Origin of the sequence: Paenibacillus sp. FSL L8-0663 (genome assembly GCF_038008125.1) — a bacterium.
GTDB lineage: Bacteria > Bacillota > Bacilli > Paenibacillales > Paenibacillaceae > Paenibacillus > Paenibacillus polymyxa_D.
In genome coordinates this window covers 473,358-531,028 of record NZ_JBBOYM010000001.1, presented here as the reverse complement: position 1 = coordinate 531,028, position 57,671 = coordinate 473,358, and the positions used below count along the sequence as shown (strand labels likewise).

Genomic DNA, 57,671 nt, shown 5'->3' with positions numbered 1-57,671 from the left:
CGATGCCGGAGGCGCCGCGCAGGTCGAGGGTATCCCGGCCATAGAGGATCACCGGGATACCCAGAGCCGCGATGATATCGCGCTGCGCAGCCGCTTCACCGCGCAGCGTGTCTGGCGGCTCGACGTACACAACGGTGACGCGCAGCCCTGCATCGGTCAGATGACGGGCTGCCACCAGTCCGTCACCACCGTTGTTGCCTTTACCTATGAGGATATACCAGTGTTCTCGTTCCCGTAAGCCATGTCGTCCTTGACTCCACGTCTCTGTCCGTATAACACCGCCATGTCCCGGTATATCCCCCGGCCCTGTGTGTGTAACCTCTTCTGTCCACTGCGATCCCAACACTTCAGCACGATCAATCCCACGTGTTAGATCAGCAGTGCCTACTGAGAAGCCGCCGCTATTGCTCTTCCCACTTCTTTCGGCACATAGCTTCAACACCTCGTCAGCTACCGCGCGCCCGGCATTTTCCATCAAGGTAAGGGCAGGAATACCCAGTGTGTCAATTGTATAGCGATCCAATCCTCGCATTTCTTCGGCGGTCACCATATACATGCTTTTCGCCTCCCGTATGACTATCCCTGATTATTAATATCCAACCGTAAAACGGGAATTGACAAATTCCCCTTCTACTAACTCATCAATCAGGGCGACCGCATAATCTTCGACAGAGATACGGCTATGGCCTAATTCGTCAACCACCAAATGATCCAAACCAATACGGAACTGTCCTGTACGTTTTCCCGATTCAATCATTCCGGCAGGACTACAATAGGTCCAGTCTACATCCGCAGCGCGGTACAGCTCTAGTGCATCTGCATGGGCAGCCGCCAGTGGCTTAACTTCCTCTGGAAACTCGGCGGTATCCATGAGGCGTTCACCGTTTTCTGTTTTCAAGCTTCCCGCTCCGCCCACAACAAGTATGCGCTGCGCGCCGGAACGCCGGGTTCCTTCCAGCAAAGAACGAGTCGCTTCGAGCAGTTCTTCCTCTTCTCCAAACTTGGGACCGTATGCGCTAATGATAGCATCGTGCCCTTTGGCCACATCCGTAACAGAATTTGGATTCAGAATATCCGCTTGAACCACTGTCAAATATTCACTTTGCTCTGTCATACGTTGCGGATCGCGCACCGCCGCCGTCACCTCATACTTACGCTTGATAGCTTCCTTTACTAACGCTTTGCCGATTGTTCCTGTTGCCCCGAAAATAATAACCTTCATATTCACTGCCTTCTTCCTGTCTATAATTTACTTACTGTTATTTATCCGTTTTATCTCCAGCTTAAACCCGTGCAGGATATCGATTTGATGTCTCATGATGTTCTGTTGCATTTTCTATATTTTTATTCATGCCGAATCTCCTCTTCCTGCTTGTAATCTTGTCTATTTTACCAAAAAATACTTCATATATCCTGGTCAAAGGTATACAAGCCCTTGAAATGCCTGTGTAGTCTGTGCAATAGTGTAGAAAGAACAATGGAAGGAGGGATTGCGGGTGTCCCCGACGGACTTCGCGGCGTTAGTCGCATATATCTCACCCGGTCTGATCGCCTTCCTGCTGGCGTTGTCTTTGCTGGTATGGCTGTATGTTCACAGTGCAGCCCAGCTTCGAAATTCGCGTCAGCAGCGGCTGGAAGAATTACAGGAATCGCTGCGTATCTATGGACGATTAGCTGGTTGTCTCCAAACCACTACCCAGAACGGGTTCAATAACAGCGAAAAGCAGTACCAGAACGGACTCATCCACGCTCTCCAGGAAGCCAAAGCTGCTCCCTATTTGACCCCTCACCTTCAAGAGCAGGTCCAAGCATCCCTTCGGGAGTGTGATGCGTTCCGCAGAGAATTGCTTCTCAAGTCACTGGAGCGTGAAATGAACAAACTTATTGAGGAACGGCGTCTTGTTCTGCTGGAATCTCATGCTCCGGGCTGGGGAACAGCATTGTGGAAGCTATTGCGTCCAGCAGCTGGTCCGCTGGCACTGGCAGGAATCGTCTGGTTGGTCACAAGGCTGGTTGTGGAACTGACAGCCTCCAGCCATGTTGATGTTAGTCTGCCCGACACTGCACAATCTGCCTCATGGCTCAAAGGGTATGCATGGATGAGATTCGTTTCAGGCCTGATCGCCCTACTGTATGTATATCGGCTGATGACCCTGCGCAGGCAAAATGATCTGGACGTGACGGCATCCCATTTTCCAACAAGCCTGTTGTGCTTGGTAATCGCCGCTGTCGCCCTGTTTCAATGGATCGGACCCGAAGCGTCTCCCTACATACTGGCTGTTCAGCTTGTGCTGTTCTTGATCGGCTTCCGACTTACCCGAGGCCGCTCTCGCAGTGATCGTCCTTATGTTGGTCATCCCGGCTTGATCAAGGCAGATGCTTCTCAACATCAGGATTTACGCGCAGCAGATAAAGATAAAACGGCTGACTCTTCTTTGGCAGAAGAACATATCCGATCCTAAACACCAATCGACATGCCTGTACCCGTATCCTGCCTGCAAATCACATACCATCACAGGACATCCCAACAACAAAGAAAGAGTTTATGGGGTGTCCTGTTTTTTGAACAATTTTTGGATTTTTGTGGGGTTAGGCTTGTGCCAATGATCAAGGAAAGGGTATATTGTTTATATAAATGTAAATCATATCGTTTTTTATGTATTATTATTGATAAAAATCCATATATGTTAAACTACCATCAATTTATGATGTGCGTTAGAATTGGAGGAACTATGCAACTGGACATTTCTGAAAAATCACTTCCCGTTTATGAGGCGCTGGCCAGTGAGGTTCGGCTAAACATGATTGTTCTGCTTGCGGAGAAGCCTATGAATATACGTGAGCTGGCGGAAGCTTTGGGGCTCAGCAGTGCGATTATGACGATGCATGTCAAGAAACTGGAGAGAGCGTCCATTATTTCGACCAAAATGCTGCCCGGACGAGGCGGGGTACAGAAAGTGTGCTCACTGGCAACAGACAAAATTGAAATCGCCATGCCACGCTATCAGCAGGATGTACGGCAATTCCATCAGACAGAGATTTCCGTCGGACACTTTACAGATTTTGAAATACAGGCGACCTGCGGACTGGCTACCGTCGAAAAGATCATTGGTGAATTCGATGAGCCTCGTTCGTTCTTGGACCCTGAGCGCTTCAATTCCAAAATTCTATGGTTCAGCCAAGGATATATGGATTATAAGGTGCCGAATTTCCTACTGTCCAGCCAAAAAGCTGAGGAACTGGAAATTTCGATGGAACTATCATCCGAGGCCCCTTTTACCAATGATAATTGGCCTTCAGATATCACTTTTTTCCTAAATGATGTGAATTTGGGTACATGGACCAGCCCAGGGGATTTCGGGGATAACCGTGGTAAATACACACCTGCATGGTGGCCTGATTTTATCAATCAATATGGTCTCCTCAAAAGACTTCGCGTTACCTCCGAGGGTACCTTTATGGATGGGAAGCAAATTTCTGACGTGACTTTAAGCCAAGTGCTGATTGATCAGAAACAATGGAAATTCCGTATTGCCATATTGGATGATGCCCAGCATGTGGGAGGGGTTACTCTGTTCGGCACCGGATTCGGTAACTACAATCAGGACATCTTGTTCCGTTTGTACTACAAACATGCAGAAAATCATACCAAAACAGTAACGGTAGAAGCTGGCGATAGCAGCAAATAGTTTTAGTCCACTTCAAGACCTGAACACGGCGTTTTGCCCATGCCTTTCATGGGAAACAAAGCGCCGTGTTTTATTTTTCATTCACTTATATCGTACTCTTTTGCCACGTGCTATCCGATTAGCGTACAGGTTCAATACACACAGGTGAAGGAACCTCCAGCACATATCCCGTTCGGGTCAGCCTTCCATCCTCACTATGGATGGCAAAGGATACGAGGTTGTTTCCATCCTGATTCGCCACTACCAGATAACCGGACAGGATGTTGAAGTTACGCGGTGTGCTGCCGAAGGTTTCCACCCATTCAACCGTCTTCAGCTTGCCGCTGTCCAGATCGACATGGTATAGCACGATGCTGTCATGGCCGCGGTTTGACACATACAAAAAGCGTCCACAGGGCGTAATCCGAATATCGGCTGCTGTATTATCTACATTTATAAAGCCTTCTGGCAGTGTGGACAGGCTTTGCAGCAATGTAAGCTCACCATTACGTTCGTTATAACTAAACACAGCGACGGTATTGTTCAACTCATTGGCGACAAAAGCATATGGACGCGAAGGATGAAAAACCAGATGACGCGGTCCAGAACCAGGTGGCAAATCTGTCTCACGATGGGTCACCAGTTTGCCATCCTCTGTCAAACGGTATACCACAATCTGATCCAGCCCCAGATCACATATCAGGGCATACTGTCCTGAAGGATCTGGAATAATCGAATGCGGATGTGCGGCATCCTGACGGTCCTGGCGAATACCTGAGCCGGTATGCTGAACTTGCCCCGACATGTCTCCTAATCCTCCAGCTTCCGTCACAGGGAACACAACGGCATTTCCGCCTGAATAGTTGGAAGCCAGCACATATCGTCCATCGGTTGTTACGGAAACATAGCAAGTATGTGCTCCCTCTGTCCCTTTGCGATCCAAAGGATGTAATTCCCCCGTCTGGGTATTCACCTGATACGCATACAGCTCGCCTCCTTCTGTTTCACTGGCAGCATACAGCTTTGTCCCATCCGGGTGTAGCGCGAGAAAAGAAGGCCTCTCCATCCCTTCCACACCTCCAACCATGCGCAGATCACCATGGGTCACATTCAAAGCACATACATATATTCCTTTTTCCTGACGAGACGCATAAGTCCCTGTATAGAATAACTGCTCATTCCGCTCTTCCATCGGATCTCAGCTCCTTCTAGCTTTTTTTACATATGATCTGGCTTTTAGCTCTACTATTTGTCTTGTTGTAAAACCATCATGCATTATTACCCAAGATTCTGTCGTTTCATTAACGTTTCGCAATGTATGCAAAAAAATAGCCTCCTTCGGCGCCATCTGTGGTTCATAAGAACGTCACAGTTCACACCAAAAGAGACTAAATTTACGACAAGAACAACATTAAACCGCTGTGGTTTGCGTATCTCTGCTATTCCATTTTACAGCCAGCCCCAAACTAAGGATGAGAATGACTGCCCCAAAAATGTATGGCAAATTGATATGCACATCGAACAATTTGCCCGCAAGCGCAGGCCCCAGAATATTACCAATACTCATATAAGCATTGTTCATGCCGGCTGCAACTCCCTGCTCATCCCCCGCCATTTTGGATAAAGCAGTATTAATGGCTGGCCGCAGCAACGACGTAGCGGTAAAGAAGATAAGCGATACCCCGAGTACATAATAAAAGTTGCCGGAGAGCAGCATAAGCACAAGGGAAATCGCTGAAAACAGAAAGGAACCGATAATGACACCTTTTTCGCCAAAACGATTCAACATCGGGCTAATGACCACAGCTTGAATCACGGTTCCGACCAGTGCTCCTACGGTAATAATGATAGCAATATCACGCTCATTGTAATGAAACTTGCCCGTCACGAAGAAAGGAAACATCGTTTCAAAATGCGTCAATCCAAAGGTTAGCGTGAATATCATAATCAGCAGCATAAAGTAAGGCTTGCGGAAAGAAAGGGCAAACTGTTTAATCACATTATCCCGTTTGGCCTTGACATTCCGAAACTTCAACTGTTTCTCCAGCGACAAGGTTTCGGGCAGCATAATCAAGGAAATCAGTGCAGCTACGCCCGATACGGCCGCCGAAACATATAAGGGCGTACGAATCGAGATATCTGCCAGCAAGCCGCCTACACCAGGACCGATCACAAAGCCAAGAGACATGGCGGCACCCAACAACCCCATTCCTCTACCGCGATTGTGGACCGTTGTAATATCAGCAATATAGGCCATCATCGGAGGAATCATAAAAGCTGCTCCTGCACCTCCCAGCAAACGGGAGATATACAGTATAGTTAACGATTCCCCAATCGCAAACAATACAGAAGACGCCGTCATGATTACCAAACCGATAATAATCATTTTTTTACGTCCATATTTATCGGACCATTCTCCCGCTAATGGCGAAAACAGGAATTGGGTTAAGCCAAACACGGCAACCAAATAACCACCCGTTTCACCACTGCCTCCCAAGGAGCTCATAAACTTGGGAAGGATCGGAATAATGAGGCCAATCCCCAGCATGGCAATAAACATATTAATCATCAAAATGACCAGCGGCCCCATTTTCAACTGTTGTGAATCTGACATGTAGCGTTTTGTCCTCCTCAGGTTCTTTATTTCGTATACGAAAATCTTATTTTGTAACCATTCCAGCAAAACTCTTCATTATATTAATAGAGTGTGAGACAAATAACAATCATAAAATACTTCCGATAACCCTGAATCTTTCCTTTGGCAAAACAGCAAAAAGGAACAACCTGAATAGACGATGTTGTCCCTCTCATAGCGATTCATAACCCTTTATTTTTGTACAATAGCAATTGCAATATCATAATCAAATTGCTGAATTTCTGCGGATGGAATATCAAAAGGATTCACGGGCTTAAGCCGATTCGACTCGATCCAATATGCCCCCTCCGTAGTATTACGCTCATAACCATTACGCTCCATCCAAGTAAACAGGTCATCATAAATGGTGTTCAGTCGTTCACGATCTCCCTGAAAACGGGTGACCGCATATTCCCCCTCAGGTATCTCAATGCGTTCAAGGCTATCCGGTATTTCGTTCCAAGAGGACACTTTAACGCCCACCTTGACCGCCATGCTTCCTTTCTCCTGAGCAACTGTCCATTGGGGAGTTAACACATAGCCCGTATCTACGTCCAGACGACCAGGGTGAATCTCTGGAACAGACTGTTGCACCCATTGCCACTGCTTCCGCACCTCATCACCCAGCTCCGCAAAAGGGGCCTGTGCGGTCAGAGCCACCACCTTAAAAGCAGGTAATCGTCGAATGTCCACAATGAGACTTGAATTCATCCTGTTTCCTCCTCATCAAGCGGATGCTACTCTGGTCCCTACGATTCCTGTTGTGGATCTTCGAATAGCTCCTGTATCATCTTTTCCCTGTTATTCAGAAATTGTTTCGTAATGATAAAATGATCGGTTTCCTCCAGCGTCCGGGTGTCGATCCCTTCATGTGTCAGATGATACAAGATGGAATCTGGATAAGCCATCAAAATAGGGGAATGAGTAGAAATGATAAACTGTGAGCCCTGCTGCACCAGCTCGTGAATCCGTGCAAGCATGGCCATCTGGCGCAAAGGCGATAATGCAGCTTCCGGTTCATCCAAAATATACAATCCTTGCCCTCCAAACCGATGCACAAAGGCAGCAAAAAAAGACTCGCCATGCGACTGCTCATGCAGCGATTTACCCCCGTAGGAATCTCGAATCGGTCGCCCTCCTCCTTCTCGGTCCAGCTCGTCGATGTGAGTCGCCACATTATAGTAGCTCTCCGCCCGGAAAAAGAAGCCATCCCTTGGCTTTTCTACCCCTCTCACCAGCCGGATATGCTCATACAGTGAGGAATGCGTGGCTTGTGTAGAAAAATTGAAATTTTTAGTACCTCCCTCTGGATTAAATCCCCACGCGACCGCGATTGCCTCCATAAGCGTCGATTTACCTACGCCATTTTCTCCAATAATATAGGTGACGGAAGGATGAAATTTGAGTTCGTTCCACTGGTGTAAGGCTTTTAAGTTAAACGGATATTGGCTCTTGTCCGCATCTGGAGGCCATATCAGCTCCAGGCGACGTATAAAAAGATTACGGTCCCATATACTCATATCCAAATCAGCTCCATTGCCAAGCAATTCACTAGGTTTTCCATCATTATATTGGAATTATTTACAGCAATCAATCTGAAATCCCATTTCGTAACCCTTCTGTTGTTATTGAAGCGATTATTACAGGTATAATATATAGTAATGTTCATCGGGTATGAAATCTAAGCACCTCATTCCGTGTATATCTCATTCTTTTCCAAGCAGGTGAATCTATGAAATCTAATCACAAACCGATTCAATCTTTTAAAATCGTACAGTTCATAATGACCATCTACAGGCAGCGATTGACACGTATTTTGCTACCGTTGGCTGTACTGGCTTTTATTATATGGGAGGCCGGACGAGAACTAAAAGACTTTAATCTGGCGCGTATGCTTCATGAGCTGCGGCGAATGGATGCCACCTTTCTCATCGAGATTGGCTTGTTCTCACTGGTTGCTGTGGCGGCTATGAGTGCATATGATTACGTAATCAGACATCATTTCAAGCTTCAGGTCAAGCCTGGAACAACATTTCGCTACGCCTGGATCTCCAATACCTTTAATAATGTCTTTGGTTTTGCAGGCTTTACAGGAGCGGGACTTCGCACAGTACTGTATAAGAAAAGCGGTGTGCCGTTGGGTGTCATCACCTCTGCGGTCGTGTTTCTTTCGCCAGTCGTCATTACCGGACTATCTTTGCTGGCTTGGGGAGCCATTGTTCATCTGTATCCGGTACAGCCTGTACTGGATGCTCACCCGTGGCTTCATTGGGCGCTGTGGGGAATGGCATTGTACCTACCGCTATTCCTGATCATGCAGCGCTCCAAACGGTACTCCACATGGTTCAACAAGGGAGAAGGACAGCTTTCCTGGTCCACCATCTCCGCTTCCATCAGTGCTTCCCTGCTGGAATGGCTGCTGGCTGGCCTTACCTTTGCATGGATCGGCTCGCACTTGCTCCATGAACTGCCGATGCATGCTGTGTTCGGTATTTATGTAATAGCCGCGATTGCCGGGTTAATCAGTCTTGCACCCGGAGGGGTCGGGGCATTCGACATCATTGCCCTGCTCGGGCTGCAAATGGCGGGAGCCAACTCAGATCGGGCACTGGCTGTCCTACTGGTCTTTCGCGTCTTTTATTACATCATCCCGTGGCTCATCGGCTTGGTATTAGCCGCGCTGGAAATGATTCCGCGTAACGAGCGCCTGAATCAGCTAGCTGAGACAGGTTGGGATTACTCCCTTAATGCCTGGCAGAAGGTATGGGGCTGGCCTGGTCAATTCCGGTTTTTGGCCGATCTAGGGGTATGGGCGCTTGGTAAGCTGGTACTCATCTCCGGCGTGGTGCTTCTTTTGTCGGCAGCTACGCCCGGTCTGTTATATCGGCTTCGTTTTGCTGAGCATTTGCTCAGCCTGCCCGTCATGCGCTTGTCGCATGAAATCTCGGTCATCATCGGAATTATGCTTGTCGTTCTGTCCCATGGAATCTCTCTGCGGATTCGCAGAGCATTACGACTGACATTGATACTGCTTCTGACAGGAGCTATTTTCACCTTCACTAAAGGTCTGGATTTTGAAGAAGCTTTATTCCTACTGTTTGTGGCGTTAATGCTATGGATTTCGCGTTCGCGGTTTTATCGGGTCAGTGCGCCGCTGAATCGGCACAACATTTTAATATGGGGTGGATTATCTCTACTCGTAACCGGGGCTTATTTTATCATTGGGGCAGGCTCCAACACTCCCTTTATGCGCCATTTGCATGCCAAGGTCCATCTAGACTTTTTTATGAACCGCAGCGATTACGGAGTTACCGCCGTGTTTAGTCTGATTTTGGCATGGGTATTCCTGACGGTATATTTCTTTCTTCGACCTCAGCGTAGCATCGCTAATCTACCCGACGAGCAGGAGCTGGATAAGCTAAAAGAATTTTTGGAACGGCAGGGTGGTAATCTCGTCTCTCATATGCTTTTTCTGGGCGATAAATATCTGTATTGGACCAAAAATGAACAGGTTGTCATTCCCTATGCTCGTAGCCGGGACAAACTGATTGTATTAGGTGATCCACTCGGTCCAAAAGAACGTGTGAGTGAAGCCATTCAGGAATTTCAGCGGTTCGCAGATCGGTATGCGTTAACGGCTGTATTTTATCAGGCCTCGCCGGAGTATTTGTCCATCTATCACGAGAACGGCTATCGCTTTTTCAAACTGGGCGAGGAAGCACTGGTGCCGTTGGAATCATTTACACTGACGGGCAAAAGCAATCAAGCGCTACGCAGCGCCAAAAACCGTTTTGACCGCGAGGGCTACTCGTTCGAAATCATCCAACCGCCTCTAGAGGCGTCACTGATTGAGGAGATTCGTCAGGTTTCGAATATTTGGCTGGATGGGCGCAAGGAGAAGGGATATTCACTCGGCTGGTTCAAAGAACCCTATCTTCAGTTGGCTCCGATTGCATTGCTAAAGGACTCTGAAGGGAAGGTCATCGCTTTCGCTACGATGGCCCCTGCCTATGATCATGGACGGACGGTCTCCATTGACCTGATGCGCCACTTGTCTGACACGCCAAATGGCACGATGGATTATTTATTCACACGGGTCATTGAGTGGGCCAAGGAGAGTGGGTATACGACATTTAATCTGGGAATGGCACCGCTGTCCCAGGTAGGGCAAAGCGAAAAGGCATTGCGCGAGGAAAAGCTGGCCCGACTCGTTTTCCAATATGGGGGACATTTTTACGGCTTTCAGGGGCTGCGGCGCTTTAAGGATAAGTTCAAGCCGCAATGGGAGCCGCGCTATCTGGCCTATCCAGCTTCTGTCTTTCTACCGATCCTGACGCTGGAGCTGGTATATCTCGTGTCCAAACGCTCGGACTAAACAAAGGGCTGACAACAGGACTTTAATAGTCTAACACGACGTAAAAAAGGGTGTTCCCCAACCACGAACGGTTGCTGGAACACCCTTTTATATTCACAAATCTTCTTAGAAGCTGCCTTTTACAACAACTTCAGAGAGTGGAAAACGTCCTGATGGACGTGCTGGCACTTGTGCCTTACCTACACTAATAAGCAGGGTTGGCAGGTAACGTGCTGGAATATTGAATTGCTCGATCAACTGTGCTGGAATGAAACCGCCCATTGCGCAAGTGTCGTAGCCCAGAGATTTAGCAGCCAACATAATATTTTGTGCTGCAAGAGCAGAGTTCAGGATGGCTGCATCGCGAGCTACTTGCGGGTTTTGGTACGCGCCGTTGATTTGACCTACCAATGCGTCACGGATTTCCGCTGGCAGTGCGCCTGCTTCTACCGCTTGATCATAAATGACGGTGTTACGGTTCGCTTCCAAATCACCCAATACGGCAATCGTAACGGAACTTTCCGCTACTTGACCCTGATTGTAGGCGATAGGCAGCAATTTTTGCTTGTCCGCTTCGCTTTCGATAACAAGGAATTTCCAATGTTGAAGGTTCCAAGCGGAAGGAGCTTCTACCGCCGCAGTCAAAATAGCCTCCAAATCTTCCTCTGGCAATTTAAAATCCTTAACATAGCTCTTTACCGCGTGTCTTTCACTAATCGTAGATAGGGTTTCATTTTTTGGACTACTCGACATTCTGGGCACACTCCTAATTTCTTATGATATATATCTAACTTGAATCCTCATTAACTTCCCAAACTACTGCAATTATAAAAATGATAGTTAGTCATGTCAATATGTTTAAGTATGACCCTGCACTCAAAATACAGTACAATACGGATAAAGACATACATATCGGCAGATGCCTGCCGATGGGACAAGACATAATGAGTTCATTTTGTTCTCATTTGAATTAAAAAAGGAGCGTTACTATGATTGGATCGTTTAAAAAAACAGATATTGCTTTGTTTGCCGCCTGGGTTGTAGCTTGTGTGGCAACTTTGGGCAGTCTGTATCTCAGCGAGATTTTGGGGTATGAGCCTTGTAAGCTATGCTGGTTTCAGCGCATTCTGATGTATCCCCTGACCCTTCTACTCGGGATCGCCTATTTTCGAGGGGATTCGGGGATACGCCGTTATGTCATGCCGTTGGCTATCATTGGAGGTGCGATTTCGGCCTATCATTTTACCATTCAGCGCATCCATGCAGCTGCCAAGGCAGCTACGCAAACTTCAACTTCCTGCGGCAGAGTATCCTGTGAACAGGATTACCTAAACTGGTTCGATTTCATCACCATTCCTTTTCTCGCACTAATCGCCTTTATCCTTATTATTGTAGCCATGGGTTATATCATGCGAAAGGAGAAAAAATCAGCTCAGGGAGAGGTACAAGCAACAGAACTCGCATAAGTATGAAAGAGACCCAATTATAGGGCCAGTGTTATCACCAAGAGGCGTATAATCCGCTTGCCGGGGGAGAGACTGTAACTAAATATATCCATTGCATATGTGGTATAATGTGAAAGGTTTGCAGTCTGTCCAATAACGCTTATATTCCTTATAGAGGGGGCCAGTCCATGTTTCATATTAGCACCCCATTGCTGCAATATGGCGCAACCTTCGGTATGATCTTAATCGCTATATCGGCTATTTTCATCCGTATGAAGACAGGTCATCGCCCGATTAATGCCAAAAAAATCATCATCCCTCCGCTCGGCATGAGCACCGGTTTTATGATGTTCGTGGTGCCGGAAGTACGGGTTCCCTGGCTTTGGGCGCTGGGCGCCTTTCTGGTCGGCTGGTTTATTTTTTCTTACCCGTTGATCCGCAGCACCAAATTTGAGTTGCAAGAAGGGCTGGTTTTCGTGCAACGCTCACGTACCTTCTTCTTTATCCTATTCAGCCTGCTGATCGTCCGATTGCTACTGCATGAATTTATTCAGCATTACATTACCATTCCGCAGACAGCAGGGCTATTTTTCATCCTAGCCTTCGGCACCTTGTTACACTGGCGGCTCCGTATGTATTTTCAATATCGTCAATTCGTTCCGGACGAGACAGAAGTCCGCATCTGACCAACGGTTTTTTAACATGCATGCTCGCATGTTGCTGTATAGACCAAAAAGACACGTTCTCCCAGCCAGGAGGCCGTGCCTTTTTGGTCTTTTCGTCTTTTTAGTCTATCAGGTCTACATTAAGCATTCACGAAACAAGGAAGTATTCGATTAAGCCCCTCTGACTTTGCAATGTACAGCATCCGTTCTGCCTGCTCATGCCTGCGACTGGAACGGATATGCAGCGAATGCTTATAGAAAAAGAGACTGCCTCTGGACAGCCCCTTTTCTGTAATATGTCCAGACCATTCACCACGGTAGTCTGTATGCTTGCGGTGGATGCCTGCTTTTATTATTGCTGGGTCAAAATGATCGGACCCTCTGCTGTAATGGCCAGCGTATGCTCGTATTGCGCAGACAAGCCGCCGTCCAACGTGCGTGCGGTCCAGCCGTCCGCATCAATTTTACTGCGGTATGTGCCTGTGTTGAGCATTGGCTCAATTGTAATGACCATACCCTCTTTTAAGCGTGGTCCACGGTGCGGAGGTCCGTAATGTGGAACCTGCGGTTGCTCATGCATCTCTTCTCCGATGCCGTGCCCAATAAATTCGCGTACGACCGAGAAGCCTTCCGCTTCCGCGTAGGTTTGTATCGCATGGGAAATATCACCGATCCGGTTACCGATAACGGCTTGCTCAATCCCTTTATACAGCGATTCCTTGGTAACATCCAGCAGCTTTTGCGCCTGCTCAGACACATTACCCACCGCATACGACCAAGCGGAATCTGCCAGCCAGCCATTCAGGTTCACAACCATGTCGATCGTCACGATGTCCCCGTCCTTCAACGGTGTCTTATTCGGAAAGCCGTGGCAAATCACATCGTTAGGTGAGCCACAAGTTGCAAACTGGTAGCCGTTATAGCCCTTTTGCTCCGGTGTTGCGCCATGCTTCTTCATAAAGGATTCCGCAAAGGCGTCAATTTCCAGTGTCGTAATGCCCGGCTTGATCATTTTGGCAATTTCCCGGTGGCAAGCAGCCAAAATGTCTCCAGCCTTTTTCATATTTTCAATTTGTTCTTTGGTTTTAATGATAATCATTAAACGGTCTCCTTCTTTTCCGTGTTCGTTCCACTTTTCACTGCTTCTTTTTTCTACTTCTATTGTAACGCTAAAAGCAGCGAAATGGAACCGATGTCAACTGATACCGTTTACAATGATCTTAAACGGGGTATATAATATTCCATAACTTGTATACCAGTATGCAAAATCATTTCCTAGATAGGAGTATCCTATGAAATATCCAACAACCTGGTTGCAGGGCGCATCGCTTGGGGAAAGGATTGCTTGTGAACTTCGGCTTCAGATTATACGCGGCGTTCAGACACCAGGCACTGTGCTATCTGAGAATCAGATTGCTGCCGATTTTGGTACCAGTCGTTCTCCGGTGCGTGAAGCCTTGAAGGCACTCTCGGGCGAAGGACTGATCCGTCTGGAGCGCATGGGGGCGATTGTCGTCGGCATGACACCCGGTGATATGGAGGAGCTATTCGATGTGCGAATGCTGATTGAACATTTTGTTGTACAAAGGTATGTACATAGTGATAATGCCACATTGGTGACTGTTTTGAATCAGATGATTGACAAAATGGAAGTCGCTCTCAAGTACAGGGATGTCGTTGAATTTTCTCTTCAGGATTTTAATTTTCATGAAGCTCTGGTTCTGGAAGCTGGCCATACCCGTATTCTTCATACCTGGAATGGCATGAGACAGCTAATCCTGACGGTCATGTTAGCTGCAACAGAACAACGATTTGCGTCCAACATCGAAGAATCACAAGTCACGATTCACAAACATCGAACCTTTGCAAACGCTTTAAATCAGGGGGATGCTCAGGAGTTGTCAGGATTTATTGAGGATCATTATCGAGATACCCGCAACGCGGTTAACGATAGCGTCCTGTCTCCCTACAGAAGAAAGACATCGTCCTAGCCACAATATGCGTGACAAAGAGCAGATGTACCGCGCTTTATGCGTTTCTCGCTGGCGCGGCTCTCTTTTAATTGAAGTTGTCGACAAGTATACATTTAGCTATACATATAAGAATAAGGAGGCATACCTTCATGAACACATTATTCGGCTTAAGCCATAACGCGTCCCTGCTCATATGGGCGCTAGTTACCGTCATTCTTTTGATTTTGCTGATTGCTAAATTCAAATGGAATCCCTTCGTTTCACTGCTGCTTTCGTCGGTATTTCTCGGACTGGTTAACGGGATGTCTGGACATGAAGTTACTGCCTCCATCACCAAAGGGCTCGGCAGTACACTCGGCTCCATCGCCATCGTGATCGGTTTAGGCACAATGCTCGGTAAAATGATGGCAGAATCCGGCGGCGCCGAACGCATCGCGACTACACTGATGGATCGTTTTGGTGAAAAACGCGTTCATTGGGCGATGATGATCGTAGGCTTTATCGTGGGAATTCCGGTGTTTTTTGAGGTTGGTATTATTTTATTAATTCCCATCCTGTTCACGGTTGCCCGTAAAATGAACATGTCTCTGCTGAAAATCGGTATTCCAATGCTGGCAGGACTATCGACGGTACACGGCCTTTTACCACCCCACCCGGCTCCGATGATCGCGATTGAAGCCTTTAACGCCAATATTGGACGCACGATAGGATATGCACTCATCGTGGGCATCCCATCCGCCATTATTGCAGGCCCGGTCTTCGGCGCTTGGATTGGCAAAAGAATCATGGTCAGACCTTCCGAGAGGCTGGACGAGCAGTCAGAAATACGACGGGGCGGTCGTTGCCTCCCTTTTGGATTACTTTGTTCACCATTTTGTTACCTGTTATTCTAATGCTTAGCAGATCAGTCGCTGAAATTGTAGACCCGGCCAATACACATCCGCTCACTGTATTTTTCAAATTCATTGGTGATGAGGTTATGGCATTACTGATTGCGGCCGTGTTTTCTTTTTTCTCGCTAGGCTATGCACGTGGTCTAAAGAAAGAGGACTTGTCCCGTTTTACCAGTGAATGTCTGGCACCAACAGCCTCTATTATCTTAATTATCGGGAGCGGTGGTGCATTTAAAACGGTATTGATCAACAGCGGTGTAGGTCAGGCCATTGCAGCGGTCGCTACAGGAGCCCATATGAATGTGATTGTATTTGCTTTTCTGGTCGCTGCGCTCATTCGTGTAGCCACTGGGTCAGCGACAGTCGCGATGACGACAGGCTCCGGTATTGTTGCACCTGTGCTGGCACTTACACCCGGCGCGAATGTCGAACTGGTCGTCCTTGCTACAGGAGCAGGGTCGCTGATCTTGTCTCATGTGAATGACGCCGGTTTTTGGATGATTAAAGAATTTTTCAATATGACGGTTCCGCAGACTCTAAAATCATGGACCGTTATGGAAACCATCCTCTCCCTGGTCGCTTTCGGTTTGATTATGCTGCTGAGTGTGTTAACTTAACGATAATGAGCTAATAACGGTAAGTGAAGGGGAGATTGAATATGACAGACACCCGATATATGATCGGCGTCGATATCGGTACGACCAGTACCAAAGCAGTTCTTTTCGAAGAAAACGGCAATATTGCCGCCCAGCACCATGTGGGCTATCCGCTCCATACACCTGAGCCGGATGCGGCAGAACAAGATCCGGAAGATATTTTCAAAGCTGTTGTGACGACGGTGCAAGAGGTCATGAAACAAAGCGGAGTGTCAGCTGAGCATGTACTGTTCGTCTCCTTCAGTTCGGCCATGCACAGCGTACTGGCAGTGGATAAGAACGGCAAACCGCTGACCGCCTCTATCACTTGGGCAGATAACCGTAGCGCCAAATGGGCCGAAGCGCTCAAACATGAATACAACGGACACGATATTTACTTACGTACCGGAACGCCTATTCATCCTATGTCACCGCTCACAAAACTAATGTGGATTACACGGGATTTACCAGATGTTGCGACCCAGACGTACAAATTCATTTCCATTAAGGAGTACGTTTTTGCCCGGTTATTCCACCAATATGTCGTGGACCACTCGATTGCCTCTGCAACCGGACTCATGAATTTGCAGCAGTTGAACTGGGACGAGGAAGCGCTGCATATTGCAGGTGTGACGAAGGAGCAGCTATCCGAGCTGGTGCCGACAACTCATGTGCTCAAAGGGCTGGATGAGACCTATGCACATGACATGGGCCTACTGAAGACGACTCCTTTTGTGATCGGGGCCAGCGACGGTGTCTTGTCCAACCTCGGTGTGAATGCGATCAAGCCTGGAGTTGTCGCTGTTACCATCGGCACCAGCGGAGCCATCCGCACCGTAGTTGATAAGCCGCTCACGGATGCCAAAGGGCGCTTTTTCTGTTATGCCTTGACCGAAAGGCTGTGGGTCATCGGCGGACCAGTGAACAACGGAGGTATAGTCTTCCGCTGGATCCGGGATGAATTTGCAGCCTCCGAAGTGGAAACGGCCAAACGACTGGGACTTGATCCATATCATGTGCTGACCCAAATTGCGGAACAGGTACGTCCTGGCTCCGACGGTCTGCTCTTTCTTCCGTACTTATCCGGTGAACGTGCGCCCCTATGGGACCCGAATGCTCGCGGCTCCTTCTTCGGTCTGTCCCTGCGTCACAAAAAAGAGCATATGATTCGCGCCGCTCTGGAGGGTGTGCTGTTCAATTTGTATACCGTCATGCTCGCCATGGAAGAAGTCATCGACAGACCGTCAGTCATTCACGCCACGGGTGGATTTGCACGCTCGGAACTATGGAGACAGCTCATGGCAGATATATTTGATCAGGAAGTCATTATTCCCGAAAGTCTGGAAAGCTCATGTCTGGGTGCAGCTATTCTAGGCTTGTACGCACTGGGACGGATTGATTCGCTGGATGCTGTGTCTGGTATGATTGGTACCACTCACCAGCACAAACCGGTAGCAGAACACGTGGATATTTATCGCGATTTACTGCCGATTTATATTCGCATTTCACGTAAATTCGAAGAAGAATTCAAGGATATTGCGGAATTTCAAGCCAAGTCCCTACAGTCTTGAGTTACAAGGTAAACCGAATGGAGTTACAGCAGCGAAGCCATAGGCCCTTAAACTTGTAAAGCGAAGACCCTTCTCATCAAGGGTCTTCGCTTTATTGTTGTGCGCCCTTCGTCACGTAGAGCAGCATTCGTGCATTTTACAGGAAATCGGCCAAGACCGAAATTACAGAAACAGGGTTTTAGAGATGATCACCAACAAAATAAACAGAACCAGAATCGCTCCTACAGAGGTCCATGCGCCTACGCCGCAACCCATACCGCCTACTCCGCACATATGACTCATTTACAACACTCCCTTCGCTCATTTACAGGATCATTGTATGTAGACCTGGTCAAATGCGTAAGGGGGGCATTCCCCCATTTTTACGGCGAATGCCTGTTTATTTTGGAGACTAGCATTATGTATTAACCTCAAAATTATAGAACCCCTCAAGTGTTGCTCTCTTCATCATCAATACTGCACAAGTCCCAAGGAATCCACTCAGCAAGCCACACCTCATGCCCTGCATAATAAAATGCGATTCCCTCTTCTCTTGCTTTAATCGTGTTTACCTTGAGCATGACCAATTCACCTCTTCGGCTCCCTGCTAATGCTGCAAAGTTAGTGCTTTCAGATAAATGTACATACTTTCTGCCAACAGGATCTAAACCATCCGCCATAATAAATGGCAATGCTTGCTTATTCGTACCATGGTATAGTACATCTGGTGGATTCCCGGGAGTATACTCTATCTTTTGATAGCTATGTCCATATCTAGCTCTGATTCTACCGTTATGGATTTCAAAACGCTGCTTATCTGAATTGCGCACGATCCGCTCAATATCAGTCTGCTCTACACCTGACCAGCCTGGCAAGCTTTGAATGATTTGAAGTAAGTGTTCCACAGTACAAGAGCCGTCTGTAATGTCTAACTTTAGCCCGGATTCCTCGGGTTTGTGTCGCAGCATTTTGCTCATTATTTTACTTAGCTTCATATCTTCCTTTTGTTTCTTCATTGAATTTCTCCTTCCTTTAATATAGTAGATCAAAAGATATTTCTACATAAAATTAAGGATTCCTCTTATTTCTTCTTTATACGCTAAAAGACCATCAGAACCAAATAGGTCTGATGGTCTTATTAGACAAAACAATATCATTATGCCTCTCTGCGTCTGCGTGGTGTCAGACCAAGCCAGGACAACAACGAACTGCGCGATTTTCGTTGTCTGCCCTGGTAGGTACGCAAATTCGTAATTAACTGCCGATCCCGTTCTTCCTCGACCCTCTCTTTCATCCAACGTTTATGGTCCTCCAGTTGGTTTGATAAGCTAACATTTTTCTCCACCAAACGACTATGCTCTGCTTCCAGTTCCTCCAAACGGCTCCGCATTTCCAACAAAGCGTTTTGCACCATGTCCTGCATCTGCGCCAGTTCTTGTGGCTCTACGGACTCCTGTGTTTGTACAGATACAGGCGCTTGCTTCAATCTATACTCAATAGTTGATGCCAAAGTCTGGAACTCTTCCTGCAATTGTAGCTGCATGGGTTCTTCTGACAGTGTCTGAGCATTCATTTCATCCTGTAACTCTGTCAGTTCAACTGTAGCAGCGACTTGAGCCTGCATGACCGTCTCTTCCCTGCCTTCAGCCGCCGCCATTATTTCTTCCCAGGTTGCGGTCAGTGACTCAGCATCCGAGATGGGTGGCAAGCGGAATTCTTCATCCTCCATTGGAAAGGGAGCGGTCACTCTCTCAAGCACCACCTGAACCGCCTGCTCCATCGTCATATGCTGCTCACGCAACGCCCTCCGCATCACCTTCAAGCACTCAACATCCTCAGCACTGAACATTCTTGATTGATTCGCGGAACGCTGAAACACATACCCCTGCTCCTCCAGCGCCGCTGCATATTTACGAAGGGTACTCGCCCCGATTCCCAACTGTTTTGCTGCTTCCGTCGTCGATTTGATTTCTTCCATTTAATCATTACCTCCCCGGATGGTATGGAAAGAAATAAGCTTGTATATGTAGAATTCGCGAAATCCATTGGAAACCCTTTGGCAAAAATATTCTAATATTGCAGACTGCTAAGAACCTTTGTCATAACGGAATCTTTGTAGAAATACAAGAAACGACATTGCAGAGAATACTTCGTTCTATGTACACTAAAGACTCTTTAAAGAGCATCACATAAATGTCATACTTTTATAATTCCTATGGCACTATTCCTTCCATCAACATAGTTCATGTTATAATTTATACAGCGGTCACCTTAAATATAAATTGAAGTGCACTCTCCTACCTTCCAGTAAAAGTATTGATAATTTACGTTCATTCTACAATTAATCGCAGAAAGACACCTCTTTCACAGTTCATTTTTAATTTTCCGGAATGGAGACAAAAAAATGGATATTTTCAAAAGATCAGCAATATGTTATGTTATGTAACGTAAAATGGATTTCAGGCATAATTTGTAGCATATTAACGTTCGCTGGAACGAGGAGGCAACATAGATGAAGGGGAAGGCAAGGAAAGTAGCTATTGTCGGCGCGGGAATGGTCGGTTCGAGCTGTGCCTACTCAATGGTTAATCAGTCCATTTGTGATGAAATCATGATGATTGACCGCACGTATGATCGGGCTTTGGCCCATGCACTGGATCTGTCCCATTGTATGGAGTTTACGTCCACACGCACTAAGGTACGTGCAGGCACGTATGCAGACTGCACGGATATGGACGTGGTGATTATAACGGCTGGAGCCAACCCTAGACCAGGTCAAGACCGCCTGTCTGTACTGGACGACGCAGTGCTTATCACCAGAGAGATTGTAACAGCGATTATGGAGGGTGGCTTCGACGGTATATTCGTCATTGCCGCTAATCCTGTCGACATTGTAACGTATATGGTACAAAGTATATCCGGTCTGCCGCGCAACAAGGTGATCGGTACGGGCACCTCTATCGACTCGTCCCGGCTCAAGACGTTGCTTTCTGAGGTATTTTCCATAGATCCACGCAGCGTACAAGGATATGCTCTTGGCGAGCATGGCGAATCCCAATTCGTTGCCTGGTCACACGTAACGATTGGCGGTAAGCCGCTTTTACACATTTTACGGCAGCATAAGGAACGATTCAGCCACGTCGATCTGGACGACATTGCCCGTAAAACCAGGGATGCAGGCTGGGAAATCTTCACCCGCAAAGGCGCCACTTATTTTGGTATTGCCAATGCTCTGGCATACATTACCCGTTCCATTTTAAATGATGATGGTAAAATTATAGCGGTCTCTGCTGTATTGGACGGCGAGTACGGGCACACCGATGTCTGCACGGGCGTTCCAGCGATTATCGGCAGCGGAGGAATTCAAGAGGTCATCGAGTTGGAACTAAGTCCAGAGGAACAAGCGAAGTTCGACGCCTCTTGCCACTTTATCAGCAATAATATCCGTGCCATTTCAGACTTAGTGTAAACCAATAGCATAGAAAAAAACTCCTTACCCTCATTGAGGATAAGGAGTTTTTGCAATCCCCGTATTTCGCCCTATATCTCTTTATAACGAAATACCGTCAGTCCCGCCAACGTAAATACGACAAAGCTGCCCATTATAACCGTCAATAGTGTATCAGTTGGCACCATGAACGCCCCAAAGTTATCTCTTCCACTCGGCATCATCGCCAATAAAGGCTGTGTCCATGGATAGTACGGACCGTAGGCTTGAGAATTGGCGACCAGAATATTCGGCACGGTGAACACAAAATTCAACGCAAGCGGTGCGGCAAAGCTGGACCACAAGAAGGATACCATCAACTGCAACGCAGCCAGCGGCAGGCAGGCTACCCAGCCTGCGAGCAGACTTTGAGCGATCACAGCCCAAGGAATCGGTCCGTTCATCCCCTGCACAGCTCCAACACTCAGCAACGCTCCTCCGAACAGTAGCTGGGTCAATCCGACCAAGGCCATAATGATAGTCAGCTTAGCTGCGTACAGACTGGTGCGGGACAATGGCAATGACATCAGCTGCTTCCAGCCGCCGCCCCCATGCTCGAAACGGCAGACTAGAGACCCAAACACGGCCGTCAGCATCGGCATGAACAGCAGCGCATGAACTGTAAGCATGGCTGACAACAGCAACAGCCAGTTCCCTCCCGGATTCGCCAGCAAACCAATCAGGACGGCAATCGCCGGGCTGACGAGCGCGAGCAGCCAGACGGGCGATTTCGCCATTTTCAACCGTTCAACAGAAAGTAACCGTGCATATCCTCCGAACATTACGCCACATCCTTTCGGCTAAAATGGGCCGCTGTCAGCAGGCTGAGAAGCATACCCGTTCCGCACCCGACGGACGCAAACATCCACGCTTGAGGTGCAACCCAGGCGAATTGAGGCCAGGCCAATGGAAACCATTCGGACAGCTGTGAAGCAAACAAGCTGCCAATGCCTAACGTAATGCCCAGTGTTACAGGTAGCGCTTGATTATGGAATGTGACTGTTAACCACAACAATAATACGAGCATAGGCAACGTGCCGCCTAAGGGCCAAAATCCGAGTCGTAGCAGTTCTCCTACGGGTGCAGGTTCTCCCCCGAAGCCAAGGATCATTCCCAACACCCAAGTCCCTACCGTCAGGAGTAGACAGGACACACACAGCATCCCAATCGCCAACGTCAGCTTGGCCATATAGACGCTGAATTTGGAAATCGGCAAGGCCAGCAACTGCTTCCATGAGTTAGATGTATGCTCCACATTCGCCAACATGGAAGCCACCATAGTAGCTCCTAGCACCAGCGCAAGGGGTACAAAAAGAGCGATGTTATCCATCAAAACTTCCCACAGATGACCCTTGTTACGCGGAATCAGATAGTCATATCGAAGTCCAAAGTTGAGCGCCTGCATGGCCACCAGCCCAAGGGGACCGAGGAACACCAAGAACCAGATTCCCTTTCTGCGTGCTTTGAGCAGATCCGCCGTGAGTGCTCGCAGCATCATAAGGAAGCCCCTCCTTTGCCCACCACCTGCATGAACATATCCTCCAGCGATTTGCGGCGTTCCTCCACACGGTATACGGCATGCGTATTTTCGACCAATCTTCTGACCAGCAGCGCAACAGCCGCATCATTCATGTTCTCGAACTCCAGCGCCGATCCGTCCTTCACCGAATGGTAGCCCTGCTCACGCGCAATCAATTGGGCTGCTTCCGGTTCCGACACGACGATCCGAATTCCGCCCGCGGACTCCTGACGGAGATTATGAATCGTATTTTGGAAAACCAACTCTCCTTCACGGATAATACCCACGGTATTCGCCATATGCTCTACCTCGCTCAACAGATGGCTGGATACCAGTACGGTGATCCCCCGTTGCTTGGGCATTGCCTGAATCAGTGTGCGCATTTCCTGAATACCCTCCGGGTCCAGACCATTCGTAGGCTCATCCAAAATGAGTACTTCGGGGTTCCCAAGCAGGGCTGCTGCAATACCCAGTCTCTGCTTCATGCCCAGCGAGTAGCCTTTGACCGGACGCTTGGCGTGCTTGGTCAGTCGGACGACCTCTAACACTTCCGCAATGTTTTGTTTGGGTACATTCAAAATACGGCGAATGGCCTCCAGATTTTCAATTGCGTTCAAATGACCATAATACGAAGGATACTCCACCAACGAGCCGACTTTACGCAAAATATCGAGCTTATGTCTGCGAATATCTTTGCCGAATATACGGATCGTTCCTCGAGTTGGGCGAATAAGTCCAAGCAGCATGCGGATCGTTGTCGTTTTTCCCGCTCCATTTGGACCCAGAAATCCGTAAATATCTCCTCGAGCTATTTTCAGGTCCAGCTGATTAACCGCCGCGCGGCCTTTGTATATTTTGCTGAGACTGTTCGTTTCAATAATGTATTCGTTCAAGTTCCTCACCTCGACACCTATCGTAACGTGCCAAGTTTAAAGCCAAGGGAACTCTGAGTTTAAGTTTTGTTTAAAAAACGGATTCGGGTCCCGGCTGATGAACTGAAAATCTCCCTCTCCAAATTCATTTCGCGAGCCAGCAGTTCTGTAATCGCCAAACCAATCCCGGCTCCTTTTTCACTGGACTGTTGCTCCATACCAGGCCCTTTATCTGTGATAACCAATGCCTCTGTCCCATTATCCTTCTGGACTTGAACACCAATATATCGGCCTGAGGCAGCATGGCGAACTACATTTTGAAAGAGATTGTCCAGCAAACGGCGGAAGCCTTGCTCATCGACATTCCACACCATACTATGCTCAGGCAGGTCGATATCCACTTCAAAGCCTTCTTTTTCCCACACCGGGTACCAGCTGGCCGCACACTCACGCACCAGTCGCAAAATATCACGCGGTTCGTTATTCATGGTGTATTTGCCACTGGAGAGGAGATTATAGGTCAGCAAGTTGTCGATCAGACTCCCAAGGTCCTTTAGCTTATTTTCCATCAATGTAACCGACTGCTTCCCTCTACTGCTAAGATTCTCCGCATCCAGGGTATACAGATGGCTGCGCACGACCGTAAGCGGCGTCCGAATATCGTGTGACAGATCCGCGACCAGTCTCTTCCGTAGCTCTTCCTCCTGACGCTCACGTCCCCGACTCTCTGCCAACTGCTCGACCATCTGATTAAATGCTTCTTCCAGCTTGCCGATTTCATCCGGGCGTCCAGTGGCAACAAGAATAGGCAAGCCGTCCTCTCCTCGCTGCGACATGGCGGCCTGAAGCTGCAACAGTCTACGCCGAATGTCTCCAAAAAACAGAAGAGATACGGATATAAAAGCGCCCAAAATCAATACAATAAAAAAGAAATAGTACATCAACATACTACTATCAGTAGGTGGCTGTTCAAAGAACGAACGAGGCACTTTTAATACCATATAGCCCTGATTTACATCATTCTTGCCCCCGCCAATAAAGGCTACTACCGTAAACGGCCCCTCATAGCTTGCTTGCTTCATAAAAGCTATAGCCTGCGCAGCGTTCCATTGTTTTGGCAGGTTAGGTTGGGTCGGTAACTCCAACCTAGTTAACCCTGCGGTATCCACCCAAAATATTTGGGATTTAGGGAACATATCTTGTTGTATTTTGCGCAGATGGACTGAGATTTGCTCAGGTGTGGCTCCCTTCAAGGCTACAGCTTCGCGATGCCAGCTATTTTCGGTATGGGTAGCAGAGGGATAGTAAGCGTTTTTAGGCTTGGGCCCCGCCCCCCAATTGAATAACACGCTATATATCAAGGCTGTAGCAGGCAACACAATGGGCAACAGCATCATAGCAACCACAATGATGACCAGATAACGGAACAACAGTGAACTGCGAAACCGACCTCCCTGATCCGGCCTAGAGCTGGGATGCAGCCTCCTCCAACCCTTGCGCGTCCTGTTCATTATGCTTTCACCCGATATCCTACACCACGGATCGTCTCAATGATGCGAGGTGTCGCAGGATCAATCTCCAGCTTTTCGCGCAGGTGTCGGATGTGAACCATTAAAGTTTTGTCTCCGTCGATATATGGATCTCCCCATACCGCTTCATACATTTGCTCTTTCGTCATAATCTGGCCCAAATGCCGCAGTAAATAAGCAAAAATGTGATATTGCTTGCCTGTCAGTGTAATTTCCTCCCCGGTATCACGGTTCACAATACGGTTATCAGGAGAGAACACAGAGAGATGCCCCAGTTGTAAGGATTCTTCGGGCACGGTTCCTGATCGGCGCAGCAAAATCTCCATACGTGCTATGAGCTCGTCCGGGTGAAAGGGCTTGGTTACATAATCGTCGGCGAAATCCAGTCCTTGCAGTTTATCGTCAATGGAGGTACGAGCAGACAACATGAGAATGGGAAGCTCCGGGTACTCTTTCTTGAGCCGTTTCCCTATGGTGAATCCATCCAGACCAGGTAACATCACATCCAAAATCACGAGTTGGCACGTACGGGCTGCCTCCACAGCCCCATCCCCGCTGCGAAGCCATACTACAGCGTAATTCCGCTCTTCCAAATACTGATGCGTCCAAGCACCGATATCCTGGTCATCTTCGATGTATAACACATTTGTTTTCATCATGAGCACCTACTTATCGTTTTTCTTTTATGTAATGGGCATTATAGCATTTATGGTACATAACCCACTTAAAAAGGTTAATAACTATCTTATACGACATACGCTTCACATTTTCAAATTTGAATGCTTATGAAAAAAGGAGGCCTACCCGATGCTGCTGGAAGCAATATACCATCACCCGAAACGCAATTGGGCTTTTGGTTATAATGATGAAACGATATTTCTACGGCTACGTGCGAAGAAAAATGACCTGAACACCGTTCATGCTCTCACCGGAGATAAATACGATTGGGACCGCACCCGACAGCTTGTCCCGATGTCCAAATTCGCTACTGATGGCAGGTTTGATTACTATGAGTGCAGTATAAAACCTACTCACCGTCGGCTGAAATATGGATTTTTGCTAGAAGACGGTGAGGAACGTATTTGGATGAACGAGGACGACTTTACTACCCAAGAACCCGAAAATGCAGATAAACTGTTCCAATATCCGTTTTTGAACCCGATTGATATTCTGAAGCCACCCGCATGGGTGAAGGATGCGGTATTTTATCAGATTTTCCCGGAACGCTTTGCGAACGGTGACCCATCCATCAGCCCAGAAGGTGCAGAGACATGGGGTGGAACCCCACAAAGAGACAATTTTTTCGGTGGCGATCTACAGGGGATTCTGGATCACCTGGACCACCTGAACGAGCTGGGAATTAACGCCATATATATGACTCCTGTGTTCAAGGCGACGACCAATCATAAATATGATACAGAGGATTATATGGAGGTGGACCCACATTTCGGGGACAAAAAGACATTGAAAAAACTGGTCGATGCCTGCCACGATCGAGGAATTCGGGTGCTGCTTGATGCGGTGTTCAACCATTCAGGGCGTACTTTTAAACCGTTCGTCGACGTCCAGGAAAAAGGCGAAGCCTCGCCTTACAAGGACTGGTTCCATGTACATAGCTTTCCCCTGAAAGTGGTGGATGGCATACCGACGTACGATACATTCGGGCTGGAACCGATGATGCCCAAGCTGAACACCGAACATCCTGAGGTAAAAAAGTACCTGCTGGATGTGGCAAAGCACTGGATCGAAGAAATCGGCATCGATGGTTGGCGGTTGGATGTGGCAGACGAGGTGGACCACGCCTTTTGGCGGGAATTCCGCACTACGGTCAAGCAGGCCAATCCGGATGCGTACATTTTGGGTGAAATGTGGAATGAATCGTCTGAATGGCTTCAGGGGGACCAATTCGATGCAACGATGAATTATCCGTTCACCTACGCCGTGAATGATTTCTTCGTCAAAAAAGCGACCGATGCCCAAAGCTTTGCCTACGCCATCGGACGACAGCTGGCCCGCTATCCACAGCAAGCATCCGAGGTTGCTTTCAATCTGCTGGATAGCCATGATACACCGCGCCTACTGACGCTGTGCGGGGGCGACAAGCGACTGATGCGGCTGGCTGCTTTGTTCCAGTTCACGTATATGGGCGCACCCTGCATTTTTTACGGCGATGAGATCGGCCTGGATGGAGATGCCGATCCAGGCTGCCGCCAGTGCATGGAGTGGGATGCCGATAAGCAGGACCACGAGCTGTTCGACTTTTACCGCGAGCTGATTGCGCTTCGTAAGGGGCACCCGGTCCTCCGTGACCAAGGAAGCATCACTTTCCTGGAGGCACAGCCGGAGGGTGCCTCACTTGCCTACGAGCGCCGCAGCGAGGAAGAAGTGCTGCTCGTGCTGCTCAATCGTTCCGATGAGGATCACGTTTTTGAATTGGACATTCCTGAGCAGGAATGGCAATTAGCCTTTGGCGAAAGCCAGTGGTCCGTAGGACCGAAGGGACTGCATGCCGAGCTTCCTCCTTACGGATATGCTGTGCTGAAGGCAACGCCTGTGCGATCAATCAACTCTGCAAAAGAAGTCGACAACAAGACGCAAAGCAAGGCATAGGCTATGTAGACGCGGATGCTGATGAAAGTACCTGCCGAATACGAAAAAAAAAGCAAAACCACCAGGAACAAGATAGTTAACTTGTTCCTGGTGGTCTTTTTACGTTAAATATGAGCTTCTATCCAAGTCGATTATTTGTTTTTAACATCTGTTCTTACTACCCCAACGTCTGAAGCATTGATAGAAATGGGATTGCCGCCTTGCCCTGTTTGAGCTGAAGAAGATTGTCTAACGTCCACCCTAATTCTTTTGCCCTTAAAGCCAGTTCGTCTCCTTTTTCCCAATGCAGTGGCCTCCTTAAGTCTTCATGGCTTCATAAACCTCTCAATATGACCCAACTGTGGAGAGATATGCTATATGCATATGCCGCTGAAGAAAACAAGTCTCGGCGAATATCAGATCATAGAGAAAAGAGGCTGTTAGTACCCGAGCTGGCAAGCTCCTCCAAGAAATTGCAACGAACATACTAACAGCAAAAGAGCGGAACCTGCTTTTACAGGCTCAATGTGGCTTTAAAACCATCATTGAGCCTGTAATGATTAATGATATAGAATCATTGCTTATATCAGCTATCAACAAGCCAGCAGCCTTTCATGACTATCGTTGAACGCTAGCAGATTCGCTTGTAGATAATTGAATATTTTAATCCGTAAAATTTAAAGCGTTTACAAGTTAAGCGGCAGGTTGCCGGTCAGAGACGGCTGCTTGACCGGATCACTTTACAAATTGGCTTAAGCCAATACACCAAGAGCGTATCCAATAATTCCTATTGCGAATAAAGCAAAAATCAGAGCTATAGCATTTACTTTCTTTTTGAGCAGTCTCATGCATAAAAAAGTCAGCAAGAGAGGTAACAGACCAGGTATCAATTGATCCAGAATCATCTGTATCGTCGTAACAACCTCTACTCCATCCGAACGGGTATATCGGGATACTTCGAGTGGTATATTCAGAGTAGTCCATTTGGATACGAGGGCGCCCATAACAAATAGTCCCAGGATGGAGGCCGATTCCGTAAGCTTTTGCAGTCGGTTTCCGGACATGTCGGACACAATCTCCGTCCCTTTTTTGTAGCCGTATTTCAGTCCGTACCACTTAGTGGCCAGGCGAATAACATTAAAAAGCAAGAAAAATAGGACAGGCCCGATAACGCTTCCGGACAACGCAATGGAAGCTCCTAATGCAGCCAGAACGGGGCGTAATGTTCCCCAGAAAATAGGGTCTCCTACTCCAGCCAAAGGTCCCATTAAGCCAACTTTCACACCACTTATGGTAGCATTATCAATCGGCTGGCCATTGGCTTTCTGCTCCTCCATAGCGGCCGTTACCCCCATAATCGGTGCAGAGATAAACGGTTGAGTATTAAAAAACTCCAAATGCCGCTTTAGTGCTTCTTTTTGGTCTTCCTTCTTGCTGTATAACCGCTTGATTGCCGGAATCAAGGTGACACAAAAACCAATCGACTGCATACGCTCAAAGTTAAACGAGCCCAGCAGGAACCATGAACGGAAAAACATTTTGTTTAAATCGCTTTTGGTCAACTTTTTTTCTTCCATAGTACCCCACTCTTTCATTAAGAATTTCTTTAGAGCTCTTCAATTTCACCCACTTGATCTTTGAGCTGGCTATATTTAGGATTGAGCTGGATATACAGCAGAGCCAGAACCGCTCCCATGATTCCAAAGCCAACCAGATTGATGCTTGTAAATGCCGCGATGACAAAGCCCAAGAAAAAGAAAGGCATCAGATATTTGGCTGCCATCATGTTAATAACCATGGCATATCCTACAACGACGATGAATCCCCCTGCAATTTGCAGCCCTTTTGTAATGACCTCCGGGATGGCATCCAGCAAAGTCGTAACTAGACCGGTTTCTGCTGCAATAGCCACCAATACGGCAGGCAAAGCGACACGTAATCCCTGAAGAAGGAGGGCTATGAAGTGACATAATTCAATTCCTTTGAAATTTGAAGATTCGGCATATTTATCTGCCAGATGCTGAAAGAACACGGTAATCGTTCTAACAAAGATAGTTAACACTTGTCCGCCAGCCGCAATCGGAATCGCAACGGCAATTCCCGCACCGATCGATTGGTGCCCGACAATAACCAATATGGTTGAGACTACACTGGCCAAAGCCGCATCCGGAGCCATGGACGCTCCGACATTCATCCAGCCCAAAGCCAACAATTCCAGCGTACCGCCTAGAATAATACCGGTTTTGAGATCTCCCAGGACCAGACCGATCAGTGTACACGCAACTATAGGACGATGAGTCTGTCCTTCATCCAAAACACTGCCCATTCCGCAAATGGCTGCAACCAGCGTGACCATTACGATTTCAAAAACACTCATGTTTGACCCCCTCTCTTATGCGTACGTGTTGTTAAAACTGGACATTTTGGAGCTTGTTAATCAAATTAATTTTAGGATCACTGGCCACTTTTCTAATCTCCAGTTCTATCCCCTTTTCGTGCAATTTATAAAATGCCTCTACATCCTGCTTGTCTACGGACACTGCTCCGGTAATTTGTGTTTTGCCTTCTTTGAAGCACATTCCACCTACATTTACCGATGTAAACGGTACCCCACCTTCTACAACCCGCAGTACATCCGTGGGATTGGTAAACAGGAACAAGGTCTTGAAATCGTTATATTTAGGATTGTTATAAGCTTCAATCGCTTTCGCAATCGTGACAACATAAGCTTTAATCCCCGGCGGTGCCACTTGTAACAATAAGGTTTTGCGCAGCGTATCCGCAGCGACCTCATTGCTGACGGCGATAATTTTGTTACACTTCGTTTCCTTCACCCACACAGTAGCCACCTGACCATGAATTAGACGGTCATCAATACGAACAAATGATATTTCCATACCTATAATTCCTCCTCTGTTTGTATGTCCCGGATGACACGAAAAGACTTCATTGAATCCTGACCCGCACGGATGGCCAGATCACTTAGATTCTCCACGTTCTCCAGCCCTCTATTAGTCAGCAGGTCTACGATCATTGGCAGGTTCACCCCTGTTACAATGTCCATTTTTTCATACCTGGCCACAATCCTACTGGCCGCATTATAGGGACTGCCACCAAACAAATCGACGAGAAAAATCAATCCGTCCGTCCAATCAATTGTTTCCAAGGCCGCTTTGTACTTCTCAACAAGTCCGTTAACACTTTCACCTGGTTCAAACGTTACACCCACCACATTTTCCAGATGGCCAAAAATCATTTCCGTGGATCTTAGGATCTCTTCAGAAAATTTTCCATGAGTGCCAACAATAACACCTATCATTTGTTTCACCCCCTCCTTGCATCCTTCGCCTATACTTATATGCAAGTCTCATGCCAAGATTCTGTATGATGCGATTAACTATCAAAAAAAAGACCAAACCCTCGGCTGCTCCGGGAATTTGGCCTTTTCTCACCAACTACTTATTATCCTTATCCGCATGATTAATACACATCCAGCATCGTTTTATACACTTGCGCCACTACTTGGGGATACAGTTATATACTTCGCTTAGGATTTCGCAAATATAATATTTTTCATCATTAGTCAGCTTAATGTTAATACTGGAGGCAAATATATTGCAGGAACGGTTCACCACATCGATTAATCGTTGGTCAAGCAAGGATACATCCTCCTGATACACTAGCCCTTCTCCAATGACCATTCGTTCCAGCGCATGAGCCGTATGAACAGCAAGCTGAACCTTCTTTGCATAATGGAAATCAGCCTCCAGTTCCTGTTCCAGCTGCTCGATAAATTTCATCAAAATCCCCAAAATTTTGTGAGGATTCAAATAAGTCATAAACTCCTTTAGCGTATCCTCACATAGATCTCTTACGATCACGCTTCCGTGTTCATGCATAACAGGCAACTGATTGTTGAGCAACAATTCTCTTAATGCCTGTTCACCGCTTGCCTCGATCAGTTTTTCCAAAGGGATAAACGGTACATTGAGCTCGCTTGGCCGCTTAACCCCAATCACCGCAAGAAGCGTATGCTTGGCCCGTAAATCCTTCACCACTTTATCCAATTCCCTGACCTTTGCCGGTACAACAACTATTTTCTCTTCGGTTAAGTCATAAACAACCTTCTCTACAAACTCCTTTAGCTTGGCGGCGGCACCTTTGCCGGAAGAACAGACCGTCACGATTACCTTATTACTGGTCTTTTCCGCTTTCACTCCAGCATTTCCAGTGTTATATCCACGAAAATCCTTCAAAGATTGATAAATTTCCTCTATATTCATATCAAAAATACTGGCCTTTCGCACAGCCTCCAACACAAGCGGGGTTGAAACCATATCGATAGTCTTCACCTTAATCCCGACACGTTCCATAATGGTTGCTTCAAGATTGAGCAAGGAGCCCATATCAACCAGCAGCAATACGCCTCTGCCATTGTCAATGTCCTTCACTTTTTCCACAATAACTTCCAGGATTTCTCTGGGGCTAACATCCAAAGGCATGTCTACTGCGCAAATATTTGAGCTCCCCAGCAGGCTGTCGACAACGCTAACGACACTGCTTGCCGTACTGTTGCCATGTGCAGCTACGATGATTCCCACATTTCCCTGGTGCTCCTCTTCTACCGATTTCAGAAGAATCGCCACATAGGTGGTCTCGGCATCGGGTACGCTGACTTCAAACTTGGACTCGATCAAATCCTTGATAATGAGTGCCAGTCTGTATTCTTCATCCTGATCATTCATCGGTTCATAGATTTGTTTACTGACATATTTTTTCTCCCGGATTCGCTTTAAAAAAGCACTTAAATGAAGACTGAAGGCATAAACAAACCTGTCGCTGTAATTTCTGTTCAATTCTTTTTGAGCCATCTCTTGCACCTGTTCAGCGAACTCTAGGATATTTCTGCCTACGATCTTAAGGATCCGTTCCCTTCCCCCTTTGATGTTATAAAATCGGTTATAGAAGCTTTTGATGTGAATATTGACATCTGTAGTAATAAACTTATTGATAAAACTGTCGTCGAGTCCTTCTTCTTTGAGCATCCCTATCTTGTCTTCAATCAATTTGTACAAGTTGAACGGCAGTTCAAAAGCGTCTACTTCATCCATTCCTTTGCTGCCTTCAGGAGTAATATACAGCGAGGAGTTGACCATCTCCATTTCGGCAATCTCCTTGCGGTTCTTCCCCATATTAAATAGACCTTCCTTGATATTTCCGGGCAAAATTTTAAAATCAAGTTCAATCTCTTCCTTATTTTCATGTATGCTGTTCAAAAATCCTTTGGCACACACAAGCTGAATGTTCGATTTCAACTGACCGATATTTCCATAGGTTACGCTGCCAATCAGTGCTTTTACAGTTTCCAATTCAACCCTAATAGGCTTGTTCACACGATGGGCTTCGTTTGCAAAGAGATGCTTCAGGATCAAAAACCTCTCTTCAACAGTTCGCTCTTGCAAGGAAGGAATGTTGATCGTAATCGGTATCCGTCTGATAAAGGTTTTCAGCATGGAAGAACCGGGGTCTTCGGTCGTAGCGCCGATGAGCAGCACATTCGCTTCCCGCTTGCGCTCCGACTCGCCCAATTTGTTGTAACTGTTCGTGTCCATGAAATAAAATATCATTTCTTGGCCTTCTGGGGGCAGCCGATGAATCTCATCCAAAAACAGAATGCCCCCATCCGCTTTCTCGACCAGTCCCTCTTTCTCCCGATCAGCCCCGGTAAATGCTCCTTTTACATGACCAAAAATGTGGGAAAGTAGCAGCTGAGGGTTATTGTAATAATCAGCGCAGTTAAATACGATAAACGGTGCTTGCTCTGAAAAGCGCTTCATATATTTCCCATAATTATACATCAACCTAGCGAACATTGTTTTTCCAACGCCAGTCTGTCCCACAATCAGCGTATGTAGGCCCTTCGGCGGGTATAATATTGCCGCTTTTCCCTGCTCAACCTGGTTCCTCATACTCCCCATGAAACCAATTAAGGCGTGAAACGGATCCACTTGCTCTCCAGGCAGCAATATTTCATGAATACTGTTGACTTGGATTTGTTTCTCTTTAAGCTGAACCCGAAAGGTCTCCTCGATCACCTGCTTGTGCAAAAACTTGACGGGTCTCCCCTTGATTTTAATAATCAAGTCGGCGCGAAGTAGGCTATTAAGCTCCTTGCTTACATTATTTCTTAACATATTCTGTTGATCGGCTATTTCCGCAGCCGTAATTCCACCGCCGTCCTGCAAGGCCTCTACCGACAGTTTCTTTGTCCCATTGGCAATATACTCTAAGATCTCATCAATTCGTTTCACGGTATTCCCCCATGCTGACTAGTTCTTATTTAATTAGTATATAAAAAAAGAAATAATCCTCTACAAGAAAATAAACTGACAAGTTAATCATTAATCTGATACCCTTTTTATTGAATCTATCCAAAACTCAAATTCAGCCCATTCCATTCACTTCTTTTCCAAGATCAAAGGTTGGCAGTATAATTGCATAAGCTTCACGAATAAGCTGCATAAAAAGTTATTTTTGTTTCCCAGTAAGGAGCTGAGATAAAATAATGCGCTACGGATTACAGCAAGAGCAAACATTCAGGCTGGCTATGACTCCAGAATTACGACAAGCCATCACGATTCTTCAATATTCTTCGGTCGATCTGATGTCATATCTTCATGAGCAAGCAAATGAAAATCCGATCATTGACTTGGCAGAGATCGATATGTCCATCGAAAGAATCAACACAGAAGAAGAATATTCGCTACGAAAAAATGATAATCCGGTAGACCTTCTGGACTTTGTCTCTAATCCCGCAGATAATTTATATAGACATCTCAAAGCGCAGCTTGGGATGGTCCGCGGGCTATCCAAACTACAACAGATGATTGGCATGTTTCTAATTGGGAATTTAAATGAAAAAGGCTACCTTGAGCTGGATGTAAATACAGCTGCCGGAATACTTGACGTCCCCACCGATGAGGTTGAAAATATACTTGCCCTGATCCAAGGCTTTGAACCGGCAGGAATCGCTGCCCGCAGTCTGGAGGAATGTCTTCTTTTGCAGCTGCGATATGCCGGGAATGATGATGTTTACCTGGAAGAAATCGTGCGACATCACATGGTCAATCTTTCATGTAACCGCATACAAAAAATCGCGGATGCTCTAGGGATCGACATTCACATGGTACAACAAATGATCGATCAGATACGCAAGCTGAATCCTTGTCCGGGAGCGGCATTTGCTCCATATGAACGCCAGTATCATATAGCAGATATCTCAGTGGAGAAATCCAAAAACGACTACGTTGTGACAGTTAATGATATCACAGTCCCACGCGTCGGGATTAATCCTTTTTACCAAAGTATGCTTCGAAAGCCGGCGATGGAGGAAGAGAAACGATTTCTTCGTGAGAAGATGAATACAGCATTATGGCTTATTCATAGCCTTGAGCAGCGCCGCCTGACCCTGATGCGTGTGGCCCAGGCTATTGTTGATAGGCAACGGGAATTTTTTGAGCATGGCGTTTATCATCTGAAATCGATGACCCAAAAGGAGATTGCTGGAATAACCGGCCTGCATGAATCCACGATCAGCCGGGCGGTCAGTAATAAATACATGCAGACGCCCCGTGGATTGTTTGAACTCAAATATTTCTTCACCTCCGCCCTAGGATCGAAAGACGGGGATGCTACTTCATCAGAGAGCGCAAAAATGCGGATAAAGCAGATCATCGACAGTGAAGAGAAGCAAAAACCATTTTCAGATCAGGCAATCACAGAGCGGATGGCAAAGGAAGGACTAGAGCTGTCACGCAGAACGGTAGCCAAATACCGTGAAGAATTGGGGTATTTATCCTCCGCCAGGAGAAAAGTGTATTAAAGCTTCAGCAAACGGTTGTGAAAACTAAAAAGCAGCGCTATCACATTCTCCCGGCTGCCTCCCTCGTAGAATCTCCAATAGAATAGGCCAACCAGTAATCTCCGGTTGGCCTATTCATACGACCTGAGCCAGTACAGCCGTTTACGCAGGTAGCGTCTGTGTTTTTAATTGCACGTATAACTGATGCGTCACCTGCTGCGGTTCAATACCCAACTCATCTTCCAGTATATTGGCGAAGCTTTCATAATGCTTTTGCGCAGCGGTATAATCGCCCAGTTGGGCATAGGCGGTCAGCAGCAGACTGCAGATATCGTCTGAGTACGGCTCCCGCTGCTGTAGGCTGAGCAAGCGCTGAACAGACTGCCGGGTACGACCTGAGCGAAGCTCTTCTCTCGCCAGCTCAGAAGCACATGCCAGATACATACTGCGCAGCTTCTCCCTTTTTGCATACGCCCACGGGTAATCGTGCTCCTCCAGGTAGTTGCCACGGTATAGAGCCAACAGGCTATCAATACGCGGCGTACCGCCGCTACCGGATGCAGCCCATTCGGATATTCCCCGCTCGAAGAGCTCCACATCTGTAATCCAGCCATTGCGGTTCAAGCGGTAGCGATCCAGATTGTATTCCAGCTTCGTATCTTGCATCCGTTCTTTCAACGCCTTGCGAATTTGATAAATGGACGTGTGCAGGTGAACAACAGCCTTGTCCAAATGATATTCAGGCCACAGCGCATCCAGCAATTGTTCTTTGCTCACCCATTCCCCTTCATGGTGTAGTAAAAAGGAAAATAGCTCCTGTGACTTTAATGTGCGCCATTTGAGTGGTTTCGCTCCTACTGCTTCCTGTCCAACCTCCAAAATTTCAAGCTTTTGAAAACAACGTACCTTGGGGGATTGCTCTCCCGCAATTCCCTTGCTGGAAGAACGGGAATCAGCCAGCGTGGCTGCAATCCGATCTATCGTTTTGGATAGCCGCCGGGCATGAACAGGCTTTAACAAGTAATCCAGTGCTTGCAGCTCGAACGCTTCAATAGCATATTCCGAGTACGCGGTCACAAAGACGATATGAATATGGGAATCCAGCTGTTGAATCCACTCGGCGGCCTCCAGACCGTTCATCTCTGGCATTCCGATATCTATAAAAACAATATCCGCACGTTCTGACGCCAGATGATCCAGCCCCGCTTGTGCAGACGTATATTTCCCCATTACCGTTAACCGTCCGTCCGCCTCCAGCAACCGTTCCAAGTAGGTTAATGCCGACCTCTCATCATCAATCAAAATCGCCTTCATTTGTGTCCGTGCTCCCTTCCTGCTGCAACCATCCATCATGATGCTCTATCTACATGCTATCTGCTTTATCCTTACGAATTTTAATCTCTTATATTTTATATATCGTATCGTCGCGGGCGTGACATTAGCTTTTCCGACGAATGTACTGTACTTTTTTTATTCATCGGTATTCCGGGGCGAAATCGTTTCCGGCACACGGAAGCTTACCGTCGTCCCTTGCATAGGATTACTTTCAATCCGCAGTCCTTCTCCATACATATGGATAAGACGGCGATGGATATTACGCAGTCCCACGCTGGAAGATATATGATCATCCGACAGCAGTTGTTCCAGTCGCTCCGGTGGAATCCCTACGCCGTCATCGGTCACGCTGACCACAAAATCGGTTCCATCCTCCTGCACAACCACTCGCACGGTTCCACCTGTTGCCCGTTGCATCACACCATGCCGTATCGCATTTTCCACGATGGGTTGAATACTTAACGGCGGGATGAGCGACCGGATGTTCCTCCCTACCTCTACGGTTACCTGCAAACGTTCTTCAAATCGTGCTTTTTCCAGTGCCACATACGATTCTACCAATTCCAGCTCCTTGGATAACGGTACCGTATTCTCTCTGTTCTGAAAATCAAAGCTCCCCCGCAAATACTGGCTTAGCTCCATGAGCAGCTCCGCTGCTTTGTCCGGGTCTACGGCTACGGTCGAAACAATGACATTCAAGGCATTGTACAGAAAATGCGGCTTGATTTGTGCCTGTAAAAAGGCCATTTCAGAACGCACCGCTTCCTCCGCTGAATGGCGCATGTTCAGCAGCGTGCGCACACGTGCCTTTAATTCCTCAGCATCAACAGGCTTACGTAGAAAATCATTCGCTCCGGCCATAAAACCTGCGCGGATATCGCCGGGCAGATCGCGTGCCGTCAGGAGCAACACCGGTAGCTCGGACAGGGAATACCGTTCCCTTATCCGTCGGCACAGCTCAATACCGGACATTTCCGGCATCATCCAGTCCGTAATGACCAGGTCAAATCGGGTACGGCCATTCAGCATGTGAAGTGCCTCCTCGGCATGATCCACAGCCACCACGCTACAACCTGTGGCATATAATAGTTCCTCCAGCACCCGAAGGTTAACCTCGTCGTCATCTACAGCCAGCACTTTGTAAGGGACAGTCTGGACTCGCTCCAGTGCATCCTCTTCATGCGGAATCACATTCTGACCCGACGTCACGCCAGGCTGCAATATAACCGCAGGCGAAACATCTTTTTGAGCTTCATGTCCCAACGTTCCGGTCTGCGCCAAGGGCAGTGTAAAATAAAAGGTCGAACCCTTACCTAATCTAGATTCTACCCGGATATGACCCCCATGCAGTTCCACCAGACGACGGACTATGCCTAATCCAAGCCCTGTCCCACTGTATCCTTCATCCTCAGCATTCGCCCCTCGGTTAAAAGGTTCAAATATATGCGAAAGATGCTCCTGGGCAATACCGGAGCCGGTATCCTTTATACTGATTTCCATTTCACGGGTCCCCGCTTTGGCAGAGATTACGATTTTGCCTTCCTCCGTAAATTTCACCGCATTACCCAATAAATTGTATAAAATCTGAATCAGCCGATCCTCATCCGCATCTACTTTGGGCAACGAACTGGGCCATTCTTTGACGAATTGAAGCTTTTTCTTACCCACCGTATGCCCCAATACCTCCAGCACGGAATTCACAGCTGCCTGTACATTGACAGGCCGACGATTTAAGGCTAATCTGCCATTTTTCAAATTAGAAAAATCCAGAATATCGTTAATTAAATAAGAAAGTCTGCGTCCTACATTCGCAATCAAGGCCAAATTGTGCTTTTGCGGCTCATTGAATTGTGTCCCGTAGCGGTCTAGCATGGATTGAGCGATATTAATAATTCCATGCAGAGGAGTGCGCAGTTCATGTGACGTGTTCGCCAGAAATTCGTTTTTCAACCCATCCAGTGTGAGCAATCGTCGTGACAGGTTCTCAACCTCCATAAACGAATGTACAAAACGTTTGGCCAGCAGCAGCGTTTGAGCCAATACGAATATGAGCATTTCATAGGCTGTCACCCCACGTACATCTCCCCAGCCCAGAATATACACAAAACTAGTCACTACAATCATAAGAATGCTCATAATACTAATGACTAGCAGTGCAGCGTCATCCGTCTGTTGAAGAAGCCCACGAATCAAGATTAGTAACACGTATCCCACACTGACTACACCAAAAAGAAGAATAAACAATTCAAAGGATGAGAGTACCAATGTAGGCAAAAATAGCCCCATACCCAGCATCAGTGCGGTTGTAATATGATAGAAGCGCAGCACGATCCGATTCATAACAATCTGCGTCGAAAGATGAACATAGCGGATCAGAAAATAGTAGAACAGCGTTGACGAGAACGACTGTATTTTCAGTACCCATTCATAAGGTAAATCCGGTATTCCCCAAACCAGCAGCTTTTCTCCATGTGTCAGAATATAAAATAAAGCCGCGATGCAAAAGCATCCTAAGTAAAGTAATGCCTTCTCCTTTTTACGCAAAAGGTATAGCATGATAAAAAATACGGTAGGAATAAAAAATCCTGCGATCAGTACGGTGTCCTCTGCCATTGCAACTTCCCGGCTATGCGTAATACTCTCGTAATCCCCAAATAACAGTGGATAAATAATCCCACCAGAGGAATAGCTATAATTAGCCACATGCACGGTAATATCAGCCGAATGTCCATCTACCGATGCAAACCCAACATAGGGAACATTGCCCTGCTTACCCTTGTCGGCAGAAACAGAGGGAATACCACTCGCTCCGACGTTTTCTCCGTCAATCCATACTTGGCTGGCACTGCGAATGTTTTGCATATAGATGCCGTACAGATTTTCCGCTTTTTCAGGCAACAGCACACGGATATGATAGGTTCCATATCCGGTCGCCTGTCCCTTAGGCATCCACTGATTCCATCTACCTGGCACATCCACAATCTTGGCAGAAGATCTCGTTTCCATCCCCAACTCTGAAGAACTCTGATGACTTTCCCAATCCTTATCTTGTTGCATTTCATGAAAGGATAAAGGTTGCACAAGCTGATTAGGGTAAAATTCCCACTCCCCTCCCAGCTGTACAGGGCCTTCCTTATGAGGGTCCCAATTACGCAAATCAATAATACCGTTATGAGCTTTCCAATGACTGTTTCCGGATAAAACACCCGACACTAACGGATACACTGGTAACGCAACAGCAAGCAGAAGTATAATAAAAAATAAAACACCCTGTTTTTTCATAAATCCTCCGCTCTTTTCAATAACGTCTATCTTTTGTATCGGTTATTCTATTCAGCTACATTAGAAGCGTTGTCCATACAAAAAAGGACGCCCGCCGCAGATAAAATCTGTGCGGAATCGTCCCCTTCAATACGTACTTGTAGTTTCTAGCCTCTCCTATTAAGGAATCATAACGCCATCAATACTACCGCCAGGAATCGAGCTTGAATCGTCTCCACTGTTATCGCTCGGCGGTGTTGCTCCACCGTTGCTGTCACCGCTTCCTGTTCCGTTGCTATCGCTCGGCGGTGTTGCTCCACTGCTGCTGTCGCCGCTTCCTGTTCCGTTGCTATCGCTCGGCGGTGTTGCTCCGCTGCTACTGTCGCCGCTTCCTGTTCCGTTGCTATCGCTCGGCGGTGTTGCTCCGCTGCTACTGTCGCCGCTTCCTGTTCCGTTGCTATCGCTCGGCGGTGTTGCTCCACTGCTGCTGTCGCTGCTTCCTGTTCCGTCGCTATCGCTCGGCGGCGTTGGTCGACCGTTACTGTCACTGCTTCCTGTTCCGCTGTTTTGTTGCTGGCTGGCTACAAAATCTTTATACTCCTGAATCGCATCTTCCAGATCCATGTAATTTTTCTTAAGTTCTGGCATAGGCAAATACTGGTCCAAACGATTGAATGCATCCACTACTCTGTGAAAGTAGACCGTCGTAGGATCTGTACCATTTACTGTAAGCAGATTGTTCGCAATGTTCTTAAGCTCTTGGATATCAAGATCAGTTACGATCCATTTGAATTGGTAGTTCGCAAACGCTGTAATCAGATCCGTATTAGCTTGGTCTACCTGTACCTGTGTGCTATCCGGATTATTAAGCACAAGGTTTGCCAGATTAATCTGCCCTTGAAGTTCTTCGTTATCTTGTTCCGTATAATGACGGCCGAACGTCAAAATTTCATTATTGGCCAAATTGATATTGTGATTCAACAACGTAGTATCCACCGTTATAGGTGCAGCATACTGGCTCTGTACTTGTTGCAGCTCCTCATATACAGGAACAACGTCTTGTAATTCAAAGCTGGACAAGCCTAAGAAAGTAGAGGCATGCTCTGAAGCAGAAGACAAGGCTTGCTGAGCCTCAGCGCTTAATGCGCCTGAATTTTGCAGCAAAATTCCATTGATCGAAGTCTGCATTTCAATGACTTTGTCTCTCAATTGTAGTCTTTTCTCGTTATATTTTTCAAGATAGGTCCCTTTAGCCTGACTTAATTGATTATAAGAGATGACCAATTGCTCCTCAGGAGTAAATGGCATAATGAGTGCAAAGTTGGCTTGTCCTGTTTGTTGCTCTAAAGACAGCATTTCCGTATTCAAGTAATTACGAGCCACAGGGTTAGACAGCAGTTTTAGTTGAATATCTTGAACCAGCTGCTGCAGTTTTTCCCGAGTTGTAGCAGGCAATGGCACAGTGAACTCCGTAAGCCTTTGACTCAGCTCCATGTTCAAGTTCAATACGTCCTGCTGGGTCATAGCAGTGTGCATCTTCTCTGTATATTCCTGAATCAAGTTATCTAGTTCAGCATTTTGAGAACCATTCTGATCGTAGATAACCTGCGCTTCTTGTAAAGTATTCTTAAGCACCGAGAAGTCCGCTGCTTGCAGTGCCAAGAATGATTCTGTAGCAAGATCTATTTTTTGTGTCCATTCTTCCAACTGCTCAGTTGTAGCCAATGGATTCACATATACATTTGATCCTTCTCTTACTAAGGACTTGTAACGCGCTTTATCTGTTTTCAAATTATCCACACGATCCGTTACATCGACAAAATGCAGATAGGCATCTCTGAGTTTTACTGATGCTTTGTATACCTTTATTACTCGACGCAAGCTTTCTGCTTCCCGATCCACAATATTTTGAGGCGCATTTCCTTCCAACACATTGTTGCCAAATTGAATCGCTTGACTTAGTGAGTCGTCCCAAAGAGGTGGAAATTCATCACCAACCATTCGGTTTTGTTCAAGGGTAGTCGAAGCTAACTGAACCAGTCTAGTTAATTCCTGTGTTCCAATCACCGGCTCTGTGGCTGAGGTTGTGTACACAGAAACATCCTGTTTCAATGTGCTGAGCGCTTGATCTACTTCTGCCTGTGTAGCTGCCGTATTGTTCAGTACCAGCATAGCCTGATTGATTGCTATGGACAGGTTTTCCTTCGCTGCGACCGTGTAAAGCGCCTGATCCAGTCCCCCCTCACCTGCACGCTCCAACAGTTCTTTGGCTGCATGGACTTCCGTCTCCAACTGACTGCGGTCTATACTGACGATATCACTGTCACGTTTTTTCTTATCTTTGCTATCTGTGTCCGTGACAACCGATCCAACAGAGGATGAGTTCTTCGTACCATTTACGAGACTAACAGCTTCCTTCATCGCATTATAGTTAACAATAACATCCTGCGGCTGTTTTTGTTCCGGCAGATTGAGCTGGTTGATTGCAGCCCCCTTGGCCAGTGTGATAAAAGGAACACCCACATATTGTGATGCATCCAGCAAACCAATACTTCCGCTCACCAACAGCTTGCCTAGTCCCTGTTGCAATGAAACACGACTAATCGCTGCATCCCCCTCGGTCCCGATCGATGCATCATTTTTCAGCGTAAGGTTGTCAATCTTTGTCGTCCCGGTTGCAGTCAGTTTGGCATCCTTGGAGCCCAGTTCTACACCGGACCATGTCGTATTTTCCAAAATGGCCGATACAGGCTGGGTCCCTGAGCCTTTGATTTCTAATACGCCTGTGGAGGACATGTTTTTCAAGGTTACCGAACCATTGACGATCAGGCGTCCATCAAAAGACACACCCTTACCGTCAAATACACCACCGTCTGCGTTAATTTCCAGCTTATTTACACCTGTGAGTGTACGCAAATTACGGTTAAGATCGATTTTTGCCCCTTTTAATACAGCTTTGTTATTTTCACCAAACAAGCCTTGCAAAGATCCTTCCAACTGGTACGGGATATTTCCGATTCGAACGGTATTGCCCTCTGATTTCACTTCTCCTACCGGATGATCCAGCAGGCTGACGAATACTTCTGCACCACTCTCCCGGTTCAATGGATTTTTCAAATCCGTTGCAGAAGCATCCTCTGATAACAGACCGTAAGAGCGGGCAACCTGAACTGCATTTTGCTGTGCATCCGCAGTACTTGTATCCTGCAAGTGCATTGCACGTACGAGCGAAACAATCAGTTCTTCCTTGGTAATGGCATCCCCCGGACGGAAGAGTTCTCCGTTACCTGTCATATACCCGGCTGCACGTACGGCCTCAATATAGGGAGCGCCCCATGCATCGGACGATACATCCATAAAAGAAGTCTGCGGCTGATTGTTAACTTCCAACTGGAACAGACCGCACAAAATTTTGGCCGCTTCAGCGCGGGTCAAATTCTTTTGTGCCATAAAATCGCCCTGATTCCCACCTGTCATCAAACCCAAAGTACGAGCTTGTGCTACAAATCCAGTTTCACTTTGTGTATCTGCTGTCGCTGCATAAGCAGTCTGAGCGCCCCCCAGCCAAGGCAAAGATACGATGGAGCCTGAAGCAATCCCCAATACCATCGCAGATGCAATCCATTTATTTCGATTTATAAGTTTCAACATTTCCACTCCTAGACGCTATTTATTGGCATATATCCTGTTTTATCAAAGTCTTTAGTCATGTTTAGTTCTACGGATTATGCAACCAAGGAACTATGCTAAGAGAATTATACGAAACCCCACTGAACCGATTCTGAACAATTAGTCCTATATGAAGGCATCACGCAACAAAATCGCTTGACTTGGAGTGAACTCCAAATGTAATAATATCCGGTGTAAGTAGCTGGAGTAGAACATTTGAAGAAAACAATATCTAGGAAAGAGAGGTATAATCAAATGGACTATATGAAACTTGGAAATACCGGCTTGGATGTATCCCGGCTTTGTCTTGGGTGTATGGGCTTTGGGGTTGCAGAACGATGGATTCATCCATGGATATTAGATGAAGAGCGCAGTCGTCCCATTATAAAAAAGGCCCTGGAGCTAGGCATCAATTTTTTTGATACCGCGAATGTATATTCAGACGGAACTAGCGAAGAAATCGTCGGACGGGCTTTAAAAGATTTTGCGAATCGAGATGAAATTGTCCTTGCAACGAAGGTTCATTTCCGTATGCATCAAGGCCCCAATGGTGCGGGACTTTCTCGAAAGGCTATTATGAGTGAAATCGATAAGAGCCTTAAGCGACTGGGGACAGATTATGTGGATCTGTACCAAATTCATCGCTGGGATTACACTACCCCTATTGAAGAGACGATGGAAGCATTACATGATGTTGTGAAGGCTGGGAAGGCAAGATATATCGGAGCTTCTGCCATGTACGCATGGCAGTTTCTAAAGGCTTTGCATATAGCTGAGAAGAATGGATGGACCCGGTTTGTATCGATGCAAAATCATTTAAACCTCTTATATCGTGAAGAGGAGAGAGAGATGCTGCCGCTTTGTAAGGAAGAAAAAATCGGTGTGATTCCATACAGCCCACTTGCAGGTGGAAGATTGACGCGTGATGCGCAGGAAACAACACATCGTTCCGAAACCGATCAAGTGGCAAAATCTAAATACGATGCGACTGCAGATACCGATCGATTGATCGTGGAGCAGGTTGCGGCCATCGCAGAAAAACGCGGAGTTCCACGCGTTCAAATCGCACTTGCCTGGTTGCTACAGAAAGAACCGGTAACAGCTCCGATTATCGGTGCTACAAAAACGTCTCATCTTGAAGATGCAGTAGCTGCTCTTTCGATTACGTTAACACCTGAAGAAATCGCATTGCTGGAAGAGCCGTATGTTCCTCATCCGGTAGTTGGCGCCCAGTAAATATGGATGAAATGACAGTTTCGAAATAAGAAACGACAAGAACGCCCTATCCATTTACATAGGGCGTTTCTTGATCAGAAATCAGGAGGTGAAGTCTGCATGTTGATCGCAGAAGTAAGCAAAAAATTCGAACTATCTCAGGATACACTCCGCTATTATGAACGCATCGGACTTATTCCGCGTGTGAACCGTAATAAAAGTGGCATCAGAGATTACACGGAAGAAGATTGCAGATGGGTTGAATATATTAAATGTATGCGAGAAAAGAACTCCTAATAGAGCAGCGCAAGCAGCTCATTGCAAAAATGAAAGATATGAACAACGTATTGGAACGCATGGATTATAAAATTACAAGCTATGAACAGACAATAGGTGAAAAAAAACATCTAATTTAACCCCTGCGTGCTTTACGGGACAATAGGTTCCCCAAGGACTGAACACCTTGTACAAACAAGACTAGAATGATGACGGTAATCAGCATAACCAGCGTATCAAAACGTTGATAGCCATATGCGATCGCCAGATCGCCAATTCCGCCTCCGCCGACCGCACCAGCCATAGCAGTAGCACCAATCAGACCAATGGCTGCTGTCGTTAACGACAAAATCAGAGAACTGAATGCCTCAGGAAGCAAAAAGTATCGAATGACCTGGAACGGGGTCGCCCCCATCGCATCTGCTGCCTCCAATATCCCCGGATTCACCTCCAACAGCGAGTTTTCGACCAGCCTTCCGATATATGGCGCAATATATATAATCAAGGGGACAATTGCCGCGCTGGTCCCAATGGATGTATGCACAATCAGACGGGTTAACGGAATGATCGCAATCAGTAAGATAATAAACGGTAAGGAACGAACAATGTTAATGATCGGATTCAAAATATTGTGCAGCCATTTGTTCTCCAGAATTCCGCCCGGGCGTGTGATGACGAGTAAAATACCGATAGGGATACCGATCAGGGCGCCAATGAATAAGGATATGCTGACCATGAGCACGGATTCATACAAAGCTTCCCACAGTTGATCCCAGGTTATCGTGGTTCCTGTAATCATCATAGACTCTCTACCTCCTGAATATGGACTCCTTTGCTCTTGATAAAATCAACAGCCTGCTGAATGGAATGCTGTCCACCACGCAGTTGGATTGTCATATAGCCAATCGTCGTTTCTTGAATCTCCGTCATGTTGGCAAACAAAATGTTCACATGGATATCATGCTGCCGAATTAATTCATGAACTACCGGATCAGAAGCAACCTGTCCTATAAATTCCAGCTTGTAAATCCGCTGTGATTCTTGCTGTTCGAACGTTTGTAGCACACTCTCGGGTACTGCATCGTGAATGACCGTGCGTACAAAGCTCTGCGTCGTCGGGTGCTGCGGCTGTCCGAATACCTCCAGGACATTGCCCTGCTCGATGATTTCCCCTTTTTCCATTACGGCAACCTTGTTGCAAATTCGCTGAATCACCGACATCTCATGGGTAATGATCAATATGGTGATCTTGTATTCCTTGTTGATTTTGCGAAGCAAGTCGAGAATAGACTGTGTGGTCTGCGGATCAAGTGCCGAGGTCGCCTCATCACAGAGCAAAATGGATGGGTTGCTCGCAAGCGCCCGTGCAATCCCGACACGTTGCTTTTGTCCGCCGGAAAGCTCGTTGGGATAGCTGTCCGCCTTGTCCGACAATCCTATGAACGCCAAAAGCTCTTTCACACGCCCCTCTATTTCGCGTTTGTTGCGCTTAAGCAGCACCAACGGAATTGCAATGTTGTCGAACACCGTTTTTGATTCCAGCAGATTAAAATGCTGAAAAATCATTCCAATCTTCTTCCTTACCTTCCGCAGTCCAGAGGTAGAATAGGTATTTAACTGCTCCCCTTCAACAAGAACCTCTCCGCTGGTTACTTTCTCAAGACGATTGACCAAACGGATTAGCGTACTTTTCCCTGCGCCACTGAATCCGATAAATCCGAAGATGTCCCCTTTATCCACTTTGATATTTATATTTTTTAACGCTTCAATACTTAGGCCTTTTCTCACGTAGGTTTTAGATACATTCCTAAGTTCAATCATGAGTCCTAACTCCTTCCGTTCTTACAAGTATGTAAGATATTCTGAGCTGATGCTTTTCTTCGGCATAAACGATCGAATTAAATCCGAGTATTCTAGTGAGTTTTATAAAGTATACTACTTCGATTTAATATTCATGTCAATATGAGTTTTACATTCGGTCAAAGCATGTCCTTGCATAAATCAGTACGATATTGCAGATGGTATGAAATATGTCGAAGCATACACACCTTACCCGAACGGGACGAAAGCGGAGGAACATAGATGAAGCGAATATTTACCTTGTGGCTATGCATTGCAGTAACGGGTATGTTGGCAGTTACGGCGGAACCCGCATGGGCTACTCAGACTGTTGACGGACAGCCTTATCATTTTGGGTTTAAAAAAAGTAAAGGAGGGGAGCTGCCTTCCATCGCACAAGAAGGCTTTATGCACCTGATCGAAAGACAAGGTGGCATCTTTCTGGGGGATACGACTAAAAAAGAATTATTTCTCACTTTCGACAACGGCTATGAGAATGGGTATACTCCGAAAGTGCTGGATGTATTGAAGGCCAAAAAGGTTCCGGCCGCCTTCTTTGTGACGGGGCATTTTGTAAAAGACCAGCCAGCTTTGATGCGACGCATGGCGAGTGAGGGCCATATTATCGGCAACCATTCATGGAGCCATCCTGATATGAGCACCATTTCTTCGGCAGAGATCCGGTCTGAGCTGGATCGGGTACGAAATGCATCGGCAGAGCTAACCGGGCAAAAAGAAATGAAATATGTCCGGCCGCCTCGCGGCATTTTTAGTGAAAAAGCATTGGCTTCCTGTCGAGAAGCCGGATATACGAGCGTATTCTGGTCTGTGGCTTACAAGGACTGGGACACAAAAATTCAGCAAGGAACGGACTATGCCTATCGTCAAGTCATGCAGCAGCTCCACCCTGGAGCGGTCATTTTGCTCCATTCCGTATCCAAGGATAATGCCGAGGCCCTTGCTTCTATCATCGACGAGGCTCGCAAGCAAGGGTATGAGTTTAAAAGTCTAGACGACCTTAAGGTGAAACATTATCACTAAAAAGTAACTACATTTAATGAGACCATATCATAATGAGCCCGATCCACACCTGCCCATGGTAGCCAGTGTGGATTGGGCTTTTTAGTTTACTCCAAGGAAGGGAAGGCTCTATGGGCCTTCCCTTCCTTTTACCATTCTAAAGATAGCAAAGCCTAATGCATGGTTAGCTTATACACTCTGGCTTCATAAGGCCGCAGCTTCAAGGCATGCAGTTGTTCCCCTTGTACCGGTTCGTAGTTGGAGAGAAGTAGTTCCGCCTTGGCGGCAGGAAGCTCCTCACCTTCGGGCCAGTGGAACACCGGATCACGGTCAAAGAAATTCAAAATGACCAGCAAACGCTCTTTTCCCAACATACGAGTGAATACATACAGCTCTGTATCCAGTGGCAACAGAAGCTTGTATTCGCCATAGACTATGACCTCATGTTGTTTGCGCAGAGCAATCAACTTACGATAATAGTGGAAAATCGAGCCTGGATTATTTCTTTCAGCCTCTGCATTAATGTGTGTGTAGTTATCGTTAATCTTCATCCACGGCTCTCCATCGGTAAATCCGGCCGCAGGACCAGCATCCCACTGCATAGGAGTGCGTGCATTATCCCGGCTTTTTCGCCAGATTGCCGCCATAATCTGCTCCTCCGGCTCACCAATCTTTCGTTGCTGCTCATAATAGTTTAACGTTTCCACATCCCGATAATCATCAATCGACGGGAATGCAATATTCGTCATCCCAATTTCCTCACCCTGATAAATATAAGGCGTACCCTCAAGCATATGTGTGAAGGTTGCCAGCATTTTGGCGGATTCCACACGATATTGTCCATCATTCGCAAATCTGGAGAGAGCCCGAGGTTGATCATGATTGTTGAGATAATTGGCATTCCATCCTTCCTGATGAAGCACTGTCTGCCAACTGCTCATTATTTTTTTCAGCTCCACCAGCGTCCATGGCTTGGATTTCCATTTTTCCGTCCCTAGCCCTTGTGCATCAATAAACATGTGTTCAAACTGGAAGACCATATTCAATTCATGCCGCTGGTCTCCCACATAATCAAGCGCCTGTTCCGGTCCTAAGCCAGACGTTTCGCCAACTGTCATTAAGGGATAACATTCCAGCACCTTTTCATTCAGCATCCGTAGAAGCACATGTACCTGTTCCAGATTGGAAAAGAGCTGATAAGCCCGTACCAAGGTTCGTTTGTCGGGATTATCGGCATCCGGCAGCCCTTCGGCTTTGACAATATGGGCAATAGCGTCAAAACGGAAGCCATCGACTCCCTTTTTCAGCCACCATTCCACCATGCGGTAGAGCTCGCCCACCATCTCTTCATTTTCCCAGTTCAGATCCGGCTGATGCTCGGAATATAGATGCATGTAATATTCGTCTGTAAGCTTGTCATATTTCCACACTGAGCCAGAAAAATACGATTCCCAGTTGTTCGGATATCCGCCATTTTTGCCTGTTCGCCATATGTAGTAGTCCCGCTTCGGATTATCCTTGGACGAGCGTGACTCCGTAAACCACGGATGCTCATCCGATGTATGGTTTAATACCAAATCCATCATGATTTTGATACCTCGTTCATGCGCCTGGTGAAGCAGTTCGTCAAAATCCTCCATTGTTCCAAACTCATCCATAATGGCATAATAATCGCTAATATCATATCCATTATCGTGATTGGGCGATTTATATACCGGACAAATCCAGATAACATCAATACCCAGTTCACACAAATAATCCAACCTGGACAAAATGCCTCGCAAGTCCCCTTTACCGTCTCCGTCAGAATCCTGAAAACTGATCGGGTAAATCTGATATACAACGGCTTCCTTCCACCATATTTTTTTAGGCATGTTTCCCTCCTGTAGCTTCTCTGTACATCCAATAGCTTATGCTCTTAACATACACGCAATACCTGGCTGCGAATCGTTGGTGATTGGGAACAAGAGTCTTGTAAGCTTGCTTCGACGCATTAGCAGAACCGCTATAATCTGCGGAGGTTTATTTTAAAAAAATATTTTGTAAAACAGGTTGTATAAATGGATCTGGCGTTACCTATATTTATGAACTGCCCATATACATGTACCCACTTTTGAATAAAAGGAGGAATTTACATGAACCATCGATCCAAGGAGCCAAAGGATCTGATTGTGGAAACTGCCGTGATCCCGCCCAACATCCATGTGGATGTGGAGTCAGCCACTGAGGGCGGAACACGCCGCCTGATGCTTAGCGATAACCCGGAGACGCTTACCCATGTGACGGTACCTACCGAGCAAGCCACCCTGTGGCATGACATGGTTCGCTCGACAACCCGAACAGTCAAACATCGCATTTTCGGCTGGCATTATAACAAAATCGACAGCCCTGTTAAACTGGGCATCACTGTAGAGAACAGGAGCGCTGCTAAACTGGAAGTACGCCATATTGAACGCGCTCTTAAGATTGTGCCTGAGGACGGCAACTGGATTATTGATGTCGGGCAGTCTATTGCCAAAAGCTGTTTGGCGGGTACGATGGAACGTGTGAGGCCAGCAGACCGTCATAAATTCGGCAAAGGCACCGCTCTGCTGGAGGAATTTGAGCTGCCCGAGGGATCGCTGGCCGGATTCATCTATGACCTTACCGTAGAATTTGCTGAAGGCCACGGTACGCTGGATTATGTGATTCGCACCGTGATCAGCAAGGACACGCAGACCGATCTGCGCCAGATTCATATGGATGCGCTTCCTCCCGTACCTCCACCACAGGCGCATCCACGAGGGGTGTGGTCCTTTTCCGAAACGAATGCGCGGATGCCAGAGTACGTGGTGGGACAGAGCGCAAACTATCGGGCGTGTGCCACCAAAAAGCTGAACGGTGAGGCTCCTGCCGATCTGCTGTTTACCGGGGCACGCAGCGAGCTGGGGCCTGCGCTAGATAATCGCGGACAATTCGGAACCATATACAACGCGACCATTCCCATCGTTAACGACAGTGACGAGGTACGTATCGTCAGAATCTACGCGAATCCACGTGGGGGCGCGTTCGCCGGGGCTGTACGCGTGGATGATCGTGTATATGGTATCCCTTTGCTACGAGATAATACCAAGGTATGCCGATTAGCTGATATCAGCGTTCCCCCCGGCAGATCCAGCTATTCTCTCAGCTTCATGGTTGCAGGTAGCGCAACTACGCCGCTAGGTCTGTACGTCATTACACTATAGCTGTGCTCACGATGACTGGATGAGCGAACGTGGGGCCAAAATGTTACGGGATATGGTCTCCTCTATAGTAAATGGAGCTGTCCCAAAGTGGTTTTAAACTTTATTGGACAGTCACGCTTCATCATTAGTATAAAAAAGCGCGAGTGCAAGGGTTATTCCCCCCCGTAGCTCGCGCTTTGGTTCATGCTCACCCATTTGAGCAGGTTATGGTCAAGCGAAGGCACGAGCCCTCTCGCCGCCATACCCGGCATCGGCGATGACCATACCCGGTCACCCGGTTTGTGTCAGAATAAATATCGCTCTATTTGAACCGCTGGACCTGCCTCGAAGGCATAATGGTCAACTCTGGAATATTGACATGCTCCGGCTGCTCTAGTGCATAAAGGGCAGCTTCTGCAACATCATCGGGATGCAGCGGCAAAACGCTCGAAGCAAACGCCCGAATTTCCTGCTCGGGATATCCGGCCACCTGCGAAAACTCCGTCGCCACCGCCCCGGGGTGAATCGCAGTTACACGAATTCCTTGCGTACTGGTCTCCAAACGCAATGCAGAGGCTATGGCGCTAACGCCGTACTTGGTAGCGCTGTATAGTCCTCCTCCGGCAACCACTTCCTTCGCTGCAATAGAGGAGACAATGACAACATCCCCCTTGGCCTGTTCCCTCATTGGCTGAAGTCCGTACTTCAGTGTCAGGACAAGACCGTGCACATTCGTCTTGTAAAGCTCCTCCCAGCGTTCCAGTTCCACCTCTGCCAGCGGACTTCGATACCCGAAGCCGGCATTGGCAACGATAATGTCAAGCCGCCCCCAGCGTTCAAGAATGGCGTGGACCGCCTGCTGTATGTCTTCAGCCTTTTGGATATCGGCAGGTATTGCCATGACCTCATACAATTCCTCTTGGTGCAAGTCGCGAACCAATTCATCCAATCGCTCCTGACGGCGCGCCAATACAGCTACATACGCGCCACGCTTTGCCAGTTTTTTTGCAATCGATGCCCCAATGCCGCTGCTTGCACCTGTTACCAAAGCTACTTTCCCGGCCAGGCTTTCCTTCGCTGTCCAGGATAATTTCAACTCATCCAATATCATGTTAAACCCTCCCCAAGCTTATTTGGTTAAAAGCACGCGATGAACACCCTGGCTGCCTCCAGGAGCTGTACCTATATATAAATATCCATCATGGTTTACAGCCGTGGTTACCCCATAAAGCGAGCCTTCAGGATCATGCCAGCTTCCGATGAGTTTACCCTGCGGATTAAGCTCCACAGCAAGTCCATGCTTCACAGGTGCGCTTGCACCGCTGAGCAGCGATTGAGGCAATTTGGCCATCATTCCAGCCAGCCACGGGCTTCCATGCATCTGATCTACAAAGGGAATACGTGTCGTGAAGAGACCGACCCAGAAATGGCCTTGATCATCACGCGTAATGTTATCCGGAAAACCGGCGAGATTATTCGCAAAAATATCCGAAGTCCCTTTCTTCGGCCCTTTGAGCCAGTATCGGGTCAATTGGTAGTGATACGACTCTGCCACAAGTACAAAATCTTCGTCCGCAGACAAGGCAACCCCGTTCGCAAAATAAAGACCTTCCAACAGAACTGTCGTCTGCTTGGTCGCCGGATTATATTTCAGCAAACGTCCATGCGGCTTGTTCTCGGCGATTTCTTTGAAGACTACACTGCCATAATTGGAGGTGTCAGAAAAATAAATAGTACCATCTTTGGCAATATCCAGTTCGTTGGCCAAATAGATCGGTGTGTCGTCGACTTGATTGGCCAACACCGTCACGTTTCCGGAAGGATCTACCGATAGTAGCCCCTTCTTAACATCCGTAACGATCAGATTTCCACTTGCGTCAAACATAAGTCCATTGGGCGTTCCTTTGGTATCTGCATATAGCTGGGCCTTTTGCGGATTGCCCTTTGTATCAAAGGCAACCTTATAAATTTTCCCGTCGGAGTCTCCCGTATATAAATTTCCTTCCTTGTCAAAGGTGATAAATTCCGGAAACTTAGGGGCATCTGTAACAAGCGCGGCGGAGCTGAGTTTGTTGTTTTGTTGCCATGGACCCGCTTGTTCAAAAGAGGGGGCCGAAGGTGCAAGCCATTTTGCAGGCTGTACAGGGGAAGGGATGAACATAAAAATAACCACTCCCAGAAGGATTACCGACAGCAGCGATAATCCGGTTCTGCGTACCCACTTACGCGGTTTTTTATTCTTTCTTTCTTGAGAATCTTTGACAGATAAATCAGGTTTACTGGGCATTAGAGTGCCTCCTATGTAATGTGAATAATATTTCAGCATTTTGCATAATTCAATTCCCAACGCTCGAAAGTACACTATATAGACGAACTAAACCGTTTCGATCTATATAGTGCTGATTTGAAATTGCTCTTGGGATTTATGCAAAATGCTCATTTATATTTGAACGACGATTTTACCGAAATACTGTTTTCCTTCAGCCAAAAGTGCGAAGGCTTCGCCGATTCGGCTGAGCGGGAATACCCGGTCGATGACAGGATGTAAACGATGGCGGGAAATGGCACGATTCATGTTTTCGAAATGTTCCCGGTTACCAACCTGGCTGCCGCGAATCGTCGCAGCCTTCTGCAAAATGCTGGTGACATCGAACTCAGGAATGGTCAAGCCCGATAAGAATCCGACCATGCTCACAGTCCCTCCAGTACGAAGTGCATTGATGGATTGCGCCATTGTTGCCGCTCCCCCTACATCCAGAACATGGTCGACTCCGCCGCCTGTCAGCTCCAGAGCTACCTTATCCCACTCTGGAACCTCCGAATAGTTGATTGTCTGCCATGCGCCGAGAGCCTTTGCCCGTTCCAGCTTGTCATTGCTGCTCGATGTGATAATTACCCGTGCTCCCGCCATCAGAGAGAATTGAAGCCCAAAGATGGAAACACCGCCTGTTCCTTGCAAGAGCACCGTATCTCCCGCTCGTAGCCCACCTGATTCCATCAGCATGCTCCATGCGGTTAATGCCGCAATCGGCAAAGTGGAAGCCTCCTCCCAAGATAGATGATCCGGAATGGCGACGACCCCTTCTTCATGCAGAACGATATATTCAGCCGCCACTCCACTGAGCGGGCCTCCCAGACTGTCCTTTAAGACCTCCGCTCTCGTGCTCCCGCCAATGAATTTCTGTTGTAAATTTGCCGCTACTCTTTGTCCAACCTGAAATTTTGTCACCCCTTCGCCCACAGCTACAATTTCACCCGCTCCATCGGATAACGGAATGAAGGGAAATTGAATGCCGATCGGCATGACTCCGTTAATAATTACCAAATCACGGTAATTGAGGGACGCTGCCCTTATGCGGATCAGAAGTTCCAGCCGTCCCGGCACCGGTGTGTCAAGTTCCGTCAAGGTTAACTCTTCAAAGCCAAAACCGTTTTTCAGTTGCACTGCTTTCATTTTGGTTGTCCTCCCTGTAATGTTAAACCTTTTACCTAATATAGATACAGTGTATCACCAAGGGAACACTGTTTCTTATATAGTACACTGTATCCAATTCTCTTCAAAACGTCAATCTTTACTTTTTAAAGAAAACGGTCGTAAACTGCTTCCGGGCTTTTAACGTCCCTTACCAAGTAAAATTGGAGACTGGATGGCTTTGCTTGCCAGAGCTTGTTCAGGTGGGCAAGCATGACCAAAAAACGCGAGTTGCAGGGGTGAAATAACCTCTGCACTCGCGTTTTTTACATTAATGCTTATACGACAGCCTTATTTAAGCTCCAATTTTTATAAACTACATCTACTTAAATTTGTTCCTGCCTATATTACGCTGCTAAGCATAAAATTGGAGGGCGGACCGGGCTCCGGCTTGCCAAACAAATAACCCTGAGCCAGTGACACACCTGCTTCACGACAAAATTCAAAATCCTCTATCTGCTCTACTCCTTCAGCCAACACTTGGCCTCCAAAACGAAAAGCCGATTCTACAATTCCTGTGATTTGCCGCTTCTGATTACTGTTACTATGACAGCCGTCAATTATGCTACGGTCAATTTTGACATAATCCGGCTGAAGGCAATTCATAAGCTCTGTCGTAGAATAGCCTGCCCCCACATCGTCCAGGGCAACTGAAACTCCTCGATTACGATACTGCTCAAAGATATGATGCAAAAAATTAAGGTCGTCTATCTCTTCCGTTTCTACGACCTCAAATACAAAATCCTTCGTACTCATGGATAACCGATTAATCGTCTCAAAGGTGTGATTCAAGCAATAAGCCGGATTATAAATGGTGGAAGGGAGAAAGTTAATAAAACGTTTAATCCCCGCCGGAAGGCATGTTGCACTTTTTTCAATTGCGGAAAAACGAGCCGAGCGATCCAGATGAGCATGCAAGCCAGCTTCACGGGCGATTTCAAACAGTCGGAAAGGCTGAAAGGGTCTCTCCGCATGTGACGGACGCAGCAAAAACTCAAACCCGATAATATCCAGTTTGTGGTCAACAATAGGTTGCATATGGCTGGAAAAACTTTGATCCTTAATAATACTCACGATATCCGGATGTTGCAGTCTGGCTTGCAATTGACTAAATAAAAGCCAGTCCTCATATCCTTCGACATGATGCAAGCCAGTCACCACAACTTGTATATGGTTCAAGTATTCCTGCGGCAGACGAGCCAGTCCGTTAACCAGCTGTTCCAACTCTGAACGGCTGTCATAGCGAAACTCTATGCCGCCCTCACGCTCATGTTGCTGCTTCATTTGTTCCGATAGCATACCCAAACCATCTAATGCTGGAGTAAGCGACACCCTGGAATACCTAATTCTAAGCAATCCTTGATCCTTTATAGGTAATATGATGCTGCAATTGCTGCATGTCATAATGGTCCTCCTCGGAACAATTTTCCGGTTTTTTCACCATTATATCACAAATAACTAGAACAAAAGTACTATATAATTACGGTTTTTTACAAAAAAGCGGCTTATTCTTAACGATAACCTAGGACTTAAGTGCATATTCGACAAAAACAATACCTTTTTACACTCATAATAATTCAGGGCTATTTTTTTGATATAAAAAAAAGCAGCAAATCTCTTGGTTAAAGAGACTCGCTGCTTCATTCTGATATTAAGTGGAAACTAAAATTCGAAGTTATTTGGACGCCTTTGGCTTTGTTGTTTTAGCTGGTTTAACAGCCGCCGGTTTGCTCGTTTTAACAGCTGGCTTTGCTGTTGCTTCCGCGGGAGCCACAGCTTCCTTTACAGGAGTCATTGCTGTACTAGGCTTAGCGCCAGCTTTTAAGCTGTATTTGGCAAAGCCGTCTGCCGCGCTGCTCAAATATGAAATTTGTTGATTGCCTGCCAGCACGTCTTTGGCATCAGGAGAGGACTCGAAAGTAACCTTTGCCTGACCAAAAGAAGCAATAGACCAGTTGCCATCCGCCGATGGATTAATCGTTCCGTTCGTACGAATATAGTCAACAACGACTTGACGACTTTCATCCGGTGCTGCCATCACAATTCGTTTGCCATCTGGGTTGGCCAGTTTGGATGAGGAAGCACGATAGTTATTGGTGGCTACGATAAATTTCTGTGCAGGATCTATAGCCTTTCCATTGTATTGCAGATCCTTGATACGATGCGCTGAAGAATCAATAATAGTTCCCTTGGCATCATACCGTGCAGGCTGCGTTACATCAATCTGATAATTCACACCATCAATGACATCAAAATTGTAGGTTGGGAAATCCTTGTTGATCAGCGATTGCTCCTCAGTTTGCTTTGGATCAATACGGTTGAACTGACCCGCAGACCACTCCAGCCATTCCTGAATTTCAGCACCGGTCACTTCTACAGCATGAACCGTGTTCGGGTACACATACAGGTCGGACACGTTTTTAATCGCTACCGTACCTTCAGGAATATTAGTGTAATACTCGGCTCCGTTTCGACCGCCGGCCTTGAATGGAGCGCCTGCCGACAATACTGGAAGATTTTCGTATTCAGTTCCTTTAAGATGGTTTTGAACATACCATTTCTGTGCATTCGTCACAATTTGAATGGAAGGGTCGTCCTGCACTAATGCAAAATAGCTGGTAATTGGCGCCGTCGTTGTTCCTACAGGCTGGCGAATATAATCCAGCGTTCCTTGATGCTCTTCTTTGACCGCATCAATCAGTT

46 protein-coding genes and 2 pseudogenes (2 of these 48 cut by a window edge) are annotated in these 57,671 nt (G+C 47.0%); 15 read left to right on the top strand and 33 right to left on the bottom strand.

Annotated features, from left to right (window positions below; translation table 11 throughout):
- Together MKY75_RS02340 and MKY75_RS02335 are read right to left on the bottom strand one after the other, a co-directional pair.
- Positions 1 to 556: the 5' portion of an NAD(P)H-hydrate dehydratase gene (locus MKY75_RS02340; protein ID WP_340884192.1), read on the bottom strand. The gene continues 1,163 nt to the left of window position 1, outside the view; the window shows 556 of its 1,719 coding nt (coding positions 1–556); its start codon is at positions 554 to 556; the stop codon falls past the left edge of the window.
- A 33-nt stretch (positions 557 to 589) separates the two neighbouring features.
- A complete protein-coding gene (locus MKY75_RS02335) occupies positions 590 to 1,222 on the bottom strand; it encodes an NAD(P)-dependent oxidoreductase (protein WP_340884190.1) in 633 nt (210 codons plus the stop codon).
- A 274-nt stretch (positions 1,223 to 1,496) separates the two neighbouring features.
- On the opposite strand from MKY75_RS02335, the gene MKY75_RS02330 reads away from it, so the two are divergent.
- Positions 1,497 to 2,462, top strand: coding sequence for a hypothetical protein (locus MKY75_RS02330; protein WP_340884189.1), 966 nt, complete (start codon positions 1,497 to 1,499; stop codon positions 2,460 to 2,462).
- Positions 2,463 to 2,732: 270 nt separating this feature from the next.
- Positions 2,733 to 3,689 carry an ArsR/SmtB family transcription factor gene (locus tag MKY75_RS02325; RefSeq protein WP_039270301.1) on the top strand — a complete coding sequence of 319 codons (957 nt, stop codon included), beginning with the start codon at positions 2,733 to 2,735 and terminating at the stop codon, positions 3,687 to 3,689.
- 118 nt (positions 3,690 to 3,807) lie between these two features.
- Here the strand turns inward: MKY75_RS02325 and MKY75_RS02320 are convergent, their stop codons facing one another.
- The 4 genes from MKY75_RS02320 to MKY75_RS02305 all read right to left on the bottom strand — a co-directional run bounded on the left by MKY75_RS02320 (position 3,808) and on the right by MKY75_RS02305 (position 7,823).
- Entirely contained in the window at positions 3,808 to 4,860 is a 1,053-nt protein-coding gene (locus tag MKY75_RS02320; RefSeq protein WP_340884187.1) for a lactonase family protein, read from the bottom strand.
- Between the two features lie 219 nt (positions 4,861 to 5,079).
- Positions 5,080 to 6,282, bottom strand: a complete 1,203-nt coding sequence (locus MKY75_RS02315; protein ID WP_029514730.1) for an MFS transporter — start codon at positions 6,280 to 6,282, stop codon at positions 5,080 to 5,082.
- Between the two features lie 213 nt (positions 6,283 to 6,495).
- Positions 6,496 to 7,014 (bottom strand): GyrI-like domain-containing protein, encoded by a 519-nt coding sequence (locus MKY75_RS02310; RefSeq protein ID WP_165148002.1) that lies wholly within the window; start codon positions 7,012 to 7,014, stop codon positions 6,496 to 6,498.
- A gap of 38 nt (positions 7,015 to 7,052) precedes the next feature.
- A complete protein-coding gene (locus MKY75_RS02305; RefSeq protein ID WP_340884184.1) occupies positions 7,053 to 7,823 on the bottom strand; it encodes an AAA family ATPase in 771 nt (256 codons plus the stop codon).
- 212 nt (positions 7,824 to 8,035) lie between these two features.
- On the opposite strand from MKY75_RS02305, the gene mprF reads away from it, so the two are divergent.
- Positions 8,036 to 10,678, top strand: a complete 2,643-nt coding sequence (gene mprF / locus MKY75_RS02300; protein ID WP_029514728.1) for a bifunctional lysylphosphatidylglycerol flippase/synthetase MprF — start codon at positions 8,036 to 8,038, stop codon at positions 10,676 to 10,678.
- Positions 10,679 to 10,783: 105 nt separating this feature from the next.
- Here mprF and MKY75_RS02295 read toward each other — a convergent pair whose 3' ends face one another.
- Positions 10,784 to 11,410 carry a nitroreductase family protein gene (locus tag MKY75_RS02295; protein WP_165147993.1) on the bottom strand — a complete coding sequence of 209 codons (627 nt, stop codon included), beginning with the start codon at positions 11,408 to 11,410 and terminating at the stop codon, positions 10,784 to 10,786.
- Positions 11,411 to 11,646: 236 nt separating this feature from the next.
- Between MKY75_RS02295 and MKY75_RS02290 the strand changes: the two genes are divergently transcribed.
- Together MKY75_RS02290 and MKY75_RS02285 are read left to right on the top strand one after the other, a co-directional pair.
- Positions 11,647 to 12,123: a disulfide oxidoreductase gene (locus tag MKY75_RS02290; RefSeq protein WP_039270297.1), complete on the top strand. Its 477-nt coding sequence runs from the start codon at positions 11,647 to 11,649 to the stop codon at positions 12,121 to 12,123.
- A 167-nt stretch (positions 12,124 to 12,290) separates the two neighbouring features.
- Positions 12,291 to 12,788, top strand: coding sequence for a CcdC family protein (locus MKY75_RS02285; protein ID WP_029514725.1), 498 nt, complete (start codon positions 12,291 to 12,293; stop codon positions 12,786 to 12,788).
- Positions 12,789 to 13,119: 331 nt separating this feature from the next.
- Here the strand turns inward: MKY75_RS02285 and map are convergent, their stop codons facing one another.
- Positions 13,120 to 13,866 (bottom strand): type I methionyl aminopeptidase, encoded by a 747-nt coding sequence (map, locus tag MKY75_RS02280; RefSeq protein ID WP_013308498.1) that lies wholly within the window; start codon positions 13,864 to 13,866, stop codon positions 13,120 to 13,122.
- A gap of 193 nt (positions 13,867 to 14,059) precedes the next feature.
- Between map and MKY75_RS02275 the strand changes: the two genes are divergently transcribed.
- The 3 genes and pseudogenes from MKY75_RS02275 (at position 14,060) to gntK (ending at position 17,839) form a co-directional block, all read left to right on the top strand.
- Positions 14,060 to 14,758, top strand: a complete 699-nt coding sequence (locus MKY75_RS02275) for a GntR family transcriptional regulator (protein ID WP_165147990.1) — start codon at positions 14,060 to 14,062, stop codon at positions 14,756 to 14,758.
- Between the two features lie 131 nt (positions 14,759 to 14,889).
- Positions 14,890 to 16,250, top strand: a pseudogene (locus tag MKY75_RS02270) (GntP family permease).
- A gap of 41 nt (positions 16,251 to 16,291) precedes the next feature.
- On the top strand, positions 16,292 to 17,839 hold the full coding sequence (gene gntK, locus MKY75_RS02265; protein WP_340884181.1) for a gluconokinase: 1,548 nt from the start codon (positions 16,292 to 16,294) through the stop codon (positions 17,837 to 17,839).
- Positions 17,840 to 18,001: 162 nt separating this feature from the next.
- Here gntK and MKY75_RS02260 read toward each other — a convergent pair whose 3' ends face one another.
- From MKY75_RS02260 to MKY75_RS02250, 3 genes are all read right to left on the bottom strand, one after another.
- Entirely contained in the window at positions 18,002 to 18,121 is a 120-nt protein-coding gene (locus MKY75_RS02260) for a hypothetical protein (RefSeq protein ID WP_013369112.1), read from the bottom strand.
- Positions 18,122 to 18,267: 146 nt separating this feature from the next.
- Positions 18,268 to 18,834 carry an RNA 2'-phosphotransferase gene (locus MKY75_RS02255; protein ID WP_318627652.1) on the bottom strand — a complete coding sequence of 189 codons (567 nt, stop codon included), beginning with the start codon at positions 18,832 to 18,834 and terminating at the stop codon, positions 18,268 to 18,270.
- Between the two features lie 140 nt (positions 18,835 to 18,974).
- Positions 18,975 to 19,796, bottom strand: a complete 822-nt coding sequence (locus tag MKY75_RS02250) for a MerR family transcriptional regulator (protein ID WP_340884179.1) — start codon at positions 19,794 to 19,796, stop codon at positions 18,975 to 18,977.
- Between the two features lie 534 nt (positions 19,797 to 20,330).
- Between MKY75_RS02250 and MKY75_RS02245 the strand changes: the two genes are divergently transcribed.
- Positions 20,331 to 21,287, top strand: a complete 957-nt coding sequence (locus MKY75_RS02245) for an L-lactate dehydrogenase (protein ID WP_029514718.1) — start codon at positions 20,331 to 20,333, stop codon at positions 21,285 to 21,287.
- A gap of 71 nt (positions 21,288 to 21,358) precedes the next feature.
- On the opposite strand, the gene MKY75_RS02240 is transcribed toward MKY75_RS02245, so the two are convergent.
- From MKY75_RS02240 to MKY75_RS02220, 5 genes are read right to left on the bottom strand one after another with little or no spacing between them, the layout of a single operon-like run.
- Positions 21,359 to 22,087, bottom strand: a complete 729-nt coding sequence (locus MKY75_RS02240; RefSeq protein WP_340884178.1) for an ABC transporter permease — start codon at positions 22,085 to 22,087, stop codon at positions 21,359 to 21,361.
- On the bottom strand, positions 22,087 to 22,803 hold the full coding sequence (locus MKY75_RS02235) for an ABC transporter permease (protein WP_029514716.1): 717 nt from the start codon (positions 22,801 to 22,803) through the stop codon (positions 22,087 to 22,089). Before MKY75_RS02235 ends, MKY75_RS02240 begins: the two co-directional genes overlap by 1 nt.
- On the bottom strand, positions 22,800 to 23,717 hold the full coding sequence (locus tag MKY75_RS02230) for an ABC transporter ATP-binding protein (protein WP_069010774.1): 918 nt from the start codon (positions 23,715 to 23,717) through the stop codon (positions 22,800 to 22,802). The genes MKY75_RS02235 and MKY75_RS02230 overlap by 4 nt, the downstream gene beginning before the upstream one ends.
- A 59-nt stretch (positions 23,718 to 23,776) precedes the next feature.
- Positions 23,777 to 25,207 (bottom strand): sensor histidine kinase, encoded by a 1,431-nt coding sequence (locus tag MKY75_RS02225; protein ID WP_340884176.1) that lies wholly within the window; start codon positions 25,205 to 25,207, stop codon positions 23,777 to 23,779.
- Positions 25,207 to 25,881: a response regulator transcription factor gene (locus MKY75_RS02220; RefSeq protein ID WP_029514713.1), complete on the bottom strand. Its 675-nt coding sequence runs from the start codon at positions 25,879 to 25,881 to the stop codon at positions 25,207 to 25,209. Before MKY75_RS02220 ends, MKY75_RS02225 begins: the two co-directional genes overlap by 1 nt.
- A 151-nt stretch (positions 25,882 to 26,032) precedes the next feature.
- Between MKY75_RS02220 and MKY75_RS02215 the strand changes: the two genes are divergently transcribed.
- Positions 26,033 to 27,835 carry an alpha-glycosidase gene (locus tag MKY75_RS02215; RefSeq protein WP_165147969.1) on the top strand — a complete coding sequence of 601 codons (1,803 nt, stop codon included), beginning with the start codon at positions 26,033 to 26,035 and terminating at the stop codon, positions 27,833 to 27,835.
- Between the two features lie 131 nt (positions 27,836 to 27,966).
- On the opposite strand, the gene MKY75_RS02210 is transcribed toward MKY75_RS02215, so the two are convergent.
- The 6 genes from MKY75_RS02210 to MKY75_RS02185 all read right to left on the bottom strand — a co-directional run bounded on the left by MKY75_RS02210 (position 27,967) and on the right by MKY75_RS02185 (position 34,125).
- Positions 27,967 to 28,119: a hypothetical protein gene (locus MKY75_RS02210; protein WP_176715694.1), complete on the bottom strand. Its 153-nt coding sequence runs from the start codon at positions 28,117 to 28,119 to the stop codon at positions 27,967 to 27,969.
- 447 nt (positions 28,120 to 28,566) lie between these two features.
- A complete protein-coding gene (manZ, locus tag MKY75_RS02205; protein WP_275041127.1) occupies positions 28,567 to 29,409 on the bottom strand; it encodes a PTS mannose transporter subunit IID in 843 nt (280 codons plus the stop codon).
- An 11-nt stretch (positions 29,410 to 29,420) separates the two neighbouring features.
- Positions 29,421 to 30,191: a PTS mannose/fructose/sorbose transporter subunit IIC gene (locus tag MKY75_RS02200; RefSeq protein WP_318627655.1), complete on the bottom strand. Its 771-nt coding sequence runs from the start codon at positions 30,189 to 30,191 to the stop codon at positions 29,421 to 29,423.
- Positions 30,192 to 30,222: 31 nt separating this feature from the next.
- Positions 30,223 to 30,711 (bottom strand): mannose/fructose/sorbose PTS transporter subunit IIB, encoded by a 489-nt coding sequence (locus MKY75_RS02195; RefSeq protein ID WP_013369100.1) that lies wholly within the window; start codon positions 30,709 to 30,711, stop codon positions 30,223 to 30,225.
- Positions 30,712 to 30,713: 2 nt separating this feature from the next.
- Positions 30,714 to 31,133 (bottom strand): PTS sugar transporter subunit IIA, encoded by a 420-nt coding sequence (locus MKY75_RS02190; protein WP_013369099.1) that lies wholly within the window; start codon positions 31,131 to 31,133, stop codon positions 30,714 to 30,716.
- Between the two features lie 199 nt (positions 31,134 to 31,332).
- Entirely contained in the window at positions 31,333 to 34,125 is a 2,793-nt protein-coding gene (locus tag MKY75_RS02185; protein ID WP_069010772.1) for a sigma-54-dependent transcriptional regulator, read from the bottom strand.
- A gap of 254 nt (positions 34,126 to 34,379) precedes the next feature.
- Here MKY75_RS02185 and rpoN point away from each other — a divergent pair, with 254 nt between their 5' ends.
- Positions 34,380 to 35,696 (top strand): RNA polymerase factor sigma-54, encoded by a 1,317-nt coding sequence (rpoN, locus tag MKY75_RS02180; RefSeq protein WP_340884172.1) that lies wholly within the window; start codon positions 34,380 to 34,382, stop codon positions 35,694 to 35,696.
- 141 nt (positions 35,697 to 35,837) lie between these two features.
- On the opposite strand, the gene MKY75_RS02175 is transcribed toward rpoN, so the two are convergent.
- The 3 genes from MKY75_RS02175 to MKY75_RS02165 all read right to left on the bottom strand — a co-directional run bounded on the left by MKY75_RS02175 (position 35,838) and on the right by MKY75_RS02165 (position 43,922).
- Positions 35,838 to 37,028, bottom strand: a complete 1,191-nt coding sequence (locus MKY75_RS02175; RefSeq protein ID WP_340884169.1) for a response regulator — start codon at positions 37,026 to 37,028, stop codon at positions 35,838 to 35,840.
- 117 nt (positions 37,029 to 37,145) lie between these two features.
- Positions 37,146 to 40,292 (bottom strand): ATP-binding protein, encoded by a 3,147-nt coding sequence (locus MKY75_RS02170; RefSeq protein WP_069010769.1) that lies wholly within the window; start codon positions 40,290 to 40,292, stop codon positions 37,146 to 37,148.
- Between the two features lie 159 nt (positions 40,293 to 40,451).
- On the bottom strand, positions 40,452 to 43,922 hold the full coding sequence (locus MKY75_RS02165) for an S-layer homology domain-containing protein (RefSeq protein WP_340884167.1): 3,471 nt from the start codon (positions 43,920 to 43,922) through the stop codon (positions 40,452 to 40,454).
- Positions 43,923 to 44,195: 273 nt separating this feature from the next.
- On the opposite strand from MKY75_RS02165, the gene MKY75_RS02160 reads away from it, so the two are divergent.
- Positions 44,196 to 45,176, top strand: a complete 981-nt coding sequence (locus tag MKY75_RS02160) for an aldo/keto reductase (RefSeq protein ID WP_165147951.1) — start codon at positions 44,196 to 44,198, stop codon at positions 45,174 to 45,176.
- A 99-nt stretch (positions 45,177 to 45,275) separates the two neighbouring features.
- Positions 45,276 to 45,571: pseudogene (locus MKY75_RS02155) on the top strand (MerR family transcriptional regulator).
- Here MKY75_RS02155 and MKY75_RS02150 read toward each other — a convergent pair.
- Both MKY75_RS02150 and MKY75_RS02145 read right to left on the bottom strand, forming a co-directional pair.
- A complete protein-coding gene (locus MKY75_RS02150) occupies positions 45,568 to 46,233 on the bottom strand; it encodes a methionine ABC transporter permease (protein ID WP_029514704.1) in 666 nt (221 codons plus the stop codon). The pseudogene MKY75_RS02155 and the gene MKY75_RS02150 sit on opposite strands and share 4 nt — an antisense overlap.
- A complete protein-coding gene (locus MKY75_RS02145) occupies positions 46,230 to 47,252 on the bottom strand; it encodes a methionine ABC transporter ATP-binding protein (RefSeq protein ID WP_069010766.1) in 1,023 nt (340 codons plus the stop codon). Before MKY75_RS02145 ends, MKY75_RS02150 begins: the two co-directional genes overlap by 4 nt.
- Positions 47,253 to 47,513: 261 nt before the next feature.
- Here MKY75_RS02145 and pdaA point away from each other — a divergent pair, with 261 nt between their 5' ends.
- Positions 47,514 to 48,311 carry a delta-lactam-biosynthetic de-N-acetylase gene (gene pdaA, locus MKY75_RS02140; RefSeq protein WP_165147948.1) on the top strand — a complete coding sequence of 266 codons (798 nt, stop codon included), beginning with the start codon at positions 47,514 to 47,516 and terminating at the stop codon, positions 48,309 to 48,311.
- Positions 48,312 to 48,463: 152 nt separating this feature from the next.
- On the opposite strand, the gene MKY75_RS02135 is transcribed toward pdaA, so the two are convergent.
- Positions 48,464 to 50,164, bottom strand: a complete 1,701-nt coding sequence (locus MKY75_RS02135; RefSeq protein ID WP_029514702.1) for a glycoside hydrolase family 13 protein — start codon at positions 50,162 to 50,164, stop codon at positions 48,464 to 48,466.
- Positions 50,165 to 50,425: 261 nt separating this feature from the next.
- Here MKY75_RS02135 and MKY75_RS02130 point away from each other — a divergent pair, with 261 nt between their 5' ends.
- Positions 50,426 to 51,517, top strand: a complete 1,092-nt coding sequence (locus tag MKY75_RS02130; RefSeq protein WP_029514701.1) for a hypothetical protein — start codon at positions 50,426 to 50,428, stop codon at positions 51,515 to 51,517.
- 301 nt (positions 51,518 to 51,818) lie between these two features.
- On the opposite strand, the gene MKY75_RS02125 is transcribed toward MKY75_RS02130, so the two are convergent.
- From MKY75_RS02125 to MKY75_RS02105, 5 genes are all read right to left on the bottom strand, one after another.
- On the bottom strand, positions 51,819 to 52,607 hold the full coding sequence (locus MKY75_RS02125) for an SDR family oxidoreductase (RefSeq protein WP_069010762.1): 789 nt from the start codon (positions 52,605 to 52,607) through the stop codon (positions 51,819 to 51,821).
- An 18-nt stretch (positions 52,608 to 52,625) separates the two neighbouring features.
- On the bottom strand, positions 52,626 to 53,783 hold the full coding sequence (locus MKY75_RS02120; protein ID WP_340884162.1) for an SMP-30/gluconolactonase/LRE family protein: 1,158 nt from the start codon (positions 53,781 to 53,783) through the stop codon (positions 52,626 to 52,628).
- Between the two features lie 153 nt (positions 53,784 to 53,936).
- Positions 53,937 to 54,950: a zinc-dependent alcohol dehydrogenase family protein gene (locus MKY75_RS02115; protein ID WP_340884160.1), complete on the bottom strand. Its 1,014-nt coding sequence runs from the start codon at positions 54,948 to 54,950 to the stop codon at positions 53,937 to 53,939.
- Between the two features lie 360 nt (positions 54,951 to 55,310).
- Entirely contained in the window at positions 55,311 to 56,372 is a 1,062-nt protein-coding gene (locus tag MKY75_RS02110; RefSeq protein WP_340884158.1) for an EAL domain-containing protein, read from the bottom strand.
- Between the two features lie 271 nt (positions 56,373 to 56,643).
- On the bottom strand, positions 56,644 to 57,671 hold the end of the coding sequence (locus MKY75_RS02105; RefSeq protein ID WP_340884155.1) for a bifunctional 2',3'-cyclic-nucleotide 2'-phosphodiesterase/3'-nucleotidase. Its footprint extends 1,075 nt past the window's final position; only the last 1,028 of its 2,103 coding nucleotides appear in the window; the start codon falls outside the window, past its right edge — the gene reads right to left on this strand; it ends in the stop codon at positions 56,644 to 56,646.

Bases quoted from the DNA above. Each gene is read 5' to 3' on its own strand.
- MKY75_RS02130 (WP_029514701.1), top strand. From the start codon at position 50,426: ATGAACCATCGATCCAAGGAGCCAAAGGATCTGATTGTGGAAACTGCC.
- MKY75_RS02320 (WP_340884187.1), bottom strand. From the start codon at position 4,860: ATGGAAGAGCGGAATGAGCAGTTATTCTATACAGGGACTTATGCGTCT.
- rpoN (WP_340884172.1), top strand. From the start codon at position 34,380: ATGCGCTACGGATTACAGCAAGAGCAAACATTCAGGCTGGCTATGACT.
- map (WP_013308498.1), bottom strand. From the start codon at position 13,866: ATGATTATCATTAAAACCAAAGAACAAATTGAAAATATGAAAAAGGCT.
- MKY75_RS02275 (WP_165147990.1), top strand. From the start codon at position 14,060: ATGAAATATCCAACAACCTGGTTGCAGGGCGCATCGCTTGGGGAAAGG.
- MKY75_RS02240 (WP_340884178.1), bottom strand. From the start codon at position 22,087: ATGTTCGGAGGATATGCACGGTTACTTTCTGTTGAACGGTTGAAAATG.
- MKY75_RS02335 (WP_340884190.1), bottom strand. From the start codon at position 1,222: ATGAAGGTTATTATTTTCGGGGCAACAGGAACAATCGGCAAAGCGTTA.
- pdaA (WP_165147948.1), top strand. From the start codon at position 47,514: ATGAAGCGAATATTTACCTTGTGGCTATGCATTGCAGTAACGGGTATG.
- MKY75_RS02175 (WP_340884169.1), bottom strand. From the start codon at position 37,028: ATGATGGATGGTTGCAGCAGGAAGGGAGCACGGACACAAATGAAGGCG.
- MKY75_RS02325 (WP_039270301.1), top strand. From the start codon at position 2,733: ATGCAACTGGACATTTCTGAAAAATCACTTCCCGTTTATGAGGCGCTG.
- MKY75_RS02255 (WP_318627652.1), bottom strand. From the start codon at position 18,834: ATGAAGAAACAAAAGGAAGATATGAAGCTAAGTAAAATAATGAGCAAA.
- MKY75_RS02260 (WP_013369112.1), bottom strand. From the start codon at position 18,121: ATGAGTCATATGTGCGGAGTAGGCGGTATGGGTTGCGGCGTAGGCGCA.
- mprF (WP_029514728.1), top strand. From the start codon at position 8,036: ATGAAATCTAATCACAAACCGATTCAATCTTTTAAAATCGTACAGTTC.
- MKY75_RS02245 (WP_029514718.1), top strand. From the start codon at position 20,331: ATGAAGGGGAAGGCAAGGAAAGTAGCTATTGTCGGCGCGGGAATGGTC.
- MKY75_RS02290 (WP_039270297.1), top strand. From the start codon at position 11,647: ATGATTGGATCGTTTAAAAAAACAGATATTGCTTTGTTTGCCGCCTGG.
- MKY75_RS02120 (WP_340884162.1), bottom strand. From the start codon at position 53,783: ATGCCCAGTAAACCTGATTTATCTGTCAAAGATTCTCAAGAAAGAAAG.
- MKY75_RS02250 (WP_340884179.1), bottom strand. From the start codon at position 19,796: ATGGAAGAAATCAAATCGACGACGGAAGCAGCAAAACAGTTGGGAATC.
- MKY75_RS02145 (WP_069010766.1), bottom strand. From the start codon at position 47,252: ATGATTGAACTTAGGAATGTATCTAAAACCTACGTGAGAAAAGGCCTA.
- MKY75_RS02295 (WP_165147993.1), bottom strand. From the start codon at position 11,410: ATGTCGAGTAGTCCAAAAAATGAAACCCTATCTACGATTAGTGAAAGA.
- MKY75_RS02310 (WP_165148002.1), bottom strand. From the start codon at position 7,014: ATGAATTCAAGTCTCATTGTGGACATTCGACGATTACCTGCTTTTAAG.
- MKY75_RS02190 (WP_013369099.1), bottom strand. From the start codon at position 31,133: ATGATAGGTGTTATTGTTGGCACTCATGGAAAATTTTCTGAAGAGATC.
- MKY75_RS02285 (WP_029514725.1), top strand. From the start codon at position 12,291: ATGTTTCATATTAGCACCCCATTGCTGCAATATGGCGCAACCTTCGGT.
- MKY75_RS02315 (WP_029514730.1), bottom strand. From the start codon at position 6,282: ATGTCAGATTCACAACAGTTGAAAATGGGGCCGCTGGTCATTTTGATG.
- MKY75_RS02225 (WP_340884176.1), bottom strand. From the start codon at position 25,207: ATGAACAGGACGCGCAAGGGTTGGAGGAGGCTGCATCCCAGCTCTAGG.
- MKY75_RS02165 (WP_340884167.1), bottom strand. From the start codon at position 43,922: ATGTTGAAACTTATAAATCGAAATAAATGGATTGCATCTGCGATGGTA.
- MKY75_RS02195 (WP_013369100.1), bottom strand. From the start codon at position 30,711: ATGGAAATATCATTTGTTCGTATTGATGACCGTCTAATTCATGGTCAG.
- MKY75_RS02200 (WP_318627655.1), bottom strand. From the start codon at position 30,191: ATGAGTGTTTTTGAAATCGTAATGGTCACGCTGGTTGCAGCCATTTGC.
- MKY75_RS02160 (WP_165147951.1), top strand. From the start codon at position 44,196: ATGGACTATATGAAACTTGGAAATACCGGCTTGGATGTATCCCGGCTT.
- MKY75_RS02110 (WP_340884158.1), bottom strand. From the start codon at position 56,372: ATGACATGCAGCAATTGCAGCATCATATTACCTATAAAGGATCAAGGA.
- MKY75_RS02125 (WP_069010762.1), bottom strand. From the start codon at position 52,607: ATGATATTGGATGAGTTGAAATTATCCTGGACAGCGAAGGAAAGCCTG.
- gntK (WP_340884181.1), top strand. From the start codon at position 16,292: ATGACAGACACCCGATATATGATCGGCGTCGATATCGGTACGACCAGT.
- MKY75_RS02215 (WP_165147969.1), top strand. From the start codon at position 26,033: ATGCTGCTGGAAGCAATATACCATCACCCGAAACGCAATTGGGCTTTT.
- MKY75_RS02115 (WP_340884160.1), bottom strand. From the start codon at position 54,950: ATGAAAGCAGTGCAACTGAAAAACGGTTTTGGCTTTGAAGAGTTAACC.
- manZ (WP_275041127.1), bottom strand. From the start codon at position 29,409: ATGAAAGAGTGGGGTACTATGGAAGAAAAAAAGTTGACCAAAAGCGAT.
- MKY75_RS02220 (WP_029514713.1), bottom strand. From the start codon at position 25,881: ATGAAAACAAATGTGTTATACATCGAAGATGACCAGGATATCGGTGCT.
- MKY75_RS02305 (WP_340884184.1), bottom strand. From the start codon at position 7,823: ATGAGTATATGGGACCGTAATCTTTTTATACGTCGCCTGGAGCTGATA.
- MKY75_RS02170 (WP_069010769.1), bottom strand. From the start codon at position 40,292: ATGAAAAAACAGGGTGTTTTATTTTTTATTATACTTCTGCTTGCTGTT.
- MKY75_RS02135 (WP_029514702.1), bottom strand. From the start codon at position 50,164: ATGCCTAAAAAAATATGGTGGAAGGAAGCCGTTGTATATCAGATTTAC.
- MKY75_RS02235 (WP_029514716.1), bottom strand. From the start codon at position 22,803: ATGATGCTGCGAGCACTCACGGCGGATCTGCTCAAAGCACGCAGAAAG.
- MKY75_RS02150 (WP_029514704.1), bottom strand. From the start codon at position 46,233: ATGATGATTACAGGAACCACGATAACCTGGGATCAACTGTGGGAAGCT.